The organism is Paenarthrobacter sp. NPDC090520, from assembly GCF_044769205.1.
In the GTDB taxonomy this organism is placed as follows: domain Bacteria; phylum Actinomycetota; class Actinomycetes; order Actinomycetales; family Micrococcaceae; genus Arthrobacter.
The window spans coordinates 1-54,321 of record NZ_JBIVXM010000017.1; the positions used below are offsets into that span (position 1 = coordinate 1).

The 54,321-nt window shown below is 63.7% G+C and carries 58 protein-coding genes (1 of these 58 only partly in view); 19 read left to right on the plus strand and 39 right to left on the minus strand.

The genetic code is table 11. The features are described 5' to 3' along the window. Window positions 1–387: 387 nt before the first annotated feature. From ACIQTZ_RS18030 to ACIQTZ_RS18060, 7 genes are all read right to left on the minus strand, one after another. Window positions 388–870, minus strand: coding sequence for a hypothetical protein (locus ACIQTZ_RS18030; protein ID WP_402982648.1), 483 nt, complete (start codon window positions 868–870; stop codon window positions 388–390). A 63-nt stretch (window positions 871–933) separates the two neighbouring features. After that, window positions 934–1,389, minus strand: coding sequence for a GNAT family N-acetyltransferase (locus tag ACIQTZ_RS18035; RefSeq protein ID WP_402947987.1), 456 nt, complete (start codon window positions 1,387–1,389; stop codon window positions 934–936). Window positions 1,390–1,505: 116 nt separating this feature from the next. Then, a complete protein-coding gene (locus ACIQTZ_RS18040; protein WP_402982649.1) occupies window positions 1,506–2,009 on the minus strand; it encodes a GNAT family N-acetyltransferase in 504 nt (167 codons plus the stop codon). A gap of 46 nt (window positions 2,010–2,055) precedes the next feature. Further along, window positions 2,056–2,655 (minus strand): class I SAM-dependent methyltransferase, encoded by a 600-nt coding sequence (locus tag ACIQTZ_RS18045; RefSeq protein WP_402982651.1) that lies wholly within the window; start codon window positions 2,653–2,655, stop codon window positions 2,056–2,058. A 147-nt stretch (window positions 2,656–2,802) separates the two neighbouring features. Further along, on the minus strand, window positions 2,803–3,666 hold the full coding sequence (locus ACIQTZ_RS18050) for a hypothetical protein (protein WP_402982653.1): 864 nt from the start codon (window positions 3,664–3,666) through the stop codon (window positions 2,803–2,805). Then, the gene (locus ACIQTZ_RS18055; protein ID WP_400333332.1) at window positions 3,663–4,220 is read right to left on the minus strand and encodes an RNA polymerase sigma factor; all 558 of its coding nucleotides are present in this window, start codon (window positions 4,218–4,220) and stop codon (window positions 3,663–3,665) included. Before ACIQTZ_RS18055 ends, ACIQTZ_RS18050 begins: the two co-directional genes overlap by 4 nt. Window positions 4,221–4,357: 137 nt before the next feature. After that, window positions 4,358–5,059, minus strand: coding sequence for a hypothetical protein (locus ACIQTZ_RS18060; RefSeq protein WP_402982654.1), 702 nt, complete (start codon window positions 5,057–5,059; stop codon window positions 4,358–4,360). A gap of 272 nt (window positions 5,060–5,331) precedes the next feature. Here ACIQTZ_RS18060 and ACIQTZ_RS18065 point away from each other — a divergent pair, with 272 nt between their 5' ends. Then, complete coding sequence (locus ACIQTZ_RS18065; RefSeq protein ID WP_402982656.1) at window positions 5,332–6,519, plus strand: WXG100 family type VII secretion target; 1,188 nt, start codon at window positions 5,332–5,334, stop codon at window positions 6,517–6,519. Window positions 6,520–6,559: 40 nt separating this feature from the next. Further along, on the plus strand, window positions 6,560–7,033 hold the full coding sequence (locus tag ACIQTZ_RS18070) for a hypothetical protein (protein WP_402982658.1): 474 nt from the start codon (window positions 6,560–6,562) through the stop codon (window positions 7,031–7,033). Here ACIQTZ_RS18070 and ACIQTZ_RS18075 read toward each other — a convergent pair. The 6 genes from ACIQTZ_RS18075 to ACIQTZ_RS18100 form a co-directional block, all read right to left on the minus strand. Further along, window positions 7,030–8,079, minus strand: coding sequence for a Gfo/Idh/MocA family oxidoreductase (locus ACIQTZ_RS18075; RefSeq protein ID WP_402982659.1), 1,050 nt, complete (start codon window positions 8,077–8,079; stop codon window positions 7,030–7,032). The genes ACIQTZ_RS18070 and ACIQTZ_RS18075 overlap by 4 nt on opposite strands. A 245-nt stretch (window positions 8,080–8,324) precedes the next feature. Further along, window positions 8,325–10,055, minus strand: coding sequence for an ABC transporter family substrate-binding protein (locus ACIQTZ_RS18080; RefSeq protein ID WP_400333318.1), 1,731 nt, complete (start codon window positions 10,053–10,055; stop codon window positions 8,325–8,327). A gap of 68 nt (window positions 10,056–10,123) precedes the next feature. After that, complete coding sequence (locus tag ACIQTZ_RS18085; RefSeq protein ID WP_402982661.1) at window positions 10,124–12,271, minus strand: dipeptide ABC transporter ATP-binding protein; 2,148 nt, start codon at window positions 12,269–12,271, stop codon at window positions 10,124–10,126. Next, window positions 12,268–13,239: an ABC transporter permease gene (locus ACIQTZ_RS18090; RefSeq protein ID WP_402982663.1), complete on the minus strand. Its 972-nt coding sequence runs from the start codon at window positions 13,237–13,239 to the stop codon at window positions 12,268–12,270. Before ACIQTZ_RS18090 ends, ACIQTZ_RS18085 begins: the two co-directional genes overlap by 4 nt. After that, window positions 13,239–14,222, minus strand: a complete 984-nt coding sequence (locus tag ACIQTZ_RS18095) for an ABC transporter permease (RefSeq protein WP_400333309.1) — start codon at window positions 14,220–14,222, stop codon at window positions 13,239–13,241. The genes ACIQTZ_RS18090 and ACIQTZ_RS18095 overlap by 1 nt, the downstream gene beginning before the upstream one ends. A 373-nt stretch (window positions 14,223–14,595) precedes the next feature. Continuing rightward, a complete protein-coding gene (locus ACIQTZ_RS18100; protein WP_400333306.1) occupies window positions 14,596–15,201 on the minus strand; it encodes a TetR/AcrR family transcriptional regulator in 606 nt (201 codons plus the stop codon). Window positions 15,202–15,289: 88 nt separating this feature from the next. Between ACIQTZ_RS18100 and ACIQTZ_RS18105 the strand changes: the two genes are divergently transcribed. From ACIQTZ_RS18105 to ACIQTZ_RS18120, 4 genes are all read left to right on the plus strand, one after another. Further along, complete coding sequence (locus ACIQTZ_RS18105) at window positions 15,290–15,856, plus strand: NAD(P)H-dependent oxidoreductase (RefSeq protein WP_402982665.1); 567 nt, start codon at window positions 15,290–15,292, stop codon at window positions 15,854–15,856. Window positions 15,857–16,028: 172 nt separating this feature from the next. After that, on the plus strand, window positions 16,029–16,916 hold the full coding sequence (locus ACIQTZ_RS18110; RefSeq protein WP_402982666.1) for a hypothetical protein: 888 nt from the start codon (window positions 16,029–16,031) through the stop codon (window positions 16,914–16,916). Window positions 16,917–17,056: 140 nt separating this feature from the next. Then, window positions 17,057–17,665: a GNAT family N-acetyltransferase gene (locus ACIQTZ_RS18115; protein ID WP_402982668.1), complete on the plus strand. Its 609-nt coding sequence runs from the start codon at window positions 17,057–17,059 to the stop codon at window positions 17,663–17,665. Between the two features lie 123 nt (window positions 17,666–17,788). Beyond that, window positions 17,789–18,505 carry a hypothetical protein gene (locus ACIQTZ_RS18120; protein WP_402982670.1) on the plus strand — a complete coding sequence of 239 codons (717 nt, stop codon included), beginning with the start codon at window positions 17,789–17,791 and terminating at the stop codon, window positions 18,503–18,505. A 68-nt stretch (window positions 18,506–18,573) separates the two neighbouring features. Here ACIQTZ_RS18120 and ACIQTZ_RS18125 read toward each other — a convergent pair whose 3' ends face one another. The 3 genes from ACIQTZ_RS18125 to ACIQTZ_RS18135 all read right to left on the minus strand — a co-directional run bounded on the left by ACIQTZ_RS18125 (window position 18,574) and on the right by ACIQTZ_RS18135 (window position 21,128). Then, window positions 18,574–19,113: a hypothetical protein gene (locus tag ACIQTZ_RS18125; protein WP_400333294.1), complete on the minus strand. Its 540-nt coding sequence runs from the start codon at window positions 19,111–19,113 to the stop codon at window positions 18,574–18,576. Continuing rightward, a complete protein-coding gene (locus ACIQTZ_RS18130) occupies window positions 19,094–20,176 on the minus strand; it encodes a hypothetical protein (protein ID WP_402982672.1) in 1,083 nt (360 codons plus the stop codon). The genes ACIQTZ_RS18125 and ACIQTZ_RS18130 overlap by 20 nt, the downstream gene beginning before the upstream one ends. Window positions 20,177–20,279: 103 nt before the next feature. After that, the gene (locus tag ACIQTZ_RS18135; protein WP_402982673.1) at window positions 20,280–21,128 is read right to left on the minus strand and encodes an isocitrate lyase/phosphoenolpyruvate mutase family protein; all 849 of its coding nucleotides are present in this window, start codon (window positions 21,126–21,128) and stop codon (window positions 20,280–20,282) included. Window positions 21,129–21,240: 112 nt separating this feature from the next. On the opposite strand from ACIQTZ_RS18135, the gene ACIQTZ_RS18140 reads away from it, so the two are divergent. The 3 genes from ACIQTZ_RS18140 (at window position 21,241) to ACIQTZ_RS18150 (ending at window position 23,457) form a co-directional block, all read left to right on the plus strand. Then, window positions 21,241–22,548, plus strand: coding sequence for a PLP-dependent aminotransferase family protein (locus ACIQTZ_RS18140; RefSeq protein ID WP_402982675.1), 1,308 nt, complete (start codon window positions 21,241–21,243; stop codon window positions 22,546–22,548). Then, window positions 22,545–22,973: a universal stress protein gene (locus ACIQTZ_RS18145; protein ID WP_400333283.1), complete on the plus strand. Its 429-nt coding sequence runs from the start codon at window positions 22,545–22,547 to the stop codon at window positions 22,971–22,973. Before ACIQTZ_RS18140 ends, ACIQTZ_RS18145 begins: the two co-directional genes overlap by 4 nt. A gap of 145 nt (window positions 22,974–23,118) precedes the next feature. After that, a complete protein-coding gene (locus ACIQTZ_RS18150; RefSeq protein ID WP_400270339.1) occupies window positions 23,119–23,457 on the plus strand; it encodes a hypothetical protein in 339 nt (112 codons plus the stop codon). Between the two features lie 73 nt (window positions 23,458–23,530). On the opposite strand, the gene ACIQTZ_RS18155 is transcribed toward ACIQTZ_RS18150, so the two are convergent. The 5 genes from ACIQTZ_RS18155 to ACIQTZ_RS18175 all read right to left on the minus strand — a co-directional run bounded on the left by ACIQTZ_RS18155 (window position 23,531) and on the right by ACIQTZ_RS18175 (window position 29,281). Beyond that, window positions 23,531–24,148: a phosphatidic acid phosphatase gene (locus ACIQTZ_RS18155; RefSeq protein WP_402982761.1), complete on the minus strand. Its 618-nt coding sequence runs from the start codon at window positions 24,146–24,148 to the stop codon at window positions 23,531–23,533. A 22-nt stretch (window positions 24,149–24,170) separates the two neighbouring features. Further along, window positions 24,171–25,793 carry a 2-oxo acid dehydrogenase subunit E2 gene (locus ACIQTZ_RS18160; RefSeq protein WP_402982677.1) on the minus strand — a complete coding sequence of 541 codons (1,623 nt, stop codon included), beginning with the start codon at window positions 25,791–25,793 and terminating at the stop codon, window positions 24,171–24,173. Between the two features lie 53 nt (window positions 25,794–25,846). Continuing rightward, window positions 25,847–26,827, minus strand: coding sequence for an alpha-ketoacid dehydrogenase subunit beta (locus tag ACIQTZ_RS18165; protein ID WP_402948044.1), 981 nt, complete (start codon window positions 26,825–26,827; stop codon window positions 25,847–25,849). Further along, window positions 26,827–28,011 carry a pyruvate dehydrogenase (acetyl-transferring) E1 component subunit alpha gene (gene pdhA / locus ACIQTZ_RS18170; RefSeq protein WP_402982678.1) on the minus strand — a complete coding sequence of 395 codons (1,185 nt, stop codon included), beginning with the start codon at window positions 28,009–28,011 and terminating at the stop codon, window positions 26,827–26,829. Before pdhA ends, ACIQTZ_RS18165 begins: the two co-directional genes overlap by 1 nt. 151 nt (window positions 28,012–28,162) lie before the next feature. Continuing rightward, window positions 28,163–29,281 carry a histidinol-phosphate transaminase gene (locus tag ACIQTZ_RS18175; protein WP_402982680.1) on the minus strand — a complete coding sequence of 373 codons (1,119 nt, stop codon included), beginning with the start codon at window positions 29,279–29,281 and terminating at the stop codon, window positions 28,163–28,165. A 138-nt stretch (window positions 29,282–29,419) separates the two neighbouring features. Here ACIQTZ_RS18175 and ACIQTZ_RS18180 point away from each other — a divergent pair, with 138 nt between their 5' ends. Continuing rightward, window positions 29,420–29,848: a phage holin family protein gene (locus tag ACIQTZ_RS18180; RefSeq protein WP_397324536.1), complete on the plus strand. Its 429-nt coding sequence runs from the start codon at window positions 29,420–29,422 to the stop codon at window positions 29,846–29,848. Between the two features lie 101 nt (window positions 29,849–29,949). Here ACIQTZ_RS18180 and ACIQTZ_RS18185 read toward each other — a convergent pair whose 3' ends face one another. After that, window positions 29,950–31,371: a hypothetical protein gene (locus ACIQTZ_RS18185; RefSeq protein ID WP_402982682.1), complete on the minus strand. Its 1,422-nt coding sequence runs from the start codon at window positions 31,369–31,371 to the stop codon at window positions 29,950–29,952. Next, window positions 31,371–31,682, minus strand: a complete 312-nt coding sequence (locus ACIQTZ_RS18190) for a hypothetical protein (protein ID WP_402948058.1) — start codon at window positions 31,680–31,682, stop codon at window positions 31,371–31,373. The genes ACIQTZ_RS18185 and ACIQTZ_RS18190 overlap by 1 nt, the downstream gene beginning before the upstream one ends. Window positions 31,683–31,849: 167 nt before the next feature. Here ACIQTZ_RS18190 and purB point away from each other — a divergent pair, with 167 nt between their 5' ends. The 4 genes from purB (at window position 31,850) to ACIQTZ_RS18210 (ending at window position 35,416) form a co-directional block, all read left to right on the plus strand. Continuing rightward, the gene (gene purB, locus ACIQTZ_RS18195; RefSeq protein WP_397324531.1) at window positions 31,850–33,256 is read left to right on the plus strand and encodes an adenylosuccinate lyase; all 1,407 of its coding nucleotides are present in this window, start codon (window positions 31,850–31,852) and stop codon (window positions 33,254–33,256) included. Window positions 33,257–33,543: 287 nt separating this feature from the next. Next, window positions 33,544–34,200, plus strand: a complete 657-nt coding sequence (locus ACIQTZ_RS18200) for a histidine phosphatase family protein (RefSeq protein WP_402948064.1) — start codon at window positions 33,544–33,546, stop codon at window positions 34,198–34,200. 198 nt (window positions 34,201–34,398) lie between these two features. Further along, window positions 34,399–34,902 (plus strand): GNAT family N-acetyltransferase, encoded by a 504-nt coding sequence (locus tag ACIQTZ_RS18205; protein WP_400333255.1) that lies wholly within the window; start codon window positions 34,399–34,401, stop codon window positions 34,900–34,902. Window positions 34,903–34,981: 79 nt separating this feature from the next. Next, window positions 34,982–35,416, plus strand: coding sequence for an acyl-CoA thioesterase (locus tag ACIQTZ_RS18210; protein WP_397324526.1), 435 nt, complete (start codon window positions 34,982–34,984; stop codon window positions 35,414–35,416). A gap of 232 nt (window positions 35,417–35,648) precedes the next feature. Here ACIQTZ_RS18210 and ACIQTZ_RS18215 read toward each other — a convergent pair whose 3' ends face one another. From ACIQTZ_RS18215 to ACIQTZ_RS18240, 6 genes are all read right to left on the minus strand, one after another. Further along, window positions 35,649–35,882, minus strand: coding sequence for a hypothetical protein (locus tag ACIQTZ_RS18215; RefSeq protein ID WP_402982684.1), 234 nt, complete (start codon window positions 35,880–35,882; stop codon window positions 35,649–35,651). Window positions 35,883–36,130: 248 nt separating this feature from the next. Next, on the minus strand, window positions 36,131–36,880 hold the full coding sequence (locus ACIQTZ_RS18220; RefSeq protein ID WP_400333249.1) for an SDR family oxidoreductase: 750 nt from the start codon (window positions 36,878–36,880) through the stop codon (window positions 36,131–36,133). 73 nt (window positions 36,881–36,953) lie between these two features. Further along, window positions 36,954–38,294 (minus strand): MFS transporter, encoded by a 1,341-nt coding sequence (locus ACIQTZ_RS18225; protein WP_400333246.1) that lies wholly within the window; start codon window positions 38,292–38,294, stop codon window positions 36,954–36,956. Between the two features lie 58 nt (window positions 38,295–38,352). After that, entirely contained in the window at window positions 38,353–39,366 is a 1,014-nt protein-coding gene (locus ACIQTZ_RS18230; RefSeq protein ID WP_400333244.1) for a biotin-dependent carboxyltransferase family protein, read from the minus strand. Then, window positions 39,363–40,100, minus strand: coding sequence for an allophanate hydrolase subunit 1 (locus tag ACIQTZ_RS18235; RefSeq protein ID WP_402982685.1), 738 nt, complete (start codon window positions 40,098–40,100; stop codon window positions 39,363–39,365). Before ACIQTZ_RS18235 ends, ACIQTZ_RS18230 begins: the two co-directional genes overlap by 4 nt. Before the next feature lies 1 nt (window position 40,101). After that, on the minus strand, window positions 40,102–40,890 hold the full coding sequence (locus tag ACIQTZ_RS18240) for a LamB/YcsF family protein (RefSeq protein WP_402982687.1): 789 nt from the start codon (window positions 40,888–40,890) through the stop codon (window positions 40,102–40,104). Between the two features lie 330 nt (window positions 40,891–41,220). Here ACIQTZ_RS18240 and ACIQTZ_RS18245 point away from each other — a divergent pair, with 330 nt between their 5' ends. Together ACIQTZ_RS18245 and ACIQTZ_RS18250 are read left to right on the plus strand one after the other, a co-directional pair. Continuing rightward, window positions 41,221–42,165 (plus strand): LysR substrate-binding domain-containing protein, encoded by a 945-nt coding sequence (locus ACIQTZ_RS18245; RefSeq protein ID WP_397324516.1) that lies wholly within the window; start codon window positions 41,221–41,223, stop codon window positions 42,163–42,165. A 124-nt stretch (window positions 42,166–42,289) separates the two neighbouring features. Beyond that, window positions 42,290–42,511 carry a hypothetical protein gene (locus tag ACIQTZ_RS18250; protein ID WP_397324515.1) on the plus strand — a complete coding sequence of 74 codons (222 nt, stop codon included), beginning with the start codon at window positions 42,290–42,292 and terminating at the stop codon, window positions 42,509–42,511. A 460-nt stretch (window positions 42,512–42,971) separates the two neighbouring features. On the opposite strand, the gene ACIQTZ_RS18255 is transcribed toward ACIQTZ_RS18250, so the two are convergent. Further along, entirely contained in the window at window positions 42,972–43,646 is a 675-nt protein-coding gene (locus ACIQTZ_RS18255) for a 4-carboxy-4-hydroxy-2-oxoadipate aldolase/oxaloacetate decarboxylase (RefSeq protein WP_397324513.1), read from the minus strand. A 13-nt stretch (window positions 43,647–43,659) separates the two neighbouring features. Beyond that, window positions 43,660–44,868 (minus strand): aspartate transaminase, encoded by a 1,209-nt coding sequence (locus tag ACIQTZ_RS18260; protein ID WP_402982689.1) that lies wholly within the window; start codon window positions 44,866–44,868, stop codon window positions 43,660–43,662. Between the two features lie 298 nt (window positions 44,869–45,166). Between ACIQTZ_RS18260 and ACIQTZ_RS18265 the strand changes: the two genes are divergently transcribed. Together ACIQTZ_RS18265 and ACIQTZ_RS18270 are read left to right on the plus strand one after the other, a co-directional pair. Further along, the gene (locus ACIQTZ_RS18265; protein ID WP_402982691.1) at window positions 45,167–45,766 is read left to right on the plus strand and encodes a hypothetical protein; all 600 of its coding nucleotides are present in this window, start codon (window positions 45,167–45,169) and stop codon (window positions 45,764–45,766) included. A 143-nt stretch (window positions 45,767–45,909) separates the two neighbouring features. Beyond that, the gene (locus ACIQTZ_RS18270) at window positions 45,910–46,266 is read left to right on the plus strand and encodes a nuclear transport factor 2 family protein (protein WP_402982692.1); all 357 of its coding nucleotides are present in this window, start codon (window positions 45,910–45,912) and stop codon (window positions 46,264–46,266) included. On the opposite strand, the gene ACIQTZ_RS18275 is transcribed toward ACIQTZ_RS18270, so the two are convergent. The 7 genes from ACIQTZ_RS18275 to ACIQTZ_RS18305 form a co-directional block, all read right to left on the minus strand. After that, the gene (locus ACIQTZ_RS18275) at window positions 46,267–46,701 is read right to left on the minus strand and encodes a hypothetical protein (RefSeq protein WP_402982694.1); all 435 of its coding nucleotides are present in this window, start codon (window positions 46,699–46,701) and stop codon (window positions 46,267–46,269) included. It abuts the gene before it with no gap. 45 nt (window positions 46,702–46,746) lie between these two features. Then, a complete protein-coding gene (locus ACIQTZ_RS18280; protein WP_402982696.1) occupies window positions 46,747–47,550 on the minus strand; it encodes an HpcH/HpaI aldolase/citrate lyase family protein in 804 nt (267 codons plus the stop codon). Next, entirely contained in the window at window positions 47,535–48,320 is a 786-nt protein-coding gene (hpaH, locus tag ACIQTZ_RS18285) for a 2-oxo-hept-4-ene-1,7-dioate hydratase (protein WP_402982698.1), read from the minus strand. The genes ACIQTZ_RS18280 and hpaH overlap by 16 nt, the downstream gene beginning before the upstream one ends. A 4-nt stretch (window positions 48,321–48,324) precedes the next feature. Then, on the minus strand, window positions 48,325–49,416 hold the full coding sequence (gene hpaD / locus ACIQTZ_RS18290; protein ID WP_402982699.1) for a 3,4-dihydroxyphenylacetate 2,3-dioxygenase: 1,092 nt from the start codon (window positions 49,414–49,416) through the stop codon (window positions 48,325–48,327). A 117-nt stretch (window positions 49,417–49,533) separates the two neighbouring features. Continuing rightward, window positions 49,534–51,045: a 5-carboxymethyl-2-hydroxymuconate semialdehyde dehydrogenase gene (gene hpaE, locus ACIQTZ_RS18295; protein ID WP_402982701.1), complete on the minus strand. Its 1,512-nt coding sequence runs from the start codon at window positions 51,043–51,045 to the stop codon at window positions 49,534–49,536. 12 nt (window positions 51,046–51,057) lie between these two features. Then, the gene (locus ACIQTZ_RS18300) at window positions 51,058–51,762 is read right to left on the minus strand and encodes a GntR family transcriptional regulator (RefSeq protein ID WP_402982703.1); all 705 of its coding nucleotides are present in this window, start codon (window positions 51,760–51,762) and stop codon (window positions 51,058–51,060) included. After that, window positions 51,755–53,284, minus strand: coding sequence for a fumarylacetoacetate hydrolase family protein (locus ACIQTZ_RS18305; protein ID WP_402982704.1), 1,530 nt, complete (start codon window positions 53,282–53,284; stop codon window positions 51,755–51,757). The genes ACIQTZ_RS18300 and ACIQTZ_RS18305 overlap by 8 nt, the downstream gene beginning before the upstream one ends. Window positions 53,285–53,521: 237 nt before the next feature. Between ACIQTZ_RS18305 and ACIQTZ_RS18310 the strand changes: the two genes are divergently transcribed. Further along, complete coding sequence (locus ACIQTZ_RS18310; protein ID WP_402982706.1) at window positions 53,522–54,226, plus strand: alpha/beta fold hydrolase; 705 nt, start codon at window positions 53,522–53,524, stop codon at window positions 54,224–54,226. Between the two features lie 21 nt (window positions 54,227–54,247). Here ACIQTZ_RS18310 and ACIQTZ_RS18315 read toward each other — a convergent pair whose 3' ends face one another. Next, window positions 54,248–54,321: the end of a hypothetical protein gene (locus tag ACIQTZ_RS18315; protein ID WP_402982708.1), read on the minus strand. The gene runs 154 nt beyond the window's last position; 74 of the gene's 228 nt are visible here — the last part of the coding sequence; its start codon lies off the right edge, out of view; its stop codon occupies window positions 54,248–54,250.

The following is a 54,321-nucleotide window of genomic DNA, read 5'->3' on the forward strand; positions in this document are numbered from 1 at the left end:
CCACCCCGGCCCCGCGCCCCCACCCCGGCCGTTGTGTGTGGGGGGCCGGGGGGGGGCGGCCGCGCGGGGGGCCCCCCCCCCCCCCCCCCCCCCCCGGGGGGGGGGGGCCCCCCCCCCCCCCCCCACCCCGCCGTCGTTTGGGTTAAGGCGGGAAAGGATTTGTGGCCTCGCCGAGCCAGGTCACGGGTTTGGTAACTGGAGGCTTCACCTGAACCTCCCAGTTCTCGAGGGCCCAGGCCCCACAAGACTTCAGAGTTGAGAGCCTGTCCACTCCGATCAGGTCCAGACCGTCAGTGGGTTGGCGGCCACACGGAGTCGAGGTCTCCCGGGCCGCGGTGAGTTCACGGCTCTGGGATGCCCGCTACGGGATCCTCCACCGGAGGGTTTTCAATCGAGGCTTAGAATGCAGTGCTTTCCGGTGGTTTGACCGTCTACATCGAACCCGATTTGCAGCGTTCGGGCATTGGGCGGGGGTGCGGGAGTGTAAATCCAGAGTACATCCCACTCTGTTCCGCTACCTGCCATCTTGCCGCCCACACGACGGTACTCGGTACCGACATCGTCAGTGAGTTCGATGCCAATCTGATCGAAGACAGCGATACTCGGCATCTGGGGAGGATATTGTTCCTGACCAACAACTTCTAGATCTTTGTCTCGTTCAGACCAATCCTGAAGGTCTCTCAAGAACTGGCTATCTCGAAGTTGGGTTTCGGTGCCGCGGATACCGTTTAGGTGCAGGTGGACACTCTGTTCGCCTGCCCTTTCTCCTACGTATCCGGGTGCCCTATCCAGGTTGATACCCGCGAAACGTACGTCAATTCCGTCACTGTTCGCAATGACAAGGTCTGATGGGGCGGAAATGATGTTCATAGGCTCACCCTAGTCATCGTTCGGCCTGTTGCCCGGGCTAAGGCCGTCCCTCAAGCCGATCGCCTACCGGGACGCCTTGAAAAGGATGAGCTCTGACTGACCGCTGTCAGCGGTCACTCCGCGAATCTCCGAGAATCGGGCGACCGGCCTGAAGTTGAGAGCCTCATGCATCCTGATGGATGCCGTGTTGTGTTCGTTCGTGAAGTAGTACGCAATCGAATCCCGGGACCAGATCCATTCCAATCTCGCCCAAGTTAGTGCAGAACCGATACCTCGCCGGCGGAACCCCGGAGCGACTTCCACGCCACCGAGATAGTGGCCCGCTGGGGCGTTGCCTTCGGGTTCTGGGTGGAGATGCGTCTTGGCCACGCCGACTACTTCATCCTGTGTGACAGCCACCAGAACGACGCGGTCGCTCCTTGGAGCGATCATCGCACTGGTCCAACGAGTTCGGCCACTGGCATCACAGACCGCATTCACATCTCCCAGGTCATCCATGGTGGCTTCACGAACCTGCATAGGCACAGAGTACCCGGAGAGCTGAACCGCTCCGTCGTTCCCGCCCGCGAGCCAGTGGCTCTGCGGATACTCCAGCGTCCGTTAGGGGATCCTCCAGCGGACGCTCTCGGACGTATCTACAGCTGCATGCTCAGAACTGTTCGGACGGGGATATTCCCGCCCAGATCATCAGCGATGCGGTGCATTCCAATTTTCTTAGCCACCCGCTCTGAAGCTCGGTTACCCGGATGGATGATGGCTATCAGTTCCTTGGCTGCAAGATTTTCTCGGGCGTAGTCGCGACAAGCGGCGGCTGCTTCTGTCGCATACCCTTGGCCGTGCAGGTCCGAGCGCACGTGGTATCCGACCTCAAGCTTCTGTGCGCCGTTCACCTGCTGCCAGGTCAGGCCGCAGTCGCCTATGAAGTCTCCGTCATGCGTTTCGACAATCCATAGGCCGTACCCGTGCTCCGCGTAGTTCTCACGATTCCAGTGGATCCAGTTTGCCGCTTCTTCCCGAGACTTGGGTGCGGGGTAGAAGCGCATCACCTCGGGATCTCCGAGCAACGCGGCCATGTTGTCGAGGTCCGCATCCGTCATCTCACGGAATTGCAATCGATCAGTCCGTTGTGGGGTTGGCATGCTACGACTCTATTTCCAATGGCAGCTGAGCTCGCAAGTCGATCCTTCAGCGGACAGTGGCGGTTATGGCAGCATGGGGACGCTTGCCGGGGTCTTGGCGCATATCAATCTCCAGCACGCGGAAACCAGCTTCTGCCAACAGGTGCCCCATGTGCTCGGTGGACCAGTAGTAGGCAGTAGTTACTGCGTGTTGGAAAGGTGTACCAGGCGGGCCGTCGAAGAATCCGAGGAGTAGTTGTCCTCTCGGGGCAAGGACCCGAGCGAATTCTTCTAGTGCCATGGGCACTTCGTCTGGGGGAATGTGAATGAGGGAGTACCAGGACAGCACGCCATGCAAGGTCTTGTCTGGGAAGTCCATGTCACGGAAGGATCCCACGCGAAAGGGCACGTCGGGGAAGCGAGCGCGGGCGCTCTCGATGAATTCAGGGACAAGGTCGATCCCTTCTATCGTCGAGTTTCGTTGGTGCAGGTAGTTAGTCCAGTGGCCTGGTCCGCACCCGGCGTCGATCATTTGACCGTCGATGCCCGATGCCCAACGCCTGATGCGTTGCTGATCAAGCTCGTGCATATCCTCAACAGAACCAAGAATGCGGGTGTACTCGGCGGCGTGGGTCCGGTACGCGGCCCGGGTAGATTCGTTCCCCATCTTTACGAGCCTAGTCCCACCAGAATGCTCACACCGGACCAACAGGGATGCCCATAGGCCCGCCCGTTAAAGTGCCCGGTGAACGTACCTCAAACGCTGCACACTCGCGCAGACGTCAAAGCAGCCGGTCGGACCCGGCACGAATCATCATTTCGCAGGGGCACCCGGCGCTTTGGGGACCTCCGGGATCAGGTGGGACGGCAGCGTCTCCGGAAGGGTCGACGGGCCGAGGCTCGGCGGAAGCGACGGCTCCCCGAGGGACGGTGGTGTGACAGGAGGCGCTGGCAGCGGCACCTTGCCTGCGTTGTCCTGGTCCTTCGGCGGCTGCGACACTTCAGCGGCCGGGACCTTGCCCGTCTCGGCAGGCGTTGATCCAGACTTGCCTGGCTTGCCATCCTCCGTGGGGACGGCTCCCTCCGTCGATTGAGGGGCAGCCGGTGCCGGCTGGACTCCGGAGGTTGGCGGCACTGCCGGATGCTTTTGCACGGGAGCCGGGGCCGGAGTGAACTGCGAAACCATCGAGCCTACGGCCGCGCCAAGATGCTTGATGGTTGCCGGGATGCCGCCTTCCTGGGCAGCGGCAGCGGTTGCTCCACCGCCCAGGGCTGCAGCCACCGCAAGTCCTGCGATGGCAGCCCGGCGCTTACGACGGCGGGCGGCCAGTTCGTCTTTCACCGGCAGCGCAGTGGTGGGTGCTTGAGCGGTGGTTGGTGCTTCGGCGCTGTCAGGCGTTTCGTCGGCGTGCAGCCCAAGCGTGGAGCCGACCGTGGTGAGTACCGCCGTCGGCAGCTCCTGCACCGCGGAGGCGCCTTCCGCCGTCGTGAGCTTGGCGGTGGGTGCGCCACCAACCATCAGGGCGCGCACGGCGTCGGAGGGCAAAGGCGCGGTGTCCGCGAGCGAGCGAAGCTCCAGGAGTTCGTCGCGGACATCGCTGCCGTGCGGGAACCCGGAGTCGGCCAGCAGGCGATCGACGGCGGATTCCGCTTGGCGCCGTGGGTTGTGTTCGCTCATGATGTGCCATTCCTTTGCAAAGCGCGCTTCCCCAAAGCCTTCTTTCGCAACGCATTCAGTGCCCTGCGTTGCAGCTGTTTGACGGCACCTTGGGATTTGCCCATGATGTCCGCCGCTTCTTCCACGGAGAGGTCCGCGACCACGCGCAGGGCCAGGACCTCCCGGTAATCGTCGGCCAAGTCGTCCATGAGTTCGGTGACCCCCAGGGCGCCAACAGCCTGGTCCTCGGCGGAAGGGGCGCTCCGGCTGTCCAGGTCCGCCTCATACGGAGTGGGCTCGGGGGTGCGTTCCCGTTTCCGGTAGTGGTCCACCATCCGCGCGTGGGCGATGGAAAACAACAGTGTCTTGGCCCCTTGCAGCCCTCCGTGCAGGGTGGCGAGCTTGGGGTAGAGGGCCAGGAAGACGTCCTGAGTCACAGCTTCGGGATCATCCACGCCGCGTGCGCGGAGGTAGCCGAAGACCGGCCCGGAGAAGGCATTGTAGGCAGCCGTGAACAGCAGGGCGGGATCGTCGTGATCCGCCTGCACATTCTCTTCAACCAAAGGGTTCAGCACCCGCGGATGCCTCCATCCAACGCAGCGCAGCGACGTCCCGGGGCCCGTGGAACCGTCGACGCTGCCATCCGTTTCGTAGCGAGGGCTCCTGGTACAAACCGAGGAGCCCCCGCCCTTAAACCGTAGCCGCCAGGTGCTTAGCGGACAGAATCGAGTGCTGCGCCGGGGGCTGCCGGCACGTGGGTGGGAACCTGCGAAGGCACCGCCGGAGTGGCGGGTACTGCGGGAACGGCCGGGAGCTCAGGCGTCGCGGGGACGGCGGGCACAGCCGGAACGGCCGGGAGCTTGGCATCCACCGACGCGCCCGCGTTTGCCGAAGCGTTGGCATTGGCATCAGCCTTCAGGCCGGCAGCCTTGCCTGCGTCAACCACCGCTGCACAGTGCGCGTCGACCTTGGCTTCGCCGCCCGCGGCAACAACCAGGGACTGGTAACCGGGAACCTTGGAATCCGACTGGAGGCCGCCGTTGAGGAAAGCAGTGCACAGACCGAATGCTTCCGGCGTCGCCTCGATGGCGTCACCGGCTACTGACTGTGCCTTGGCTACGGAGTCTTCAGCCTTGGCCTGGCCGGCGTCCTTGACGTCTCCAGCCTTGGCCTTTGCGGTCTCGACGGCGTCAGTTGCCTTGGTTGACGCGGCGTCCGTTGCGTCCGTGGCCTGGGCAGCTGCTTTGTCAGCGACAGGGGCGGGAGCACCCACCAGGTTGTGGGCGGTCTGCTGGATATCGGCGGGAAGCGCACCGGTGGCGGCGGCAACACCGGTGCCGCCGGCGGCTACCGCTCCGGCGGCCAGGACGCCCGCGGCGACTTTGCTGGTGGCGAGGACAGAGAACAAGGACATGAAACCCTCCGAAAAGTTTGGGGAGATTGCCCCGGCAGCGGACGGGCCGCGGCCGGATGATCAGCGTCCGGGACGTGGCCCGTACACCCCCTACATCGCTGTGGACCCCGGTGAGGTTACGCGCTCTCGAAGATTTCTTTTCGCGCCGCTCGCTGCCGGGGGAGATCTGCCCATCGCGGCCAGGCACTGGCAGCGGCTAGGCTCAGGGCAAACCCGGCCTTGTCCTTCATCCAGGACGGGCTACACATATCGAAACGCAGGGGGATGCGGCTGTGGGAAATGGTTTGATCGGTGCCGACGTTGGCGACCTCCGGCGTCTTTCGCAACAGATGGATGCTGACGCGGAGAAGATCACCAACCTCCAGCGCCAGCTCTCCTCCCTGGTCCAGGATGGCCATTATTGGCGCGGCAACGACGCAGACCGTTTCCGCAGCCAATGGAACAGCGACCTTGCCCGGCGGCTCGGTGCCGCTGCCACTTGTTTGCGGACCAGCGCCAAGGCACTGCGCCGTAACGCGGCCGAGCAGGAACTCGCTTCCCGCGGCGATGCCTTCGTTTCCAGCAGCAGCTACTCCAACATTCGTGGTTTCTCCGTTGACCTCGGATCCTACGGACCCGTCCAGCTGGGTGCCGAGGGGTCCGTTGGAGTGGAGGGGAAGAGCGAGGCCCACAGTTCGATGGGTCCCAACGGGCTTGAGTTCGGGGCATCCGCCGACGGTTCAGCGGGCACCCGTTTTGTGGTCTCAAGCAACGGCAACCTTGGGCCGGTCTCGACAAGTACCACCAACGAGACGTTCATCGGTGCGCGGGGTGACGGCAGTATCAGCGGACGCGTTCCCTTTGGCTTCAATCCCTTCGACCCCGCGTCCATCAAAGCCAGTGGCGAAGTGTTCGTAGGAGCGGAAAACATCACCACCACCAAGACCAACTTCCTGGACGGCTGGGTGAACAACACGTCCACGGTCCGCGCCATGACAGGCGCCGAGGCCAGTGCCCACGCCGGGAACAGCTCGTTCCTCTTCGGCGGAGGCGCCGAGGCCTTCGCCGGGCAAAAGGTCACGTTCGGGAATGAAACCGAGGTGGCAGGCGGACTGTTTGGCTTTGGCCAGGGCCTGGAAGTCCGCGGCGGTGCGTGGGCCAGTGCAGGCGAGGCGGAGGTGGGTAAGAGCAAGGCCGACGGCGTCACGGGCTCGGCTGCGAGCGCCGGGGCGGGCGCCGAAGCTACCCAGTCGCAGTACGTGGAGTTCCTGGGCCAGCGCCTCACCACGTCGGGAACAGTGGCCGCCGGCGCCGGCGAGGGTTACACGTTCAAGGCTTCCATGGACGAGGACGGACTCACCTTGGGCGTTGGCGCCAAGATCACCGCCGAACTCGGCCTTGGCGCAGGCGCAGAAGTGCGTATCAGCCCGTCCGGCTTTGCGGACTCCGTCTCCGGCTTTGTTGATTTCCTGAAGAAGTAGCCCCGAACACGCCAGCTTTCCCGCAACCCCTGAGGATCCTATGCCATCGCACCAGATTTTCCCGTCCGCTGACTTCCCCGCCTACCCTTCCATCAGCGTCGATCCGCCCGAAGGATGGCGTACGCAGGTGGTTCCCGACGCCGTCGGCGCGCTCCTTGCCCCGGAAATATCCGGGGAGTACACGCCCAACCTCGTTATCTCCGTGTCCCGCCGGGCTCCCGACTACCAACTGCGGGACATCGCCGCCTCGGTGGACGGTTTCCTCTCGTCACTCCCGGATGCCGTCCTGCTTGGCACCGAACCAGTGGTCATCAACGGACGGGACTGGCACATCCGGGAAGCGCACTACACGCATCCGGATGCGGGATCGCTGACCCAATTCACCGCCGTGACCGTGGTGCACCAAGGCGTGGCTGCTGACGTGGTCCAGCTAACCGGCAGTTGCCGTTTCGTGGAGGGCAGCGACGACATCAAGGCCATCTACGCCGTGGTTGCCAGCGCCCAGATCGCCTAGACCGCGATTCTCCGTGCCTCCTCGATGAGCTTGAGCACGTCCACCGACCCGGCCGGGTCCACAGGTACCGGAAGCGCGGAGGCCGTGCCGCCGTCGTCGATCTTTTCCGCAAGGAGGCGGTAGAACTCCGGGTAGGCCCCACGCTCGGTGGGCACGGTGGTCCGCTGGCCACTGACCTCGAGGGTCCCGTACTCCTCGGGACGTTCGACGCCGTACTCGGCGTTCGTGGGCAGCCCGCCGCCCAGGAGGAACGGCTCCTGCGGATCGGTCCCGAACTTCGCGTACGCACCCTCGGTGCCGAGGACGCGGAATCGTGGACCGTGCAGGTGGCTGTTGAGGTTGAGGGTCAGGTGGCTCACCACGCCGGAATCGTGGCGGAGGGCAATGAGAATGTCGTCATCGGCACGCTCCTGGGCACGCCTGGCCGTGATCTCGGCATACGTGACTTTCGCCGGCCCGAAGAACCGGAGCGCCAGGTCCAGGACGTGTGAGCCGAGGTCGAACAGTACTCCCCCGCCCTCTTCTGCAGTGGCGCCGGCCTTCCACGCTTTGGCGATGGATGGCGCCCAGCGCTCCATGCCGGACTCGAACCGTGTCACCGTACCCAGCGTCCCGGCGTCGAGCAGTTTCCGGACAGTGAGCGAGTCCCCGTCCCAGCGGCGGTTTTGGTAAACGGTGAGGACGCGGCCCTCCTTGGCGGCGAGCTGGATGAGTTCCTCGCCGTCACGGCTGTGGACCACGAACGGTTTGTCGACGACGACGTCGAGGCCGGCTTCCAGCGCGGCTTTCGCGAGCGGGAAATGGGTTGCGGGCGGCGTGCCGAGCACCATGAGGTCCAGGTGGTCCGCGAGGGCCAGGATGTCCTCCGGGGTGTTGACGATCCGTGCCTGCGGATACCGTTGGCGTGCTTTTGCCTGGCGTTCCGGGTCCGACGTGGCGATGACCCTGAGCTCGTAGGCGGGGTTGGCCGCGATGAAAGGTGCGTGGAAAACACTGCCGGACAGGCCAAAGCCCGCGACGGCGGTACGGATCGGCGAGGAGGTCATGCCCCAAGGCTACCGATCCTCTCTCACCAAACCGCCCTTTTCCGGCATCCCTCTCTCATCGGGTGAGAGAGGGATTGGTATTACGGGGTGTTCGGTGAGAGAGGGATTGGGTTTTTGGGGGTGTTCGGTGAGAGAGGGATTGGGTTTTTGGGGGTGTTCGGTGAGAGAGGGCTGGAAAGGGGAAGGCCGGGACCCTCCGCTGGTGCGGAAGTTCCCGGCCTTCTACCGGTCAAACTTCGGAAGGGTTAGCCCTTCTTCTTGCCCTTTTCCCAGCCGATGGTGGTCCAGTCGGGAACGTTGGAGTTGCTCTTGAACAGGGACGGACCGTAGTTGGCCAGGCCCGTGTGCACGAACTGGATCTCCGGGCCGTTGAGGACTGTACCCATGGAGAAGTACTTCTCCATGTGCTTCTTCTCTACCTCGACGGCAGCCTTGTTCCGCTCGGTGTCATCGGCGATGGCTGCCAGGCGCTTGATCTCGGCGTCCAGTTCAGCATCACCCAGGCCGTTTTCGTTGGTGCTGGATTCGTAGAACTGCTTCACAGCGTCGGTGGCATCCGCGCCCACGGTGTAGCCGGAAATGGTGAGGTCGAAGTCACGGGTACCCAAGACCTTGCCGAAGTCGGCGTCACCACGCTGGTCGATCGTCACGTCCATGCCTGCAGCCTTGAGCTGGGCCATCAGCGTCTGCGACGTGGCACCGGTGGTGGGGTCGTCGCCGAAGTTGGTGATCTTGAAGGCTACCGGGACGCCGTCCTTGGCCATGATGCCCTTGTCATTGGCGGTGTAGCCTGCGTCGGTCAGGACCTTCTTCGCGGCATCAGCACCCGTTTCCTTCACAGGGTAATTGTCCTGGTAGTACTCGGAGAACGGCATGAGCATCATGGAGCCCGAGCTCTCTTCGGACCAGTTCAGGCCGTTGAATCGGACGTCCCGGATGGCTTTGCGGTCGACGGCGGTGAAGATCGCCTTACGCACTGCGACGTCGGTCAGGGCCGGACGCTTGGCGTTGATGTTCAGGCCACCTGCGAACAGGCGCTGGCCGCGACGCACGTCGGCGTCCTTGGTGCCTTCGAGCTGCTTGTAGCGGTTCAGGGTGCGGGCGTTCGTGGCGTCGATTTCGCCGTTCTTGAAGGCGGCGATGGTGGCGCTGGGCTCCATCTGGCGCCAGATGATCTTGTCCAGGACCGGCTTCTGGCCCCACCACTTTTCATTCGGAACCATGGTGACGGTCTTAGCCGTGGCATCGTACTTGTCCACCTTGAAGGGGCCAGCCATCCACTCAGGGTGCATGTCGCCGGCGAAACCCTTGTTGAAGATGTCCGCGGTGTTGATGGCGGGGTGGATCAGGCCGAAGAACAGGCTTTCCAGCGGGTAGACCGGCTGGGTGGTGGTGACGATGACTTCCTTGTCGTTGGCACCTGCCTTGACCGAATCAACGAAGGCGTAGTTGCCTGCGGTGACGATGTCGATGGACTTGTCCTCGCCCTTGAGCATGTTCCACGTGTTTTGGAAGGTCTTGACGTCGATCGGAGTTCCATCATTCCAGGTCGCCTTGTCATTGACCTTGATGGTGATGGTCTGCTTGCCATCCTTGACTTCGCTCTTGACGTCCTCGCAGAAGTCCTTGTTGGGGGTCGCCTTGCCGTCGTAGTCGAGCTTCCAGCAACCGCCGATGCCACCGCTGCTGATGGCGGCCGTGTTGACCGGGGTCAACAGCGCGGAGCTGTCGGCACTGTTACCCACGTTGGAGTTGTTGTTGAAGTCGGGGCCAATGCTGCCCACTGCCAAGGTGACGGTGCCGCCTTGGTCCAGGTCCTTGGTTTCCTTGGCGTTGACGCTGATCAGCTTGCTGATGTCACCGCCCGCTTCTTCGGCCTTCTGGGAGGCCGGACCCGACGGCGTTCCCCCGCCGCAGGCGGTCAGCATCAGCGCTGCCGCGAGTGCTACGCCGCCGATCGTCGTGTACTTCTTCATGGTTTGCCCTTCATGTTTTACGACTTGGATTGCGAGTTGAATACAGGGTTCAAATGAGTCATGTGTCGTCAGGCATGCACCACCAGCATGTCGGCATCTATTTCTCCGTCCGGGAAGAAGCACGCGAAGTCCTGTTGCCCTTCCGAAGCCAGGGGCGGCTCCAGATTAAGGCACTTCTCCTGTTTCGCAGCAGGCAGCGCGGCAAAGACCGGGCAACGAGTCGCGAAGTTACATCCCTTCGGCGCATCCAACGGGCTGGGAAGGTCGCCCTGCAGGATGATGCGTTCACGGGTGCGTTCCACCTCGGGGTCCGGGACGGGGATCGCGGAGAGCAGCGCACGGGTGTACGGATGGCGTGGATTGTCGAACACGTCGTCCACGTCTCCGGTCTCCACGATCTTCCCGAGGTACATCACGGCCACCCGATTGGAGATATGCCGGACGACGGAAAGATCGTGGGCCACCATGAGGTAGCTCAGCCCGAGTTCGGCCCTGAGCTTGTCCAACAGGTTGATCACTCCGGCCTGCACGGAAACATCCAGCGCGGACACGGGCTCGTCCAGCACCACGAGTTTCGGGTTGACCGCGAGCGCCCGGGCAATGCCGATGCGCTGGCGCTGCCCTCCGGAGAACTGGTTGGGAAAGCGGTTCACGTGGTCCGGCTGCAGCCCAACCAGGCGCATGAGTTCCATGATCCGCTTCTTGACCGCGGCCTTGGGCATGCCCAGGTTTTCCAGCGGCTCGGCCAGGACCTCGTAAACAGTGAAGCGCGGGTCCAGGGCTCCGGTGGGGTCCTGGAAGACCATCTGCATTTCCTTGCGCATGGCCATCTTGGTCTTGTTGTCAGTGGCTGCTTTGTTGCTGACTCCGCCGATCACCACTTCACCCGCCTGGTCCGGGTGGAATTCCATGATTTCCAGGAGCGTGGTGGTCTTGCCGCACCCCGATTCGCCCACGATCGAGACGCACTCGCCTTCGCGGATATCGAAGCTCAGCCCGTCCACGGCCTTCACCGTGCCGATCCGTCGCTTGATCAAGGCACCCTTGAGCAGCGGGAAGTGTTTCTTCACGCCCTTGAGTTCCAGGACCTTTTGGCGCTCGAGGCGGGGAACGCCGTCGAACTTTGACACCGGAACCGGCGGCGCGTGGAAAATCTTGTGCGCGTCCGCGTCGCCGGACAGCTTGTCCGACTTGATGCAGGCCGCACGGTGGCCGTCCGAGCCCGGCACCTTCCAGAGGTCCGGCTCACCTTCCAGGCAGGCTTCGCCAGCCAGCGGGCAACGCGGCGCAAAGGAGCAGCCGTTCACCGGCAGGGCCAGGTTGGGCGGGGTCCCCTCAATGGGAACCAGCGACTGCTTCTCGGACGAATCCACTCGGGGAACAGCGCCGAGGAGACCCAGTGTGTACGGCATCCGGGGGTTGTAGTAGATGTCCTCCACAGTCCCGGATTCCACAGGCTTGCCCGCGTACATGACCATGATGTCGTCGGCCATGCCGGCCACCACGCCAAGATCGTGCGTGATCATGACGACGGCGGCACCGGTCTCCTCCTGCGCGGTGTGCAGGACTTCCAGCACCTGCGCCTGGATGGTGACGTCCAGCGCCGTCGTGGGTTCATCAGCGATGAGTACCCGCGGATCGTTGGCGATCGCGATGGCGATCATGACGCGCTGGCGCATGCCGCCGGAGAACTCGTGCGGGAACGCTTTGAGCCGGTCCTTCGGGCTGGGGATGCCCACCATGCGCAAAAGCTCGACGGCGCGGGCTTCTTTTGCCTGTTTGCTCATGGTGGGGTTATGCACCGTGAGCGCCTCGATGATCTGGTTGCCCACGGTGAAAACGGGGGTCAGCGAGGACAGCGGGTCCTGGAACACCATGGCAATGTCGTTGCCACGGTACTTGCACATGGCCTTGTCGCTGAGGCCAAGAAGTTCCTTGCCCTTGAACCGGACGGAGCCGGTGATGTCAGCGGTTTCGGGGAGCAAGCCCATGATGGCCATGGAGGTGACGGACTTGCCCGAGCCGGACTCGCCCACGATGCCCAGCGTCTTGCCCGGCATGAGGTCGAAGTCCACACCACGGACCGCGTGGACCACGCCGTTTTCGGAATTGAAGCGGACGTTGAGGTCGCGGACGCTCAGCACGGTGTCGCCCGGAGCGTACAGGCCGGCGTCACGGAGCCGTTCGGCTGGAGTGTGGGAAATATTGGTGCTCATTTGCTGGCCCCCTTCACAGTCTTGGGTGTTTTGCGTTTCGCCCGTCCGATGGAACTGGAGCTGGGGTCGAAGGCGTCACGCAGTCCGTCGTTCATCATGGCGAGCGAACCCGTGAGGAGGAACATGACGATCAGCGGAACCCAGAACATCCACGGGAAGGAGGACACCTGGCCGGTTGCCTGGCCGATCAGGACGCCCAGGCTAGCGTCCGGGTACTTGATGCCGATGCCGATGAAGGAGAAAGCAACTTCGGCCAGCACCGCGCCGGTAATGCCGCGGGTGAAGTCCAGGACCAGGAGCGAGCCGATGTTGGGGACCAGATGGCGCCACACAATGCGGCGGGAAGGGACTCCCATGTACTTGGCAGCTTTGACGTAGTCGCGCTGCATGAGGGACATGGACAGGGACCGGACCAAACGGGCGGTTCCCATCCAGCTGAAGAAGAGCAACACGATGATCAGCAGCAGCCAGCTGGGCAGGTCCTTGAGCCCGCCACTGCCGCTGGTTGCCACGGCGACCACCAAGATGGCGGGCATCATGATGAGGGCTTCCAGGATGAACAACATGGTGGCGTCCACCTTGCCGCCGAAGAACGCCATGGTGCAGCCGTAGACCGCGGAGATCAGGACGGACAGCCCACCGACGATCAGGCCGATGAAGATCGATGTCCTGGTTCCGTCCACGATGAGGGCCATGAGGTCGATGCCGGCCTGGGTGGTGCCGAAGAAGTGGTCCGGCGATGGGCCCATGCCGATGTTGAAGGGATCGATGGTGACCTTGTCCCACGGGGTCAGGAAACCGCCCAGCAAGGAGAACAGGAACAACGCCAGGAAGATCAGCAGGCCGGCCACGGCGGTCTTGTTCCGCATGAAGCGCCGGAAGATGATGCGGGATTTCCCGATCACCACGTCCGGGTCCGAAACCCGGGATTCCTCGATTTCGGCGATGGGATCAATGATGTTGGTCATTACTGGACCCTCACTCGTGGATCGACCAGCGTGGTGGCGAAGTCGGCAAGGATGGCGCCGATCGCGAAGATCACCGAACCGTACGCCAGCGTGGCGGTAGCGACATTGACGTCCTGGAGTCCGATCGACTGGATGCTCCACAAACCAATACCGGGCCAGGCGAAGATGGCCTCAGCGAAGAAGCCGCCCGTGAAGATAGCGGGGATGGTGAAGGCGATGCTTTGGGCCACCGGGATGAAGGAGACCCGCAGGGCGTGTTTCCGAATGGCCTGGTTGCGTGTGAGGCCCTTGGCCCGGGCCGTGCGGACAAAGTCGGCGTTGACGTTGTCCAGCAGGTACTGGCGCTGGGCGATCTGGTAGCCCGCCCAACCGAAGATGGTCATCGCGAAGGTAGGCACGGCGTAGTGAGCCACCAGATCGACGAAAGCCGGCCAGCCGGGGTCGATTCCCGGCGTCGAAATTCCTGTCACGAAGAAGATGCGCTGCCCCGCGGCCTCGTTGAGGCCGATGGCGCCCAGCTGGACCAGGAAGTAAGCGATGGGGGCGGGGAGGATGTGGACCAGGTAGCTGTAGGACGTGATGACGCGGTCCTGGTATTTGTACTGCCGGGCCGCCGAGTACACGCCCAGGGCCACGCCGATGATCAGCGTCAGGATGATTGACGCTATGAACAGCCGGGTGGAGACGAGCACCCGGTCGGCGAATTCGGCGTTCACGAAGGCGCCGTTGGGGCTGCGGCCCCAGTCCCAGCGGGTGACGATCCCGCCGAGCCACTCGACGTAGCGCTCCCAGGGGTTCGCGTTGGGATCGAGGCCGAGGCCCTTGAAGGAAGCAGCGACTTGCTCGGGGGTTGGCCGCGGAATTTTCTCCTGCTCAAGCAGGGCCGGTTTGAGCGTGGAGACTGCCAGGAAGTATCCCGCACTCGTGGTCAGGAAGATCATGATCAGGTAGATCCCCGACCGCTTCAACAGATATTTCAGCATGTCGGGCAGCTGCCCTGGATCGTGGCAAAGCTCAAAGCTGGTCCTTCCGCGGTTCCCGGCTGTGGCCGGTGTCAGCTACGAATTGGCGCAGGGGTGATGTACCCCCAAAGCCCCTTCAGTGAACGCCGGCCGTTGTATGGCATGGGTCACATTCAAGAGGAAACTACCACAATAACTGCTTCACATATCGCTTCACGAGGTCCAGTTTCGCCCCTGCGGCCAGATTGTTATGTACAGACTGCGTCACGAAACGGCAGGTTACGCCACTGGAGTTCCTCCCGGGTGAACACGGGCGCACCTCCCGGGTGAACTCCAGCGCGAATCGCGAGTGAATACCGGAGCCTTTCTTCGGTGCAACCGCCAGTTCCGCGGCCTACTGGCCCGCGACCAGGCGGCTGACCAGCTCTCCCCAGGAATCGGTGAGCCGCTTGGGCGAGATGCCATGGACGCGGACATCGTTGACGATGCGTTCCGGGTCCAGTGCCGAGATCAGGGTCATCGCCATCACCCATGGATCCGGCACACCCGCCTCGCGCAACAGGACCTCGATATGTCGATGGGCCAGCACGGTGGCCGGAACATCGAAGCGGTTCCTGGTGGAGGCTCCGGCCGCCTTCCAGAGATCCCCGTATTCGAGGACAAAATAGATGCGGCCTTCACCGAAGGCGACGAGCCGTTCCCTGGGTTGCGCGCCGGGACCAAGGGGCGGCGGCCCGAACATGAAGCCACGCTGGAACTCCGACTCCGAGTCACTGAGGAGCGTCATCATGAGCCCGGCCCGGCTGCCGAATCGCCGGAAGACCGTCCCCTTGCCCACCTTCGCCTTGCACGCGAGTGCATCCATGGTGAGCGCTTCCGCCCCGAACTCATCCACCAACTCGCGGGCAGCGCAAAGCAGCCGCTCGCGATTCCGTGCGGCATCACTGCGCTCGTGGGGCGCCCCGAGGGGTACGTCGGGCCGCATTGGGATGAAGCTCACAAGAAACATTCTAGACCCGGGAATAGAAAGCGGACCGCGGTCCGTTTAGTATCGGTGAAGGCTCAAAACACCCACCAAGGAGACCCCAATGTCCAAGAGCACTGTTCTTACCCTCGTCGGCAGCCTCCGCGCTGATTCCCACAACAAGAAGCTCGCCGAAGCCATCCAGCTGAACGCCCCGGAGGACGTCGACGTCCAGATCCACGGCTCCCTGGGAAGCATCCCGTTCTACAACGAAGACATCGACGTCGAAGGCCAGGTTCCCGCCGAAGCCGCCGCCCTGCGCGAGGCCGCGTCCAAGGCAGACACCATCCTCTTGGTCACCCCCGAGCACAACGGCACCGTGCCCGCATCGCTGAAGAACGCCATCGACTGGCTGTCCCGCCCCTTCGGCGCCGGCGCCCTCGCCGGCAAGCCGACCGCCGTCGTCGGAACCGCCTTTGGTCAGTACGGCGGCGTCTGGGCGCAGGACGAAGCCCGCAAGGCCGTGGGCATTGCCGGCGCCAAGGTCCTGGAAGACGTCAAGCTCGCCGTGCCGGGCTCCATGATCCGCTTCGCCGAACTGCACCCCAAGGACGACGCCGAAGTTGTTGAGCAGATCAAGGGCATCTTCGAGCCCCTGACGGCCGTCCAGGAAGAAGAAGTCGCCGCCTAAGGCTCCCCCTTTCTGCCCCCGTTCCGCCTGCTTGCCCCGGGCGGAACGGGGGCACCTTCGTTTCCCGGCGTGACCAACTCTTGTCCGAACCGACACCGAAGCGGCATGTTCCTTGCCGCCCCGGCGGCCTAACGTTGGAGGACAGGTAAACGGACAGGAGCGTGGGGCTGTCATGCGTGCCGGGTGGGGACTGCCAAGTACGACGGCGATCGCGGCTGCCTGCCTCATGGCCAGTTACTTCGTGGCTGGCTGTACCCCGTCACCGGAGGCTTCGCCGGGCGGTGGTGTTTTGTCTGGCACTGCTTCCCCGGCTGCCGCTGGACCATACCCCAGCGGCCTCTCGTCTTCGAACCCTGTTGCTTCGCCGACGCCATCGACTTTCGCCGACGGATCGGCAGTATCGTCGGCCCCGGGGCAGTCCGCACCTGCCTCCGCCATCTCCACCTCTCCGTCCCCTGCATCCACGGCTTCCGGTCCGGGCACTGGGACCTCGTCCAACGCCCCAACCAGCCCACCGACCGCGGATGCCGCCGTCGGGCCATCAACGGCTTCGGCCTCATCCGCGCCGGCCTCATCCGCGCCGTCCGCGTCCGCACCGTCCACGTCGCAGGGCGCTGCTGTTCCTGCCGCCCGGGCGGCCGCCGCGCAGCCTCCGGCGGACCTCGGCCCCGCCGTTTACTACGTTGCCATCAACGACGGCGGCTCCCGGGGAGTGCGGTTCGGGTGCAATGACAGCCTGGTGGCCGTGCGGGGTGCAGCCGTACCCGGCGATCCGTTGACCGTGGCACTCGGCCGGCTGCTGGGCGCGGGGATGCCCTTGGACAACGACGCCGCGCTCTATGATTCCCTGGCCGCGTCCTCCCTGCAGTTCGTGTCCGGGTACGTCAGCGGATCCACGGTGGTGGTGAACCTGACCGGCTCCCTCCGGCCAGGCGGCGTGTGCGACATTCCACGGATCGAAGCCCAGTTGACCCACACGGTGGTGTCGGCCAGCGGTGCGACGAGGGCGGAGATCTACATCAATGGGATGACGCTGGACGTTGCACTGAGCCTGCGCTGAGCCGCGCGGGGGGGCGGCGGCCGCAGGCCGGGCGTCGTGTCATTTCCCGGCCTGTAAACAAAGCCTGTAAGGGGAAATCTGTCCCCACCTTCCCGAATAGTCCACGGAGATGTCCACGCCCTGCCTCATAGGATGACGCCATGACCTTCTCCCGCCCTCTGACGCTGACCGGTAAACACGTAACCCTGGAGCCGCTGTCCGAGAAGCACCACGACGGGTTGTGCTCTGCGGTAGAGGATGGCCGGATGTGGACCACATGGTTCACCCGCATCCCCTCACCGGATCAAATGGCGGCCGAGATCCAAAAAAGGCTGGAACTTTCGGAGCAGGGAACCATGCTGCCGTGGACCATTCGCCGGAACGATACAGGGGCAATCTGCGGGATGACCACGTTCTGCAACATCCGGGCAGACCACCGACGGCTGGAAATTGGTTCAACGTGGCTGGCCAAAAGCGCGCAACGGACTCCCATCAACACTGAAGCCAAACTCCTTCAGCTCACACACGCCTTCGAAGCACTTGACTGCATCGCGGTGGAGTTCAGGACCCACTGGCACAACCACGTTTCGCGTGCTGCCGTAACCCGACTCGGGGCCAAGCAGGACGGCGTACTCCGGAACCACGATCCATGGAGGGACGGAACCATGCGCGACCTTGTGGTGTTCTCCATCATCGAGAGCGAATGGCCCACAGTCAGGTTGTCGCTTCGGGAGAAGCTCACGCGAGCACAAACAGTGGCCTCGACCTAGACTGCCGGCAAGTAGGTCCGGCAGCGACGGAAATGCCACAGGCCCGGCAATGTTTATTGCCGGGCCTGTGGATAAAACCTCTAACGGAGAACTCGCCCCCGCCTTCTCGAATAGTCTACGGAGATGTCGTCTCCTCAGCAAATGGAACCAACGTCGCCTGTGTGGGATGCGTTCCAAGGCTATATTTCACCAGCAAGGTTGGGACCATATCTTTCAACATCGAGGGGTAATCGGAAAAAGGCGATTCAGTTGTACCACTGGAATATCGGACTCTCCGGCGCGGTCTACGAATCATTGCATTTCTTTGAAGTCGTGCTGCGCAACGCATTGGATGCCGAGCTCGGCGCGTGGAACTCCACCCAACCCAAACCGACGGGAGGCCTGCATGGTGCGGATTGGCTGACGGACCCGTCTGCGTTGCTTCATAAACTCACCCGACATGGCAATGACATCCGGGACGCCACGACCCGCGCCAAACGCGCAACCCGTGGACGTACGATGCCTACATCACATGCCGATGTGCTGGCACAAATGAGCTTTGGAACATGGCGATTCCTGCTGCCGGACAAAACTCCCGCACGCAAGCTTCTGTGGAGAAATTCACTCATGAAAGCGTTCCCGCACACCGCGCGGACAGGCACCGAAGTAACGCACGATGTAGCGGGCATTTATCAATTGCGAAACCGGGTAGCACACTTGGAACCATTGCTCAGGACGGGCTCCGTCCACTCGAATTACCGCGCCATGCGGCGGGTTTTGGGGGAGATCAATCCACTGATGGAACAGCGCTTTGTCTCCAATCAGCGGATTACCGCGCACATTTCACGTTGGCCTGGCTAATCCATCGCCCGCTGCTACGTTGCGGGGCAGCGACGGAATGGCGGGGGTTGGGACGGTGTCGGGCTGCTTCAGGCCGTGGCTATTGCCAGCACACGCCGGAGGGCCCAGGCAACGCGCAGCAAGGACAGGACGGACGCGAATGCCAGCACGAAGACCACGGCCTCTGGGACCCACAGGCCGGTAGGCGCATCGCCCTCCAGGACCATGGTTGCCAGTGCAATAACCAGGAGCAGCCCGAGACCGGGGATGGCGAACAGGAAGACCTCGCCGATCTGGCGCCGGTGCGTGGCCGTGAGCTTCTCCAGCGGCAGCTCACGTTGTCCTGGCGCGGCCTTCTTGCCGAGGACGTTGATGAGCATGGAAACACTGGTCAGGGTCAAGCCCGCTGTGGCACCGGCAAGGGTAGCCAACGTCTGGAAGAGGGTTCGCCGGGCACCCGGTCCAACGCCTTCCAGGATCAATGGCTGACGGAAAACCAACGCGGCACCGAGCCACAACAGGACCGCCAGGGTGGCCCAGGCGTAGTCGGCACGTGGATGAAGCAGGAACCAGCGCCACAGTGTCCGGCGCCGCCCAGTGCGTTCAATGTCAACCTCGTACAAGCTCATGGCCCGCACCGCCTTGCGCTTCCTGGGGCTTGGATCCTTCCCGGGACTTGGGTTCGTCCCGGGACTCAGGCTCTTCCCGGCTGGCCACGGCAGCAGCCATGGCCGCCCGGACCGCGACCACGCCGCCAGCGACGAGGTCCGGCACCGCACCGTTATCCGGCGCGCCCTTGGTGTCGGGGAGGGTTCGGGCGAAGAAGGCCTCGTTGTCCCTGGCCTGCTTGTTCAGGATGGCAACGGCCTCTGCCACCGATCTGGCGGGATCGTTGAACACGTCCGCATCAACGTCGATGTGAGAGATGAAGCGTTCCTTGAGCAGATCCACGACTTCGCGGTCTCCGCTCAGTGAGTCCTTGCCCTCGGCCACCACATAGTCGAAGTGCTCCACGGAACCGGCCCTCCGGAAAAGGTCGATGAGTTGCTGGATGCGGTCGCGGATCCGTTGCTTGTCCTCGGCCTTGCCGGACCGCCCTACACTCAAGGAGATCCGGAACGTGCCTTCGGTCATGAGCCGGGACGCGCTGTCCAGGACATCGGCCCATTCGCCTTCCATCAGCTTCCCGGACAACCGTTCGGCCGGAAGGGCGAACTCGAAGCGGCTCACCTCCAAGCGTGCCAGGATCTCCTCAATGTCCTCCCGGACCACGGGAACCAGCGCGGGCTCCAGTCCGAGCATCCCGCCCAGGTACTCCCCCATCCGCGAAGCCCTGGGGCCGTTGCCGCTGGTGAGCACGGCGATGACATTCCGTTTCAGGAAGGCGAAGTAGGTGGTCTCGAGAAGGTGGTCTCCAGGAGCCAACGGCAAGGGTTTGCGACGGCCAAGGGGATCGCCGACGCTGGGCAGGTTGGTATCCCGGACCCGATCCAGCAACAGCACGGGGTTCGGCGAGACTGCCGCCGTTTGGGCCAGCAGGACCGTGCCATCGGAAGAGGTGAAGTGGCGGTCGGTGCCATCCTCACGGGCTTTCCGAACGACGTCGGCCACGCGCCGTGCAGGGAACGGCCGGGTGAGGGCATCCCCGTTGAGCTGCTCAATGCGCCAAAACTGCACACTGCGTCTTGCCATCCGGCCCTCCTCTGCCCGCTTCCTTTACTCAACCCAAGCTATAGGTGGGGTCCGACAATATGGTGCGTGCCGCCGTCGTACATTTACCGGCTCCGCGGCAGCGTCACATGCTGTACTTGGGTCCCGGCGCAAACAGCGAGTCCATCTCGTCATGGCTGCGAGTGCCGGCCAAACCGGCCCAGTTGCCGTCGCCGAGGATTTCCTTGGCCACCCTCGCAACCTTGGCGTAGGCCGCCTTGGCGGTGTTGCCGCCGATGCTGACGCGACGGACGCCGGCGTCGTGCAGTTCCAGCGGAGATGGTGCACCTACGCCCGCCAGCGCATTGACCGGCGCGGGAATGTGGCCGGACAACTCGTGCAGCACATGCAAATCGACGACTCCGGGAACGAAAATACCGTCAGCACCCGCCGTGATGTAGGCATCGGCCCGGGTCATCGTCTCGTCGTAGGCACTGTCCGGGAAAAGCCCCGACAAATAGGTATCGGTGCGTGCGTTGATGAAGAGCGGAATCCCCCGATCATCCGCAGTGGCGCGGATGAGGGCGATGCGCCGGGACTGCTCGGCGATGTCCGTGAGGGGTTCGACGGCGGAATCCTCAATGTTGATGCCGACGGCACCCGCATCGAGTACTGCATGGATAGTGGCGCGGAGTTCGTCGTCGGTCCTGCCGTAGCCTGTCTCGATGTCGGCAGTGACCGGCAGGCTGGTGGCGGAAACCACCCGCCCCAACGCCGCCATCGCGAGACCCCACGGCACGTGGTCGCCATCCCGGAACCCCAGGCTCCAGGAGACAGCGGAACTTGACGTGGCGATGGCTGTGGCCCCCGCTTCCTGGACAACCCGCGCTGAGGCCGCATCCCACACGTTGACCAGGACCAAGGGTGTTGGCCCAGCATCGTGGAGCTTGTGGAAGTGTTCGGCCTTGGTCACGGATCCCCGGTTCGATGTCATGAGTACATTCCAGCCCTTGGCCGCGGCTCCGTAAAGCCGCCCACTGGATTGCAAAGAGACCTTGAAAACATATGTTGCCTCATTAGCAACCTCTGGGAGTATCCTGAACATTGTGACCCACGAAACATTGGATGCCGGCACTTCGCTGCCCGCTGAAGCCATCGACGCCATCGAGCGCGCTGCTACCGCCGCTCACCCGCACGAGGGATTGTTCTCCGCGCGGGCCGCCAACATCAAGCAGTCCGCCGTGAGGGACGTCTTCGATATCTCCATGCAGCCCGGACTGGTCTCGCTCGCGGGCGGGAATCCCTACTTGCAGTCGTTGCCGCTGGAAAAGCTCGGCGAAACTGCGTCCCGGATCATTGCCAAGGAAGGCATGACGGCGTTGCAGTACGGCGGCGGACAGGGCACCGAGGAGTTGCGCCGGCAGATCTGCGAAGTCATGGCCGCCGAGGGCATCACCGACGCTGCGCCGGAGAACGTGGTGATCACCGCCGGGTCGCAGTCGGCCCAGGACGTAGCAACGAAGGTTTTCTGCAATCCGGGCGACGTTGTCCTGGTGGAAAACCCAACCTACGTTGGCGCTTTGAATACGTTCGAGGCGTACCAGGTGCAGGTGGAACCTGTGGAAATGGACGACGACGGCCTGGTGCCTGAGCCTCTGGAGGCCAGGATTGCGGCACTCCAGTCCGCGGGCAAGAACATCAAGTTCCTGTACACGATCCCCAACTTCAACAATCCGTCCGGCATCACCTTGAGCCAAGAGCGCAGGCAGCGGATCGTCGATATATGCCGTGCCGCGAATATTCTGGTCCTGGAAGACAACCCCTACGGTTTGCTGCGCTTCGACGGCCATCCGATCGCACCCATGCGCGCAGCCAACCCGGACGACGTGATCTACCTCGGCTCGTTCTCCAAGATCTTCGCGCCCGGCCTCCGGATTGGCTGGGCCCTGGTTCCCGCGCACTTGCAGCGGCGCTTCTACCTGGCCTCCGAATCCGTCACGCTGTGCCCGCCGCCGCTGAACCAGATGCTGATTTCGGCCTACCTCCGTGACTACGACTGGCGCGGGCAGATCGACACCTACCGCTCCCTCTACGCCGAACGCTGCCAGGCCCTGCTCTCCGCCCTTGACGAGCACATGCCGTCCGGGCTGACCTGGACCAGGCCCGATGGCGGCTTCTTCGTCTGGGTGACACTGCCCGAGGGCGTGGACACCTACCCCTTGCTGGGCAAGGCCATCGACGCCGGCGTGGTGTTCATACCCGGAGCAGCATTCGTCCCTGCCGACGGGCCTTCCAACAAGCTTCGCCTCGCGTTCAGCGCGGTACCTCCGGCTACCATTGCCGAAGGCGTACGCCGTCTGGCCCCTGTACTCGCAGCGGCCATCCAAGCCAGCAATGAAGGAGCATCGCTATGACCGGAGTTGTCATTGTAGGAGTCGACGGCAGCGAAACTGCGCTGCGGGCAGCCAAAGCCGCACAGCAACTGGCCATCGGACTGGGCGCCTCCCTTCGCGTGGTCAGCGCTTTCGACAGCAACAGGACCGAAGTGGTGGAGATCGGTACCGATCGCTGGATCGTCTCCGATGCCGCCGAAGCTGAAGCAGTGGCACGCGCCGTCGCCGAACAGCTGCAGGACGAGCGGCTTGAAGTCACCTACTCCTCGGCGCGGGGCAAGCCTGGAGAAGCCTTGGTCAAGGAGGCCGAAGTGCTTGACGCCGCCTTGATCGTGGTGGGTAACCGCCGCATGCAGGGCCTCGGCCGGGTGCTGGGAAGCGTGGCGAACACCGTGGCCCACAACGCTCCCTGCGATGTCTACATCGCCAAGACCGACGAACCTTAAGCGATCCGAATCACGCCGCCGGGTGGGCAGCCTCACCCGGCTTTTGGCGTCTTTTGGACAAGTTCGCACAAGCAACCGTTATAAAATTGAGATGCCCCCAATGGCGTGAGCCACCACCACTCTTTCGATTTCAGGGGATCTCTCTTTGCTTACTTTGCAGCCTCGTCAGCGCGTCGGACACGACATCCTGCTTGCCCGCCACGGCAACAACATCAGCACCATGCACTTCGACCGCAGCAACGACCGCATCATTGCGCTCCTCGACGACGGTTCCTGGGACAGCGCCCCCAACCTGATCGCCCCGCAGCTGGAAATGCCGGAAACCATCGGCAGCGTCTTCCGTAAGGACTGGCGCTTCCTCTCCGTGGCCTTGGTTGCCATGCTCACCGTAGCCGCCGTTGCCATGGGCATCAGCGTGGAGATGGCCAACCACATGTCTACCTCGGAGCTTCAAGCGCTGCTGGTTAACTACCCCGCCTTCTAAGCGCCGCTCCACCAGGACCAGCAAGAATGCCGCCGGGGATCCGGCGGCATTGCTGTTTAAAGCGTCTTCTGAATCAGAGCATCCACTCGCGGAGCAGCAGCCACAGGCCGGCGATGACGCCGCCGCCGAAGACGGAGCCCACCATGACTTGCGCCAGAGTGTGGGCCCGCAGCACCACGCGGGACCAGCCCACAGCCGGGATCAACAGCAACAAGGGCAGCCAAGCCGGGCCAAACATGAACACCGCGATGACCGCCGCCGATGAGATGGCCGAGGCGTGCCCGCTCATCTTCCAAAAAGCGCTGACGACGGCCAAAATCGCGATCCCGCCAATCAGGGCAATGATCATGACGGTGATGCTCACCGGCCCGTGCAGCCATTGGAGCACCAGGAGGCCGGCCACCACCGATGCCAACGCCAGCAGCAGCAAGGGAGTGCGCTGGCGGCGATCGCTGACGTGGTGGTCCGTGATCCTGCCCAGTTTCACCATCACCAGGACGTAGGCCAAGGGCAGGACACACACGAAGAAGGCGGCCAACAAGCCAAACCAGATTGTTCCAGGGACACCAGGTTCGATGGCCGGGCTGATCAGCAGGAGGACGCTCACCACCACCGGCGGCTGAAAGACCTCCGTCAACACCCTCGCCACAGTCCGCCACGTTCCCGTGACGAGCTGTGGTTCCGTAACTATCGAAGCTGCAATGGCCTTGCGGTCAGTCAAGCAGCAGCGCCGGTTCTTCCAGGATCGCGGCGACATCCGCCATGAAGCGCGCGGACAGGTCGCCATCCACCACTCGGTGGTCAAAGGAGCCCCCCAGAGTGGTGATCCAGCGCGGGATCACCTCGCCGTCCAGGACCCACGGCTTCTGCTTGATGGTGCCGAACGCGATGATCGCCACCTCACCCGGGTTGATGATGGGCGTTCCCGTATCGATGCCCAGGGCCCCGATGTTGGTGATGGTCAGGCTGCCACCCTGCATCTCGGCGGGCTGCGTCTTCCCGGCACGTGCTTTGGTTGCCAGCTCGTTGAGTGCCAAAGCCAACTCCTTGAGGGAGAGGTCCTGGGCGTCCTTGATGTTCGGGACCATGAGACCGCGCGGCGTGGCAGCAGCAATGCCAAGGTTCATGAAGTGTTTGATCTGGATTTCGGCGCCACCGTTACCGTCTGCGTTTTCCACCCACGTGGCATTGACGCTGGGATTCCGCGCGGCCGCCCAAATGACTGCCTTGGCCAGGATGAGCAGCGGTGAAACCTTGATGCCTTCGAAGTCCCGCGAAGCCTTGAGGCGCTTCACGAATTCCATCGTCCGGCTTGCGTCGACATCCACGAAGATGCTGACGTGCGGCGCTGTGAAAGCCGAATCCACCATGGCCTTGGCCGTCGCCTTGCGAACACCCTTCACGGGCACACGCTCGATCCGCTGGTCCTGCGGTTTCTTGGAGGCGCCCCAGAACGAGTCCGCCTGGTCCAATTCCGCGTCCCGCTGCGCCTGGTAGCTCACCAGGTCCTCCCGGGTCACCTCACCGCGCTGCCCGGTAGCTACGACGTCGGCGAGGTCGATACCAAGGTCCCGGGCAAACTTCCGCACCGGCGGCTTGGCCAGCACCTTGTTCACCAATCCGCTGATGGTTCCACTGATCGCAGCGCCGCGGGATGCGGCCGGCTGCTGGACGTCGGGCTGGCTCTGCACCGCCGGCGCGGTTTGAGGCGGCGCAGTTTGGGCCGGGGAGGTTTGGGCAGGTGCAGCAGGACGGACGACGGCGGGAGCCGGGTGCGGCCTGTGCGTCACCGATGTCACGGCTGCTTGGGCTTCGAGCACGGACTGGTGGTCCTGCACGGTGCCTTCGGCGTTTTCGTCAACCCGGACCGAGCCGGCCGAAGCAGCGGCCGGGCGCTTGCGCGGGCGGCGCTTGACGGCGTCGGCCTTTGGACCGGAACCTACCAGCGGGCCACCTGCGAGGGTATCGCCGGAGTCCACGGGCAGTTTGCCGTAGGTGGGCGTGACTGCCTGGTCCGAAGACAGCTTTCCGTGGATCGGGGTGAAGACCTCATCCGCGGAGGGTGCCGGCGCCTGCGGAGAATCTTCACCGGGCTGGTTGTCCGAGACGGCGACGATGGGCGTACCCACCTCAACCGTGATTCCTTCCTCGACAAGGAGCTCCGTAACCGTGCCGGCGAAAGGCGAAGGGAGCTCAACAAGCGATTTGGCTGTCTCGATCTCGCACAGGACGTCGTTGATCGCGACGGTGTCGCCGGGCTTGACCTTCCAAGCCACTACCTCGGCTTCGGTGAGGCCTTCGCCGACATCCGGCAGGTTGAATTTCTTTACAGTCACAGTGGTCCTCGGATTTCCGTGCGCCCTGCAGAAGCGGGCTGGATCAGGGCGGGTTAGTAGGCCAGGGAGCGGTCGAGTGCTTCGAGGATCTTGTCGATGTCCGGCAAGTAGTCCTCTTCGACCTTCGCAACGGGGTAAGGCATGTGGAAGCCGCCGACGCGGATCACAGGAGCCTCTAGGTGCAGGAAAGCCCGCTCGGTGATGCGTGCTGCGATCTCACCGCCGATTCCGCCGAAAGTGGGTGCCTCGTGGGCCACGATCAGGCGACCGGTCTTTTTGACCGATTCCTCGATGGTGTCGAAATCCAGCGGGGAAATGGAGCGGAGGTCGATGACTTCGATACTCCGGCCGTCCTCCGCCGCAGCGTTGGCAGCGGCCAGTGCCACCGGTACCAACGGGCCGTAGGCGACGATGGTGGCGTCCGTGCCCTCGCGGATCACGTGCGCCTTGAACGCATCCTCGGAAAGGCCCGCGTTTTCCACGTCCACCTCACCCTTGAGCCAGTACCGGCGCTTGGGCTCGAAGAAGATCACGGGGTCCTGGCATTCGACGGCCTTCTGGATCATCCAGTAGGCATCGTGCGGGTTGGACGGAGAGATGATGCGCAGGCCGGCCGTATGGGCGAAGAGTGCCTCGGGCGATTCTGAGTGGTGTTCCACCGAGCCGATGCCGCCGCCGTAGGGGATGCGGATGACTACGGGTACCGTCAGTTGGCCATGGCTGCGGGCATGGATCTTAGCCAATTGGGTGGTGATCTGGTTGAAGGACGGGAAGACGAACCCATCGAACTGGATCTCGCACACCGGCGAGTAGCCGCGCAGGGCCAAGCCGATCGCCGTTCCCACGATTCCGGATTCGGCCAAGGGACTGTCCACTACACGGTCTTCGCCGAACTCCTTGATGAGGCCGTCGGTGACGCGGTAGACGCCGCCCAGATGCCCGATATCCTCGCCCATCAGCAGGGATTTCGGGTTGCTCTTCAGGGAGGCGCGCAGGCCCTCGTTGATGGCCTTGGCAATGGTCATGGTTACCATCAGTTAGCTGCCTCCTCGTCGCTTTCGAAGCCTGCCGAGTACTCCTCGAACCAGGCCAGTTCTTCCGCGATCAGCGGATGCTGTTCGGCATACACGTTGGCGAAGGCGTCCCGGATGTTCGGAACTTCCAGGCCGTGGGTTGTTTCACGGACGTACGAGGCGAGTTCGTCGCCGTCGGCCTTGACCTGCTCAAAGAAAGCGTCATCGGCAAGGCCCTCGGAACGCAGGTACTTCTCCAGGCGATCCAGCGGATCCTTCGCACGCCAGGCAGCTTCTTCTGCCGACTCGCGGTATTTGGTGGGATCGTCAGCGGTGGTGTGTGCGCCAAGCCGGTAGGTGTAGGCCTCGATCAGCACCGGGCCTCGACCCTCGCGTGCGTGTTCCAGGGCCCATTCGGTGACAGCGTGCACGGCGATGACGTCATTCCCGTCCACGCGGATGCCCGGGAAACCATAGCCTTTCGCGCGGTTCGCCAGCGGCACCTTCGTCTGGACTTCCGTGGGCACGGAGATGGCCCAGTGGTTGTTCTGGCAGAAGAACACCACGGGAGCGTCGTACGAGGCAGCGAACACCATGGACTCATGGACGTCACCCTCGGAACTTGCACCGTCCCCGAAGTAGGCGATGACGGCGGCCTTGGGGTCGGTTGAATCCGCAGCCGACTTCTGGTCGCGCTGGATGCCCATGGCATAGCCCACCGCGTGCAGCGTCTGCGCCGCGAGAACCAGGGTGTAGAGGTGGAAATTGTTCTGGCGCGGATCCCAGCCACCGTTGGAGATTCCGCGGAACTGCCTCAGCAACTCCGCGAGGTCCACGTTCCGGACCAGTGCGACGCCGTGTTCGCGGTACGTCGGGAAGATGTAGTCCTGGGCTTGGCTCGCGTGGCCAGAACCGATCTGGGCCGCTTCCTGGCCAGTCAACGGAACCCAGAGAGCAAGCTCGCCCTGCCGCTGGAGCGCCGTGGCCTCTTGGTCGAACCGGCGGATTTTGGCCATGTCAGCATAGAAAACGCGCAACTTCTCGGGGTCGATCCGCTTGGCGTAATCCGAGAAGACCGGATCGGTGCCCAGCTTTCCGTCAGGGCCGAGCAACTGGACCATCTCCACGGAATCGTTCGCGGCCACTGCCGCAGACGTTGCCGCCAGAGTTTCCTCGGCCCCAGGGGGCAGTTGTGTCGAGCCCATTCCGTCTCCTTGCTTGCTGCGGCCAGTGGCCGGGCAACGTCTGTCGCTGGGATATATGCCTATTCAGGAATGCATTCCTGAATAGGCATATATTTTGGCTTTCGGTCCTTACTTTATAGGCAGTAAGTAGCGAAGGCGCATTTGTTAACCGCTAGGAACCCAGCGGTGCCTTTGTATAACCTGCACAGAGGGCGAGGAACCGGGTGTTCGCTTCGACCTCTCCGACGCTGACCCTGACACCCTCGTTGCCGAAAGCGCGTACGGACAACGCCTGCTCGCCCGCAAGGGCCGCGAATTCGCCACTGTGCTCGCCAAAATTCAACCAAACGAAGTTTCCCTGCGCCTCGGGAACGAACCAACCGAGCTCCCTGAGGCCTCTGGTGATGCGGTCCCGTTCGTCCACCAGGCTTTGTACCCTTTCAACAACCTGGTCGAAATTCTGCAAGGAAGTGATTGCCGCACGTTCAGCAATTTGGGAAACCGCAAATGGCGTGGCCGTGACACGCAGGTGTTGTGTAAGCAACGGACCGGAAACGCTGTAGCCGACCCGCAAACCTGCCAGCCCATGGGCTTTGGAGAAGGTCCTGAGAACCACCACATTCGGATATTTCCGGTACAGCTTGATGCCATCCACGGCCGCGGCATCACGCACGAATTCCTGGTAGGCCTCGTCGATGACGATAACCACGTTCGGCGGCACCGATTGGATGAAACGCTCGGTTTCCTCGGCGGTGAGGATGGGGCCTGTTGGATTGTTCGGAGTGCACAGCAGGATCACTTTGGTCCGCACCGTGACCGCCGCAGCCATGGTGTCCAGATCATGGCGCCCATCGTCGAGCAACGGAATCTGCACGCTTGCAGCGCCCGCGAGGCCAACACAAATGGGGTAGGCCTCGAAGGAACGCCAGGCGTAGATCACCTCGTCCGCTTTGCCGTCATCGTTTTGACCGGCGAATGTGGTGAGGATCTGGTTCAGCGCTCCCAGGCTCCCCGCACCGGTGACGACGTCGTCAGCCGGAATATCCAGGAACTCTGCGAGCGCGTTCCGCAGCTTGCTTGCCAGGGGGTCGGGATAGCGGTTGATGTCCGACTGGTCCGCGATGGCCTGCAACACTGCAGGAATCGGGGGAAGCGGATTTTCGTTGGACGACAATTTGTAGCTGGTGAGGCCCTCAATGGGAGCCGGGGGTTTGCCCGCGGCATACTTTGGAAGCCTGTCTACGACCGGGCGGGGGAGTACGCCCTCCGGCACGTTGTCAGTAGTAGTCATGGCTTCAAGCCTACTGGCACCCAACCCGCGACCGAGGTTCTCCAGTGCCGGCACCAGACCCCTCGCCCGGGTTCGCGCGCCCGCCACGAATCTGCGGAGTCCAGCCTGGACACAGCTGGATATGGAAGCATTGGGCCCATGGGTTCCTTCATCGTTCGCGTCATCATCAATGGACTTGCCTTGTGGGTGGCCAGTTGGCTCCTGACTGGCTTGGAAATCTCGACCACGGCCACAGAAAAAGCCGCCACGAATGCGGGACTGACGGATAACGCAGACACAGTGGGCATCGTCCTGGCGTACCTCTTCATCGGGTTGATTTTCGGCATCGTCAACGCGTTTGTGAGGCCTTTGGTGAAGATCCTCTCGCTGCCCGTGACCATCTTGACCCTTGGCCTGTTCACCATCGTGATCAATGCAGCCATGTTGTACCTGACAGCCTGGCTCAGCAGCTTCACGCCCGTGCACCTGACCATCGACTCGTTCTTCTGGACGGCCATCCTGGCTTCCATCATCATCAGCATCGTCAGCATGGTGGCTGGCCTCATCCCGGGTACCGGCAAGCGCTAGGGCCCACCGGGGTGCAGAGCCCTCCACCCCTGTCCCCACCTTCCTTGGCTCGCCAACCGCTGCGTCATCAGTGGCTGCGTCCGGAGCCCGCTGTGCGGGGCTCACCTTGTACCGGCCCCGGATTTGCTCTGCCTCACGCTGGGTTTCGGATCGCTGTGCACCTTCTCAGGCATAGCTTCGCGAACCAACCTGAACCTGGTGACCGTCGCAGCTCCGCCAGCGCCAACGGCCCCTGCGTACGCCCCCGCTGACGCCACAAGCGAGGGATCCTGGCTGCGGGCAATCTCCTCGGCTCCCACGGCGTACGTCTCCAACCGGTGCCCCGGACCAAGGCCAAACCCCTCCCCGGGCGGTGTGCGGGCGGGATTGGTGAGAGTTACCGTGACACGATCCTTGGTGTCCGGATTCTTCTGACCGTCTGAGCCGGGGACCCAGTCATCAGCGTGTTCCAGGTGCAAGGTGCTGATCCCCGGCCCAGCGGCAACGCCCCCCACCGGAGCACCGGCCGTCAGGACAAACCGGAGGTCGAACTCGGCGAGGAACGCTTTGTCCTGCGTGAGGTTCATTGCGTGGACTCCGCCTTGGCTGTGAGACACCGCAACTACTTGGTCCCCTGCTTCAGCTCCCGCCTCGTGAAGCGCTTGGGTGATTGCAGGGATAACGTCTTTGGACCCATAGCCCAAGGCCTCGGCGATTCCGGCCTCATCGAGGGGATTGGCACCACCCATGTTGGCTTTTTCCGGTTCCGTCCCGGGGATCAACACCGTCCAGGTGCTAGAGGCACCATGGTGAAGTTCGATGATCTCGATCTCCCCTTCACCGCGGGCATGGATCTCGTCAAGCCTTCTCAGGTTTGCCGCCATGGAGGGATCCACGGTTTCCACTCCCTGTCCAATCTGTTCGGCCTTCACCGGACGCGGCCGAAACTTCTCCATGCCTGGCAACGCCAGCAGGTCACGCAAGGCGCTGCCGCTGTCCGATCGTCCGGGTATGACACCCACAGCGAGTGCCGCGCCGGGCACCATGCCTTGCCGGACATTCATGAACGCTGACAGGACCAATCCGAGGACGTTATCCGTGATGTCCCGCAAGCTGGACCTGCCCGTATTCTCCAGGCCCAGTGTCTTCCAGGGGTCCAGCCCTGTCCTGGCGAGCAGTGCGTTCTTGGCCTCGGCGGTCTCGTAGGCCTGATTACTGGCTCTGACGTCCCGGCTGACCTCCACCAATTCCGCACGAACGCCGGCAATCCGCTTCCTGCCTTCTGCCACGGCATCAAGAGCGGCGCACCCAGAAGCATAGGACTCGTATAAGAAGGGCTCCAATGCATCCTGCACCCGCTGCGCCTCGACCTCGACGCTCATCAGTCTCTGTGCCAGTTGATCAAGCACCGCGGCACCTTGGAGGAGCTCATCGAGCTGGAACGACATTCCGCCTGCACCCCCTCGTATGCGAAGGATTCCGTCCGGCACCGGCGGAGTGGGATCAGGTGCGGATCCTGCACCGATGGGTGCTGCATCGGACATCAGAAGCCAGCCCTGTCTGAGGCCCCTACGTTGCGGGAATGGCGAAGCACCGTCGCCGCGGCATCGTCCAGAGTCTCACGGGCGCGCATGAGTGCGGAGGCGTGAACTGCGACCGTGGTCCTGTACTTGTTTCCGGCCGGGGATTGCCAATCATCCAATTGCACCCGCCGCAGACTGGACAGCACAGCGTCAACGTCATCCACGCATTTCTTGATGCGCCATGCCAGCCTTTGGACTTCGTGGCCACGTGAGGCGCACTCCAAAGGATCGAAAGTGGGCGGGGTGGCTGCAGGCATCAAGCCGACGCTCATGGTCCGTTTACTCCAAAGGTTGTGGTGCTGATCGATACTTCGAAGCTACGGAGGGTGCGGGCAACGCCAGAAGGCGCCAACCCGGTTATGTGGATAACGCAAGCCGTATCCACATAGCACCGTCACCAACTCCGGTCCCAAGCTGGGAGCATGAAAGAATAGGAACCATGGCTGAATCCCCCCGCGTGTCCCTCGCTTCCGAACCCCTCGCCCTTGGCGCCCTCGACGGCCGCTACCGTGCCGCCGTCGCGCCCCTCGTTGACTACTTGTCCGAGGCCGCCCTCAACCGCGATCGTGTTCACGTCGAAGTCGAGTGGCTCATCCACCTGACCAGCCAGTCCGTCCTGCCGGGCGCAGGTCCGCTGTCCGATGACCAGGTCGCCAAGCTGCGCGCCATCGTGACCGGTTTCGACGCCGCCTCCGTTAACGAGCTGGCCGAAATCGAAGCCGTAACGGTGCACGACGTGAAGGCCGTTGAGTACTACATCGGCCGCAGGCTCCCTGCAATCGGCATCGAAAACCTCACTGCCATGGTGCACTTCGGCTGCACGTCCGAGGACATCAACAACCTCTCCTACGCCGTGGGCATCAAGGGTGCCGTTGAGGACGTTTGGCTCCCGAACGCCACCGCGCTGGTCCAGCAGATCCAGGCCATGGCGGAAGCCAACCGCACTGTTCCCATGCTGTCGCGGACCCACGGACAGCCCGCCACGCCTACCACCCTTGGCAAGGAACTTGCGGTGATCGCACACCGCCTGAACCGCCAGCTTGCCCGCATCGCGAAGACCGAGTACCTCGGCAAGATCAACGGAGCCACCGGCACTTACGCGGCCCACGTTGCTTCCGTGCCCAGCGCGGATTGGGAAGCCGTCGCCAAGTCCTTCGTGGAAGGCCTGGGCCTCACGTGGAACCCGCTGACCACGCAGATCGAAAGCCATGACTGGCAGGCCGAGCTGTACGCGGACATCGCCCGCTTCAACCGCATCCTGCACAACGTCTGCACGGACATCTGGAGCTACATCTCCATCGGATACTTCCGCCAGATTCCGGTCGCTGGCGCCACAGGTTCGTCCACCATGCCTCACAAGGTCAACCCGATCCGCTTCGAGAACGCCGAAGCCAACCTGGAGATCTCCAACGGCCTCCTGGACACCCTCGGTGCCACGCTGGTGACCTCACGCTGGCAGCGTGACCTGACGGACTCCTCCTCGCAGCGCAACATTGGCGTTGCCTTCGGCCACTCGCTCCTGGCAATCTCCAACGTCGCCAAGGGCCTGAAGGCCCTCGACGTCGCCGAGGACGTTCTGGCCGGCGACCTCGACACCAACTGGGAAGTCCTGGGCGAAGCCATTCAGATGGTCATGCGCGCAGAGGCGATCGCTGGCGTTGACGGTATGGAAAACCCCTACGAGCGCCTCAAGGACCTCACTCGAGGCCAGCGCGTGGACGCAGCACGCATGCAGGAATTCGTTCAGGGCCTGGGCCTTTCTGCAGACGCCGAAGCGCGTCTTCTCGCCCTCACTCCGGGCAAGTACACGGGCATCGCCGACAAGCTGGTGGATCACCTCCAGTAACTGGATTCGATCAATTAACAAGAATCGAACGACGGCGGCGGGCCGGGCTGGTGCCCTGCCCGCCGCTGTGGCTTTTGGGGCGTGCCGGGACGGCAGTCAATGCCAAAGTTGCAGTGCATTAACTGCAACTCCATGGCGTTGCCTGGGGTTTGGGAAACGCGGGACCACCTGAGCGGCCACCGGGTGGTGGGCTGGGTGTCAGACCCGAAGGCTAGGCTGGACTACGGAATCGCGGGAACGCGAACCACGGTACGGCAACCCGGCTACTAGTGAGGAGCGGAGCAGCCATGAAGCTCCTGTTGATCAGGCACGGACAGACCCCCGGCAACGTCGCGGGTGAGCTGGATACGGCATTTCCGGGACCCGGGCTCACCGAGCTTGGCGAACGGCAGGCAGCAGCGTTGCCGGAGGCGCTCAAGGACGAGTCAATCGAGGCCTTGTACACCTCCACACTGCTCCGCACGCAGCGCACTGTGATTCCTTTGGCCAAGGCGACTGGGCTGGAACCGGAGATCCTGGATGGTGTCCATGAGATCGAGGCCGGTTCGCTGGAGAAGAAGACCGACCATGAATCGCACAGGCGCTACATGGGCACGGTGTTCGCTTGGAGCAGCGGTGACCTCGATATGCGGATGCCGGGTGCCTTCACAGGGCACGATTTCTTCGCCAGGTTCGACGCATCGGTGGAAAAGGTGGCCGCAGCAGGCCATGCAACGGCTGCAATCATCAGCCATGGCGCAGCCATCCGTTGCTGGGCTGGACGAAGGGCTGAAGACATAGATACGGTGTTCGCCGAAACCCATCAGCTGCCGAACACGGGAATCGTGGCACTTGAGGGCGACCCCAAGAAGGGTTGGCGCGTGCTCCATTGGGACCAGATCCCCGTGGGCGGACTGGCCTTGGCAGACCAGACCACAGAGGACCCCACCGGCGAAGCCTTCTGACCTCACCACGCGTTGCGGGACCAGCTTTGCGCGCGAACGCCACTCCATGGGGCGTAAAGCGGGCCTCACGAGGCGAGGTGGGAGGCGTCCACTGCAGTTCTCCCGAAGCTAACGCACAGGAAACACGGCGGTAACCGCTGCTTCCTAGGATTAAGTCGCATCAACACCTCAGCGGAATCAAAACGAAGTGAGGCACACATGCAGACGAATCCCCGGCTCAACATCCGGCAGGTCACCTGGGCGAATCCCGTGGGCGCGGACCTCCGTGCGGCCCAGCAGGCAGAGCTGGACTCACGATTCGGAAGCACGGATCACGAACCGGGTCCCCCGCCGTCCGAAGCAGATACAGCCGTGTTCGTGGTTGCCTACGAAAAGTGCTCGGGCCAGCCGCTCGGATGCGGCGGCCTTCGGATGCTCGATGAACGCACTGCTGAGGTCAAGAGACTGTATGTGGTGCCTTACGCCCGGGGGTCGAAAGTGGCCAGCTCCATCCTTGCGGCACTTGAGGCACAGGCACACTCGCACGGATTCACGGTCATTGCGGCGGAAGCGGGGTCGGCACAATCGGACGGACGCAGCTTCTACGAGAGCTCCGGCTTTGCGGAGGTTCCAAATTTCGGTCCGTACATCGGGGTCAGCGGCTCGTACTGCTATTCCAAGCAGATCGATTCCCACAGTGCATCGCATACGGCCATGGCGTGAGCCCCCCGCCCTTGCCGGTGTGAAGCCCGCGAAGACGCAACATCCGGCGCGCGTCCGTACACTTCGATAATCTCGGCATATGGAAAAAGCAGACATTACCTTCCGGACGCGCAAATGGGTGCGGCCCGAGGACCTCAACGCCAACGGCACGCTCTTTGGCGGCAGCCTGCTCAAGTGGATCGACGAAGAGGCCGCGATCTACGCCATCCTCCAGTTGGGCAACGGCCGTGCCGTGACCAAGTACATCTCGGAGATCAACTTCGTCAGCTCGGCCGTGCAGGGTGACCTGATCGAGATGGGCCTGACCGCCAAGAAATTTGGCCGGACATCACTGACCATGCGGGCCGAAGTCCGGAACATGATCACGCGCCAGAGCATCCTGACCATCGAGGAAATTGTGTTCGTGAATCTTGGTGCGGACGGTCGTCCCCAGCCTCACGGCTACACCGAAATCACCTATGACCGGGACCGGATCCCCACGCACCACCTGACCCAAACGCCCGAAGCAGGCTGAACCACCCGCCGAGGTTTTTTGGCGGGCGGCATGGTTAGAACGGGCGCGTACCCGCCGTCGAACGCTCTTGCCGAGCGGCATGGTTAGAACGGGCGCGTACCCGCCATCGAACGCTTTCGCCGAGCGGCATGGCCACCGGGGCGCGTACCCGCCGTCGAACGCTCTTGCCGGGCGGCATGTCCTCGGGTGCGCGTGATTGCAGGACGCAGGAACAATCCCCCGGTGCGCGCGCCTACTGCAGGTACCGGAACACCGTCCAGCTCTGGGCGTTCAGGCAGCAATCGGAGAGGTGCCGCGCGCTGAAGGTTGCTTTGCGGGTGTTTCCTGCGGAGCGGAAGATTGCCTTGCCTCCGCAGGCGAGGCAGACGAATTGCTGTCGGCGGGGTTCCTGCCGGTTGTTATCCAGGTTGTCGAAATCCTCTGCGTCCCAGTCTTTGCGGTCAGCGAGGCACAGTGCCCTTCTCATGCTGTGACTTTCATTCAGCGCGGATGCGAGTTGACCCCGGGATGCGCTTCAAACCCGGACTGCGGGTTGGCTTCGGGGGTGCTCAAGCGGGTAGTAATACGGGTGCTGGCGGCCGCGTGGGACGCGGCCGCCAGCTTGTGTTTTCCGGTGACGGGAGTGTGTGTCACCGGAACCTGTGGGAGCGCTGCACTGGAAAGTGACAGCCGGAAAGGGTTCAGCGCCGGAACGGGTTCAGCGCCGGGGAGGGGTTAGCGCCGGTCGAAGGTGAGTCCGCCGGGGACCTGGAAGGTGGGCATGAGTTCGAGCATGCCCACGTTCACGTGGCGCGGGGTTTCGATCGCGTAGTCCAGGGCGTTGACGATGTCGTCGGTGGTAAGGGATTCGTAGCCTTCGTAGTACGTCTTCCACGCCTCTTCCATGGCCTCCGGGGAGCCGCCCATGTTCCGGCCGAAGATCTCCGTCTCCACCCGGCCCGGGCAGATCTCGGTGACACGGATGCGCTTGCCCACGGTGTCGTTGCGCAACTGGCGGGAGATCTGGTGCACCGCGGCCTTGGTGGCGTGGTAGACCGTGTGGCCGTAGAAGTTGTACAGCCCGGCGATGGAGCTGATGTTGACCACGTGGCCCAGGTCCCGTTCCACCATGCCCGGCAGGACCAGGCGGGTGAGCTGGAGCAGGCCGCGCAGGTTCACGTCCACCAGTTCGTCGATGTCCTGTTCAGAGGAATCCAGGATGTTCCCGGGACGGGAGACCCCGGCGCAGTTGACCAGCACGTCCACTTTGAGGTCCCCGACGGCGGCGGCCAGCGCGGCGGTGTCGGTCAGGTCCACCACGTGCGGGACAGCCCCGGTGCGCTCGGCCAGTTCGGCCAGGCGTTCCTCGTTCCGGGCCACGGCGTGGACCGTGAGGCCGCGCTTGGCCAGGCGCTCAGCGATCGCGGCGCCCATACCGGTGGACGCACCCGTGACCAGGGCGGTGGTGTAGTCGGAAAAAGACATGGGATCCTCCAAAAAGGTGGGAAAAGGAGCGGGCACCATCAACCAACTGACAGCACCCGCCGGTTGTAGATACTTAGGCGTCGCGCAGTGGTTCGTGCGCGCGGTCCTTGACGGTGCTGACCGCAATGAGCGTGCCCAAGGCGGTCACCACTGCATAGAAGGCCGGCATGTAGATGTTGTTGGTGCTGCTGATCAGCCAGGTCATGAGCAGCGGTGCGGTGCCGCCGAACAGGGCCGAGGAGATGTTGTAACCCACGCCGTAGGCGGAGTAGCGGACCCGGGTGGGGAAAAGTTCCACGAGCAGGATGTGGATCACAGCGGTGTGGCCGGCGAAGATGACGGCCATGATGCAGGCACCAAGGATGGCGAGGCCCATCTGGCCGGTGGCGATCAGCGCGTAGGACGGGATGCCAAGGACAGCCATGGCGATGGCCGAACCGGCAATGACCTTCTTGCGTCCCAGGCGGTCGGACAGGGCGCCCATGAACGGGATGGCAATGCAGATCACCACGAGGCTGCAGGCGGTGACCAGCAGGGCTTCGCCGATGGTGAAGTTGAGCTGCTTGCCCTTGAGGAACGTGGGCATGTAGGAGAAGAGAACGTAGTAGCCGGAGCCGTTCATCAGCGGAATGAAGAGTGCCAGGAGCATGGCGCGGCGGTGGACCGGGCTGGCCAGGGCTTCCTTGAGCGGGTTCTTGGACAGGCCGCCCTCTTCCTTGAGCTTCTCGAAGTTGGGGGTGTCGCTGATGGCCTTGCGGATGTACCAGCCGATGATGCCCATGGGGATGGCGACCAGGAACGGGATGCGCCATGCGAAGGAACCGAAGCCGCCGCCGTCGATCGCTGCCTGGGTGAGCCACGGGGACATGGCGTAGGCAACCAGGGTACCGGTGAGCAGTGCCGCGAAGGACGCGATCTGGGCGTAGGAGGTGATGATGCCGCGTTTGCCCTCGGGGGCGTGCTCAGCAAGGAAGGTCATGGCGCCTGCGGCTTCGCCGCCCACGGAGAAGCCCTGGACGAGGCGCAGGAGGACCAGCAGGATAGGGGCAGCAATGCCGATGGCCGCATAGGGCGGAAGCAGGCCGATGCCGGCGGTGGCGATGCTGATGAGCATGATCACGAAGACCAGTAGCTTCTGCCTGCCGATCCGGTCGCCGAGGTAGCCGCACACAATGGCGCCGAGCGGACGGACGAAGAAGGAGACCGCGTAGCCCGCGAACACAAAGAGCAGGGCGTTGTCCGGGTTTCCGGGGGCCAGGAACACGAGTGCCAGCGTTCCCGCCATGAAGGCGAAAATGCCGTTGTCGTACAGTTCCACGAAGATGCCAACACAACCTGCGGTGACAACCTTGCGGGTTTGGCGGCCTGTGAGCCGCTCATGCTGCTCCGGCGCAGCATTTGCTGGTGCGGTCATGACTTTTCCTTACTGGGGATGAACGTAGCAACGCCTACGGGTTACGAGGACAGGTTCTTCAGCTGCATGCCGCAACCGGCAAGTCCTGCCATTGGGGCCGGCATCCAATGCCGAGGAGTCCAAAAACGGTGGTGACGGATTCGCGGAGGATTTCAAGCTGGGAACGCGAGCGTCGATGGGCGGCAGTTGCTTCTGCCACCGAAGTCTTGCGGAACCGGACCTTGTCCCCCGGCCGCGCCTGGGCCAGGACATCCAGTCCGTTGCTGGTGACCACTGCAAGGACGGGATACCCGGCGGTGACGCCGCGTCCACGGTGCAGGACCAGCAATTCTTCCCTTGAGGGAACCTCGACGGCGCCCACTGGCACACCGCGGGAAAGCACCTCGCCGCTTGAGGTTCTTTCCGGCAGTTCGCCGCCAAGACGCAGGCCGATGTGGTTGCTGCGGCCGCTGACGGTGTACTCGGAGGTGAAGAGCAACTCACCGGACTCACCGAATTCGGTCACGTCCGGCCCGTCGGTTACGTCGACGAACAGGTTCGGTCCCATGCTGGGGCGCTCAAGATTCAACCGGAAGAGCGGGAGGTCGAAGTAGGGTTGCCGCACCGGACCGACCGTCCGCCTGGTGGCAAGGGTGGTTCCTTCTTTGAGCTGCAGGCCGAAGCCCACCACGGTGTCCGGAGCGACGCTGTCCAGCAGTGTCTCCGCTTCCACCGAACCGTGAATTGCCAGGTAGGCGCGGAGGCCGCTGTGAATGCCACGGATGGAAACCGACTCACCGGCGCGGACCGAAACCGGCTCCCACTGGCTGCACGGGCGCCCACCGACAGTGAGCGTCAAGGGTGCACCGGTGACCGCGATCAGGATGTCTACGGTGGTGGTCATCCGGAAGTCGAGGGCAGTGATCTCCACGAGGGGTTCGTTGTCCAGGTTGCCGGCAAGGATGTTGGCCGCACGAGCGGAGTATTGATCAAGTGCACCGTTCACGGGCAGCCCGAACCGTGGTCCCCGGAAGCGGCCCAGGTCTGTAACTACTGAATTGCCGGGCTGCTGGATGCGGATTTCGCCGATCATGGCCGTACCTCCGCTTCCCGGGGTGCCAGTTCGTTGCCGGCCAGCGCGTCAAAGTCCTCCGCGGCGATCTGGCGGAACCGGAGGATATCGCCCGGCTTGTAGGGGACCAGGGGCTCGCGGCGGATGTTGAGCACGGTCAAGGGGGTCTGGCCGATGACGCACCAGCCACCCGGTGCCACTGCCGGGGCAATGACGGCTTGGCGGCCGGCAACGGAGACGGCGCCGGCGGGTACGCTGAGGCGCGGATCCTTCAGGCGGGGCACGGGCTTGGGGAATGCCGGCCCGTCCATCATGGGGGAACCGGCGGGTGCTCCCAGGCAACGGATGGTGTACGTCTTTTCGGTGTGGAGGCGGATGACGTCCTCGGTGGAGATGCCTTGGTAGTCGGCAACTTTCTCCAGGTCCGGGCCAAATTCGCCGCCGTAGACCACGGGAACGTCGAACTCACGGGGAGACGCCGCAGCACCTGCGGATTGGCCGAGTTCGCCCAGTCCAAGCTTGACGAAGGCGCGCATCTGGCCGGCGGACACCATCACGGGATCGAACTCAACCAGCACGGAGTCGTAGGTGGGAACCGCAGCATGAAGGCCCTCGGCACCGCAGTCCTCCAGCCAGTCAGCCAAGCGGTGGACCGTCAGCCAGTTGTCTTCGCTGGCTGCCGAGATCGCTACCACCCGAAGCGCGGAATCACCCGATTCGTAGATCTCGGTGGGAGCCACTGTCAGGACGGACATGTCAGGCCGCCTTCCTCTTGGCATCCATGACCTCAGCCAGCGGAGCAATGCGCACGCCGGCTGCGATCAGCTCGGAGCGGATCAAGCGGGCGAGGTCCACGGCGCCGGGGTTGTCGCCGTGCAGGAGGACCGTGTCGACGTCGATGTCCATGTCTACGCCATTGGCGCAGCGGAGCTTCCCTTCGACCACCATGCGGAGGGTCCGCTCCACGATTTCTGCGGGGTCGTGAAGGACGGCGCCGGGCTGGCTGCGGGGAACCAGCGTGCCGTCTTCCTGGTAGGCGCGGTCCACAATGCCGACGATCGCGACATCCAGCCCTGCTTCACGGGAGGCTTTGGCGAGTTCACCTTCCTGCGCCACAACGATGAGTTCGTTGTCCACGCGGGCAGCTGCCTCAGCGACGGCCTTGGCGTAGTCGGCGCGGACGGCAACCAGGTTGCCCAAGCGTCCGTGGGGCGCAAGGTGGGTCACCTTGGTGCCGTGGAAGGCCGCGAAACCGTTCAGGGCGCCCATTTGGTACAAGACATCGTTCTGGACTTCGCCCGCAGAAAGGCCCATGTCCCTGCGACCGAAGCCGCGGAGGTCGGGAAAGCTCGGGTGTGCTCCGATGCCAACTCCGCGCCGGACGCACTCGGCCACAGTTGCTGCCATGATGTCCGGATCGCCGGCGTGGAACCCGCATGCGATATTGGCGCTTGAGACGATCTCCAGGAGTTCCGAGTCGTCGCCAATGGTGTAGGCGCCGAATCCTTCTCCGAGATCCGCAACAAGATCAATCATCCGGTTCACGTGGTTCTCTTTCCGTGGTTCTGCAAATATGGTCCGGACAATAAACAGCCTTCAGAAAGGCAAAGGATAATTTCCGGAGAATGGCAATCGCTGCTGGAATTCCCAAACGTCGCCGCAAGTTCTTTCCAAAAGTCTCGCACTGGTCAACCACGTTGCACAAAGACCTAATAGCTATCCCGTGATAGCTCTCCGTTATGACGTGCACCACCGTGGGCTGTGTCCGCGGTCCCACCAACCACGCGCTGGCAGTGCCGCTATATTTGATCATCGGGACTTGCCACCCTGGGACTCCCCCACCCGGCACTCGTGACTCCCAAGGAAGGTAGATCCATGGACACGCGGAAGCTCTCATACTTCGTCCAAATCGTCGATTCAGGGAGCATCACCAAGGCCGCTGCGGCCCTGCACGTGGCGCAGCCGGCGCTGAGCCAACAGGTCTCCGCGCTGGAAACGGACCTCAAGCAACGCCTGCTGATCCGCAGCAAGCAAGGAGTGGAACCCACGGCCGCGGGCCACACGCTGTACCGCCACGCCCAGTCCATCCTTCGCCTGGTTGAGCAGGCCAGGCAGGACGTTGCAACATCGGGCGCAGCACCGTCCGGACGCGTCTCCATCGCGATCGCCCCGTACAGCATGGCTTCCAGCCTGACGCCCCAGATCATCAGCGAAGTGGGGCGGCGCTACCCGGACATCGTGGTCCACCTGACCGAGATCTTCGGTGGCGTCCTCAGCGAGGCCATCAAGAATGGCCGCCTGGACATGGCACTCATCTACGAGCCCGGGAAGATCCGGGGCGTGCAGTTCACCACCATGATCGTGGAGGACCTCCACCTGGTGGTCCACCCTGACGTGGACCTGACCCATGGCAAGAGCACCATCACCCTCAAGGAAGCCAGCTCGGTGGGGCTCTTCCTGCCGGAAAAGAACCACACCTTGCGCCAGATCATCGAGAAGGGCATGGCAGACCAGGACCTCGAGCTCCGGCTGGTGGGCGAAGTGGAGTCCGTCCCCTCGCTCACGCGCCTCATCAGGGCAAACCTGGGTGGAACCGTGGTCCCCAAATCGGCGGCCGACGCCCTGTTCCCGGACCAGGACTTCAAGGTGCTGCGGATCGTCGAACCCGGGCTGCAAAGCAAGATTGCCCTCTGCACCCCGGACCATGAGCCGCTCTCCGAGGCTGCCTCGGCCGTGCTCCTGGTGGTCAAGGAGATGCTGCACCAACAGCTGATCTCGAAGTACGGAACGGACCCCGTGCAGCTGCCCGCGCATCCATAACAAAGTCTTATCCGGACAGACAGCTTTGGTCTTATTCAAAACCGTGTGAGTTACCTAATATCGAATTAACAAGAAATTCGAAATACAGCTCACGGAATCGCGGGCCTGTTCAAAGGATAGAACGGTGAAAAAGATCAACTCGACCGGATGGGTTTCCAATCCAACCCGCGGAACGATCAGCGCACGTACCGGATTTCACTGCCCTCGGAATGGTTTCTGGCGTCCCATCGGCGGAGTCGGCGAACCCTTGTTCGTCTTCGAAGGCAGCCTGATGCCGGCACACGCCGGAAACAGCATCGAATGGCACCTCGTGGACACCCGCCCCGGACACGCGGGCCTCGACTAGACCCCCACGCCCCCGGCGGGCGGCCTGCCAAACCCAGCCAGCCGCCGTCGTACGGCACCGCCAAACCCAGCCAGCCGCCGTCGTACGGCACCGCCAAACCCAGCCAGCCGCCGTCGTACGGCACCGCCAAACCCGGCCAGCCGCCGTCGTACGGCACCGCCAAACCCGGCCAGCCGCCGTCGTACGGCACCGCCAAACCCGGCCAGCCGCCGTCGTACGGCAATCCAATCACCGCCGCACCGCACCCAAGGCGCCCTGCCGGACCCACAGTCCAGGCAAGGCGCCTTTCTTGTGCGGCGCCTACCTGTGCCCGGCGCCAGGCGCCGGATTGCGCCTGGCCACGCCGCCCCGCCCACAAACCGCGCCGCCCGCGCAGCCAGCAGCCTGCAGCCAGCAGCCTGCAGCCTGCACAACGCCAAAAGGGCCGGTCACCGTGGTGACCGGCCCTTTGGCGTGGGATCTAGTCCTCGACCAGCAGGCCCTTCTGCTTGAGCTTCTCGGTCAGGCCGCAGAGCTCGATGGTGTTGCCGCCGTCGTGGTAGAGCTTGATGAGTTCACGCTCGTGGTCGTCGCGTGCCTGGGACAGCGCGATGACTTCCTCGGCTTCCTCGCGACGGACAACCACCACGCCGTCAGCGTCGCCGCGGAGGATGTCGCCTGGGTAGATGATTTCGTCGCCGAAGACGATCGGGTGGTTGATCGGGCCGAGGGTTTCCTTGACGGTGCCCTTGATGGACACGCTGCCGGAGAACACGGGCAGGCCCAGTTCGATCAGGTCCTGGGTGTCGCGGACACCGGAATCCGTAACCATCGCGGCGATACCCTTGGCCTTCATGGCGTTGCCCAGGACGTCGCCGAACGTGCCGGCTTCGGCCATTTCCTGCGCGCCGACCAGGACGACGTCGCCGGCCTGGGCGTAGTGGATGGCCACCTGGAGCATGAGGTTGTCCTGCGGAGCGCAGGCGACGGTGACGGCCGGGCCACAGAAGGACATGGAGCGGTCGATCGGCTTGATCCGGGAGCTCAGCGCGCCGCGGCGGCCCTGGGCTTCATGGATGGTTGCGGAGGAGAACTTGGCGAGGCGGGCGACGACATCGGCGTCGGGGCGCTCGAACTTGGTCTTGACGTGGATCATTTCCTGAATCTTTCTAGTTGAGGGCGTTGACGGCGTCGCGGATGGAGTCCACGCCGGCGTTGATGGTCTCCAGCGAGGTGGCGAAGGAGATCCGGAAGTACGGGCCCAGGCCGTAGGCCGAGCCTTGGATGACGGCCACGCGGGCAGCGTCCAACAGGTAGAGCGTGAAGTCCTGGTCGTTGTCGATGACACGGCCGTCGGGCGCGGTCTTCCCGATCACGCCGGAGCAGTTCACGTAGGCGTAGAACGCGCCTTCCGCCGGCGCAACGGACAAGCCGTTGATGGCGTTCAAACCCTCGACGGCGGCATCGCGGCGCTTGCGGTAAACCTCCACGCTGTCGCGGACGAAGGACTGGTCGCCATTCAGTGCGGCGGCCGCTGCCGCCTGGCTGATCGACGACGGGCAAGAAGACGTTTGCGACTGCAGCTTGTTCATGGCAGCGATCAACGGTGCAGGTCCCACGCCATAGCCCAGGCGCCAGCCCGTCATGGCGTACGCCTTGGACACGCCATTGACCAGCAGGATGCGGTCCTTCAGCGCCGGGGCGGCCGTGACCAGGCTGGTGACGCGGCCTTCGCCGAAGTAGACCTCGTCGTAGATCTCGTCGGTGAGGACGAAGACGCGCGGGTTCTCTTCGAGGACGGCACCGAGGGCCTGGAGTTCCTCACGGGAGTAGACGGCACCGGTGGGGTTGGACGGTGCGTTGAGGATGAGCCACTTGGTCTTGGGGGTGATGGCTTCCTTGAGTGCAGCCGGGGTGAGCTTGAAGCCGGTTTCCTCGCCGCACGGAACGATTACGGGAGTGCCGTCGTTGGCCAGGACCATGTCCGGGTAGGACACCCAGAACGGGGCGGGGACGATGACTTCGTCGCCTTCGTTGAGGGACGCCATGAGCGCCACGTAAAGGACCTGCTTGGCGCCGCCGCCGATGGTCAGCTGGTTCGCTGCATACGAGTGGCCGGTGTCCCGCTGGATCTTGTTCAGGATGGCGGACTGCAACGCAGGGGTACCGGTGACCGAGGTGTACTTGGTCTCGCCTGCGTTGATTGCCTCGATCGCGGCGGCCTTGATGTGGTCCGGGGTGTCGAAGTCCGGCTCGCCGACGGTCAGGTCGATGATCGGGATGCCTTCAGCTTTCAATTCACGGACGCGGGCGGCCGCGGCGACGCTGGCTGAGGCCTTGATGCGGGTGACCCTCGACGCCGGCACGAACTCGGACATGTCTCCTCCAGGAATGTGGAACTCGGGACGCGCGGATTCGCGGATCCCTTTGTTCGAGACTAAGTACGTCCGGGGTGCCGTGGATAAGACCTAATGTGCGTGGATTCATAAGGGGGCCTTATGACGTGGGTCTCTTTATGGGTTAACCGAGCCTGAAAGCGCATGATGAGGCGCATATGGGCCCTCATCCATGCACTTTGCTTATGGGTTCACGCGGTATTGGTATTTCCACGGGCGGGTGAACGGTGCCTAGATTCGAGGGGTCAGCAGTGTCCGAATCCTCTGTGAAAGGGAGCCCATGCCAGCGCGAACCCGGCCATCCCAGCACCCGGCTGCGGCATCACCCACGATCCAGACGGGTTCGGCACGGTCCGGTGAACCGCACCAGGTCCAGGGGCGTTCGGCCGCGGGGCGTTACACCTACCGTGCCAACTCCCAGGCGAGGCCCGCATCAGCGCCCGACGCCGACCACGCCAAACTCACGCACGCGCTGGGCGTCCATCGGCAGCTCCTCTCCCACGCCGCCAGTTCCATTAGGACGCTGACTGCGGCCAGGAACGACCTGATCGCGCAGGCTGTGGAGGACGGACTGTCGCTGGCCACCGTCGCAGCAGTCACCGGGGAGAACCTCCGCACCGTCCGAACCATCGCTTTGGCTTATGACGATCTGCACGTGAGCGGCCTCCCCCGCCAGGCCCAACTGGATGCGCTCAAGGCCAAGAGCCAGGAGTTGCAGGCGGCCGAACATCATCGGGGGCAGATCACCGAGCGCCGGGAAGCACTGATCGTCCTGGCTTTGCGCAACCAGGTGTGCGACGACCTTGAACTCGCTTCGCTGACCGGCCTGACGCCGGACCACATCCGCCGCTCCACCCGTGGCATCGCCCGCGCTACTTAAGGGCGGGCTGCGCACTCCCCCACACACTGCAGGCACCGCACAAGGCGGGAAGGCAGCGGAAGCCGGCGGACCGCCGTCGTACGTCCGCGCGGCCAGTAGGACGGACCGTTGTCTCCCGGCGGTCGCGCCGGTAGAACAGAGTGATGAGTGACGTGAATTCGTGGATGGACCTGTACCAACGCGCGTGGACCTCGAACGAGCCGGAAGACATCAAGGCTTTGTTTTCCGAGGATGCCGTCTACAACACCCGGCCCCACGACAAGGAGGCCTGGCGCGGGCACGAGGCAATCGTGAACGAGTGGACGGGCGATTCCTCCGATAAACCCGAGGACTGGACCTTCGAGTGGACCCTCCTGGGCCAGGACGGCGACACTGCGTTCGTCCAGGGCCTGACCACCTATCTCAACGGCCAACCCGCCTACGACAACCTGTGGGTCATCCGGTTCGCCGAGGACGGGCGGGCACGCGAGTTCACGGAGTGGTACATGGCCCGGAAATAGCTACCGGGGGCTGACCAGGACGTTGTCGTGGATCTTGGTGAGTCCCTGGAACTCAGGGCGGGAAGTGTCCACGCCGTCGTTGACCAAGGTGGACTCTGAACCGTCGACGCTGGTGACAGTGACAATCCGCTGGGCGACCCCGGCCGCCGCGCAACCGGTCACCCACCGTTCGGGAAGTCCCGCCGGGACCACTGTCAAACACACGGTGCCGGCGGTTTTGCTCCTGCCGGCGTAGTACTTCACATCGTGGTAGGTAGCGAGCAGCCGGGTCGACCCGGGCTCCACCTCGAAATCCACACCGGAAAGACCCACGGAATCCGGCAACGTGTCCTCCGCCGTGGCCTCCTGGTTCAGCACCTTCAATCCGGCCGGCTGCGGCGAGCACGCGACAAGTGCGGCCATCATCGCAAACACCAACAACACACGGCTCTTCATAGCTCTGCCCCCTCAGGCTGTAGATCCTTCGAGCCTACCCGAGGGTCAGTAGCTGTCGCGTTCGGCCTTCTCCGACGCCGGGATGAACGTCTTCGCGAAACCCTCCGACGCGCGGGCGAGCACGGCGACATCCGCACCAACCAAAACGAAGGAGGCTCCGGCGTCGAGATACGCGCGGGCGGTGTCCGGGTTGAAGGCATTGACGCCGGCCGGCTTGCCTGCCGCTTTCGCGGCTTCCAGGCAATGCTCGACGACGGCCCTCACCAACGGGTTTTCCTGCTGTCCCAGCAGGCCCATGGACGCTGCGAGGTCCGAGGGGCCGAGGAAGATGCCGTCCACGCCGTCGACAGCGAGGATCTCTTCCACGGCGGACGCGGCGGCCTCGGATTCGATCTGGACGGTGAGGCTGATGGTTTCCGATGCCGTGGCAAGGTAGTCCGGAACCCTGTTCCAGCGGGAGGCCCGGGCCAGCGCGGAGCCGACCCCGCGAACCCCGTGGGGCGGGTAACGGACAGCGGCGACGGCGGCAGCGGCCTCTTCAGCGCTGTTCACCATCGGGATCAGCAGGTTCTGCACCCCGAGGTCCAGGTACTGCTTGATCACCACGGTGTCGTTGACCGGGGGCCGGACCATGACCTGCAGCGGGTATCCGCTCACTGCATGGAGCTGGGACAGGATCGATTCGAGGCCGTTGGGGCTGTGCTCGGCGTCGATCAGGAGCCAATCCAGGCCAGAACCAGCACAGATTTCAGCCACGAGCGGGCTCCCGGAGCACACCCACATCCCCGCGAGCGGACGGTCTGCCTCCGCAAGCGCGGTGGAGAAGGTTGGGGTCAGTTGAAGTGGCATGTGACAACTCCCAACGGTCCGTAATCAGCGTGGACGGTATCACCTTTGTACACCCAGAGGGGCCGGGTGAACGAGCCCGCCAGGATGATATCTCCGGCCTTCATCGAGTCCCCGTGGGCGGCGATTTTGTTGGCCAGCCAGTGGACTCCGTTGGCCGGGTGATCCAGCACGCCGGCCGCGACTCCGGTTTCCTCGACGGTCTGGTTCTTATACAGGATCGCCGAGACCCAGCGCAGGTCCACGGCATCGGGCTTGACCGGCCGTCCGCCGATCACCATCGCCCCCATCGCGGCGTTGTCCGAGATGGTGTCCACGATGGTCCGGCCCTCCATCTCGATCCTGGAATCCAGGATCTCGAGGGCCGGAACCACGTAATCGGTGGCGTTCAGGACATCGAAAATGGTGCAACCGGGACCCTTGAGCGAGTCCTTGAGGACGAACGCCAACTCCACCTCAACCCGCGGATGGGTGTACTGGTCCCAGTCCACGGAGCAGCCGGTTTCGAAGACCATGTCATCGAAGATCGCACCGTAGTCCGGCTCGGTGATACCCGTGGCGGCCTGCATGGCCTTGGACGTGAGTCCGATCTTCCGCCCCACCAACGTGCGGCCGGCTTCCTCGTTCCGCTGCCGCCAGAGCTGCTGCACGGCGTAGGAGTCCTCCACCGTCATTTCCGGGTAGCGGGCGGTCAGTCGCGGCACCGGTTTGCGGTTCCGGCCCGCTTCGAGCAGTTCATCGGCAATGGCTTCGATCGTCTTCGCGTCCAGCATGGTTTTAGACCTGCGCTCCCAGTTTGAATCCTTCGGCGGAGTTGCCCTCGGTGGGTCGGGTGTAGGAGAAGCCGTCGGCGCCCACGGTCACGGCCATTTCGGACTTCTCTTCGCGTTCGATGACCGGTTGGGGGTTTCCGTCGAGGTCCAGGACGAGGGAGGCCTCGGTGTACCAGGACGGGACGACGGGGTTGCCCCACCAGTCGCGGCGCTGGTTGTCGTGCACGTCCCAGGTGATGGTCGGGTTGTCCGGGTCGCCGGTGTAGTAGTCCTGGGTGTAGATCTCGATGCGGTGCCCGTCGGGGTCCAGGATGTAGAGGTAGAACGCGTTGGAGACACCGTGGCGGCCGGGGCCGCGTTCGATGCGGTCGCTGATGCGCAGGGCGCCCATCTTGTCGCAGATCTGGATGATGTTGTGCTTCTCGTGCGTGGCGAACGCGACGTGGTGCATGCGGGGTCCGTTGCCGCCGGTCAGGGCGGTGTCGTGCACGGTCTGTTTGCGGTGCATCCACGCGGCGTAGGTGACGCCGTCGGCGTCCTTGATGTCTTCGGAGACGCGGAAGCCGAGGTCTTCGAGGTATTTCCGGCCACGGGGCACGTCCGGGGTGACCTGGTTGAAGTGGTCCAGGCGGACCAGTTCACCGGCGGAGTACAGGTCGTAGCGCTGGGTGAGGCGCTCGACGTGCTCCACGTCGTAGAAGAACTCGTACGGGAAGCCCAGCGGGTCCTCGACGCGGACGGAGTCGCCCACGCCCTTGGTGAAGCCTTCCTTGCGGCGCTCCAACCGGCAGCCGAGTTCGCGGTAGTAGGCCTCGGCGGCGTCCACCTCTGCCGGGGACTTCACCCGGTACGCGAACGCTGCGACGGCGGCGACCGGGCCCTTGCGCAGGACCAGGTTGTGGTGGATGAACTCTTCCAGGGAGCGCAGGTAGATCGCGTTCTCGTCTTCCTCGGTCACGTGCAGTCCGAGGACATCGACGTAGAACTCGCGGGACTTGGCCAGGTCAGTGACCACGATGTCCATGTAGGCGCAACGGACAATGTCCGGGGCCGGGACGGTCGGGGTGGGGATGGGGCCGGTGAAGGGGTTGCTCATGATGGTCTCTCTTCGTTGAAAGTGTTTGTTTGTGGTTACCCAACTGGGTCGCATTTGTGCGCGTTATGACGGCTCAAAACGCGCACTATTGCGACTCAGTTGGGTGAGGGTTGCGTGTTAGGCGCCGAATTTCGGGGTGTGCACGGAGCCGAGGGTGATGTGCACGGCCTGCTGGTCGGTGTAGAAGTCGATGGAGCGGTAGCCGCCTTCGTGGCCCAGGCCGGAGGCTTTCACGCCGCCGAACGGGGTGCGCAGGTCGCGGACGTTGTGGCTGTTGAGCCACACCATGCCGGCCTCGACGTTCTGGGAGAAGTTGTGGGCCCGGGTCAGGTTCTGGGTCCAGATGTAGGCCGCCAGGCCGTACTTGGTGTTGTTCGCCAAGGCGAGGGCCTCGTCGTCGTTCTCGAACGGGGTGATGGCCACGACGGGACCGAAGATTTCCTCCTGGAAGATCCGCGCGTCAGGTGCGACGTCGGCAAACACCGTGGGTGCGATGTAGTTGCCTTCGGGCAGGTGGTCGGGTCGGCCGCCGCCGGCAAGGAGCCGGCCTTCGGACTTGCCAATCTCCACGTACGATGCGACCTTGGCGTAGTGCTCAGGGTGGACCAGTGCACCCACCTGGGTCTTGGGATCGTGCGGATCGCCCACCACGATGTTCTTGGCGCGTGCGGCGTACTTTTCGCAGAACTCCTCGTAGACGGCACGCTCAACCAGGATCCGGGACCCGGCGGTGCAGCGTTCGCCGTTGAGCGAGAACACCCCGAACAGGGCCGAGTCGATCGCGGCGTCCAGGTCAGCGTCAGCGAAGACCACGCACGGGGACTTGCCGCCGAGCTCCATGGACAGGCCCTTGAGGTTGGCAGCAGCGTTTCGGAAGATCGTCTGGCCGGTGGTGGTCTCGCCCGTGAAGGAGATCAGCGGAACCTCGGGGTGCTTCACCAGCGCGTCGCCGGCTTCTTCGCCCAGGCCGTTGACCAGGTTGAACACACCATCGGGCAGGCCCGCGTCCTTGAAGATCGTGGCCCAGAGCGATGCAGACAGCGGGGTGAACTCGGCCGGCTTCAGGACCACGGTGTTGCCGGTGGCCAAGGCCGGGGCGAGCTTCCAGGACTCGAGCATGAACGGAGTGTTCCACGGCGTGATCAAACCCGCGACGCCAATCGGCTTGCGGTTCACGTAGTTGATCTGTGAACCAGGGACCTTCATGGCGTCATCGAACTGCGCCACGATCAGGTCCGCGAAGAACCGGAAGTTCTCCGCAGCACGCAGTGCCTGGCCCTTGGCCTGGGTGATCGGCAGGCCGGTATCGAACGTCTCCAACTCGGCGAGGCGGGCTTCCTGGGCTTCGACCGCGTCGGCGATCTTGTTCAGCACCCGGGCACGCTCGCGCGGCTTCATCTTCGGCCACGGGCCGTTGACGAACGCTTCGCGGGCGGCGGCGACAGCGAGGTCGATGTCTTCCTTCTGCCCTGCTGCGGCGGTGGCGTAGTTCTGGTTGGACACCGGGTCCAGGACATCGAAAGTCTTGCCGGAGACCGAATCAACGAACTCGCCGTTGATGAAGTGCTGGATGTGCGTGGGCAGATCCTCGGGAACGTAATGCTTGGTGGTTTCTACGGAGGTCGTCATCGTTGAGTTCCTTTAGTTGGTGGTTGCCAGATAGGCGTCGAGGGTGGCCGCGCGGTGTTGGCGGGCTGCTTTTTCGATGGTGTCGGCGTCTGCTCCGGACTCGATGAGCTGGAGCAGGGCCTCGTGTTCGCGTACGGATTCCTGGGCACGGCCGGGCACGAAGCGGAACGTGGACGAGCGCAGGGACGCCAGCCGGTTCCAGCCGCGGTGGACCAGGTCAAGGATGTGCGGGTTGGGGCAGTGTTCAAAGAGGACGCTGTGGAAGTCCTGGTTCAGGGTGGTGAATCGTACGGGATCGAAGTGTTCCAGGCACTCACGCATTTCCTGGTTCACGGCACGCGCCCGGGCAATCGTCGCGGGATCAATGAGCGGTGCAGACAACGCCGTGGCCGCGCCCTCCACGATGCTCAGGGTCTGCATCGTGTACAGGTACTCGGTGGGGTCGATCCCCGAGACCGTGGCGCCGACGTTCCGTTCGAACTTCACGAGCCCTTCAGCTTCGAGGCGGCGGATTGCTTCGCGGACCGGGACCACGCTGAAGCCCAGGTCCTCGGCGATCTTGGCGAGCACCAGCCGGTATCCCGGCGTGTAGGTGCCCTCCACGATCCGGGCCTTCACGGCGGCATAGGCCTGCTCCGACTTGCTGCCGGGCTTTGCGTCCGCGTCACCGTTCATAGCGTTCACGACGCCGGCACGTCCGACGGCGGTTTCAGTCACCTTGGGCTCCTTCCGCGGCGGCGTCCTTCGACGCAGCCCACTCTGCGTACCGGGCCTGCCAGTCCTTATTCATCGGGTAGAGCCCGTCCACGCTGTTGCCTTCCTGGACCATCTGGAAGATGAAGACTTCTTCTTTTTCCTGGGCGATGCAGTTATCCACGAGTTCTTCGGCGATGGCCGGCGGGATGACCAGGATGCCGTCGGAGTCGGCCACGATGATGTCCCCGGGCTGCACGGTCGCGCCGCCGCAGGCGATGGTGATGTCCGTGTCCCACGGGATGTGCCGGCGTCCGAGCACTGCCGGGTGTGGGTTCGCGAAGTAGGTGGGCATCTCCAGATCCGCCACAGCAGAGTAGTCCCGGACACCGCCGTCGGTAATGATCGCAGCGGCACCACGAACCTGTGCGCGGAGCGCGAGGATGTCGCCCACCGTCCCGGTGCCCTTTTCACCCCGGGCTTCCATGACCAGGATTTCGCCCTCGTTCACCGAATCGATCGCACGTTTTTGGGCGTTGAACCCGCCGCCGTGGGTCTTGAACAAGTCCTCGCGGTTCGGAACATAACGCAGCGTGCGGGCCAGGCCCACCACCTTGCGGTCCGGGCGGGTGGCCTGCAGTCCGTCGATGCTCACGTTGTTCAGGCCGCGCTTACGCAACTGCGAAGACAACGTGGCCGTGGCAACGGACTCCAGCTTGGCCTTCAACTCCGGAGTCAACACACTCGCGGTGGAAGCATCGGACGCGGCCGGTGCCAGCCCAGCGGCTTCGCGGGAGCCGTAGGCCTCTTCCCTCTGGGTGTCATCGGTCTTGGGGCGGGCACCAAAGTCCGCGAACGGCGTCGTACCTTCCGTCACCTTGGTGGTCAGGCGTCCGGTGCTGAAATCGCCTCCGGTGACCTCAATTTCGACGACGTCTCCCGGCGCAGCAACCGACGCTCCCGCCGGGGTGCCGGTGAGGATGACGTCGCCCTCTTCGAGGGTCAGCAGTTGGGAAAGGTCCGCGACGAGCTGGGCGAAGGGGAAGAGGAGATCCTCGGTGGTGTCGTCCTGGACGAGTTCACCGTTGTGCCAAGTCCGGATCCGCAACTGTGCGGGGTCCACAGCGTCGGCCGGGATCAGAGCCGGGCCCACCGGAGTGAACCCGTCGCCACCCTTGGACCGGACGTTCGAGCCCTTGTCCGCGTAACGGAGGTCGTACACACCGAGATCGTTGGAAGCCGTGACCCACTCGACGTGGCTCCACGCGTCTTCCAAACCAACGCGGCGGGCAGCCTTGCCGATCACCAGCGCGATCTCACCCTCGTAACCCAGCAGCTCACAACCGGCCGGACGCTCCACCGTGCCCGGAGCATCCGCCGAACCCAACGCCAACGACGACGACGGCTTCAGGAAGTACGACGGCTGCGCAGGGGTCCGCCCACGCTGGGCAGCACGGCTCGGGTAATTGATATGGACCGCGATCACCTTGCGCGTCCGGTCCAGCACATCCTGGCCCAGCTCCTGCGTCCGGAACTCCACTGTCACGAACCGCTCCCTCCAAATATCTGATTGCCTTCGCTATCAGGTACGAAATCGTATACGAAAACTATGGCGCGGTTTGCTGATGACGTCAACCCCTGTTTATCGGCGTCGGTTTTGCTGGATCGTTCGCCTGGACGCCGGCAAGTTCGCGTTAATACGGGGCTTGTGTTCCGTAGCCGAGGCAATGATCCGGCAGAAAATGGGTTCATTCTGTCAGTGGCATCCCGTAGGGTCGGGGGCATGGACATCATCCTGGTACCTGGTTTCTGGTTGGACGCGTCGTCATGGCAGGAGGTAACACCCGCCCTCGTGGATGCGGGCCACACAATTCATCCCCTGACTTTGCCGGGCTTGGAGTCCGTTGATGCTTCACGGTCCGGGATCGGCCTGCGGACGCACATTGATGCGGTGGTCGAAAAGGTGGATTCGCTGGACAGTGACGTGATTCTGGTGGGGCACTCGGGCGGCGGCGCCATCATCCATGGCGTTGCGGATGCCCGCCCGGAACGGGTTGCCCGCGCCATCTATGTGGACAGCGGACCACTCGGGCAGGGTGCCGTCATCAACGACGAACTGCCCAACGATGGCGATGACATTCCGCTGCCTCCGTGGGAAGGTTTCGAGGACGCAGACCTGGTGGACCTGACGGACGAACTCCGCGACGCGTTCCGCGCACGGGCGATTCCGCAGCCCAAGGGAGTGGCCTACGACCAGCAGCGTCTCCACGACGTTCGCCGCTACGAGGTTCCGGCCACGATCATCGCGTGCGAATTCCCGTCCGCCATGCTCACCGAAATGATGGACGCCGGGCATCCGTTCACCGAGGAACTGGCCCGCATCCGCGACGTTGAGCTCGTGGACCTGCCCACGGGACACTGGCCGCAGTTCACCAAGCCCGCTGAATTGGGCCAGGCGATTCTCAGGGCAGTTGAGCGGAGCGCTTAATGCAGGAGCCGGCGTCGGGCGTTAATGCCCGACGCCGGCCATCCCCTTGGGTGCGCCGCCAACGGCCCGGCCCGGCTGGGCTGAGGCGCTGCCAG

Excerpts from the sequence above, each read along its gene's own strand:
- ACIQTZ_RS18030 (WP_402982648.1), bottom strand. The coding sequence starts at position 870 with ATGAACATCATTTCCGCCCCATCAGACCTTGTCATTGCGAACAGTGAC.
- ACIQTZ_RS18035 (WP_402947987.1), bottom strand. The coding sequence starts at position 1,389 with ATGCAGGTTCGTGAAGCCACCATGGATGACCTGGGAGATGTGAATGCG.
- ACIQTZ_RS18040 (WP_402982649.1), bottom strand. The coding sequence starts at position 2,009 with ATGCCAACCCCACAACGGACTGATCGATTGCAATTCCGTGAGATGACG.
- ACIQTZ_RS18045 (WP_402982651.1), bottom strand. The coding sequence starts at position 2,655 with ATGGGGAACGAATCTACCCGGGCCGCGTACCGGACCCACGCCGCCGAG.
- ACIQTZ_RS18050 (WP_402982653.1), bottom strand. The coding sequence starts at position 3,666 with ATGAGCGAACACAACCCACGGCGCCAAGCGGAATCCGCCGTCGATCGC.
- ACIQTZ_RS18060 (WP_402982654.1), bottom strand. The coding sequence starts at position 5,059 with ATGTCCTTGTTCTCTGTCCTCGCCACCAGCAAAGTCGCCGCGGGCGTC.
- ACIQTZ_RS18070 (WP_402982658.1), top strand. The coding sequence starts at position 6,560 with ATGCCATCGCACCAGATTTTCCCGTCCGCTGACTTCCCCGCCTACCCT.
- ACIQTZ_RS18075 (WP_402982659.1), bottom strand. The coding sequence starts at position 8,079 with ATGACCTCCTCGCCGATCCGTACCGCCGTCGCGGGCTTTGGCCTGTCC.
- ACIQTZ_RS18080 (WP_400333318.1), bottom strand. The coding sequence starts at position 10,055 with ATGAAGAAGTACACGACGATCGGCGGCGTAGCACTCGCGGCAGCGCTG.
- ACIQTZ_RS18085 (WP_402982661.1), bottom strand. The coding sequence starts at position 12,271 with ATGAGCACCAATATTTCCCACACTCCAGCCGAACGGCTCCGTGACGCC.
- ACIQTZ_RS18090 (WP_402982663.1), bottom strand. The coding sequence starts at position 13,239 with ATGACCAACATCATTGATCCCATCGCCGAAATCGAGGAATCCCGGGTT.
- ACIQTZ_RS18095 (WP_400333309.1), bottom strand. The coding sequence starts at position 14,222 with ATGCTGAAATATCTGTTGAAGCGGTCGGGGATCTACCTGATCATGATC.
- ACIQTZ_RS18105 (WP_402982665.1), top strand. The coding sequence starts at position 15,290 with ATGTCCAAGAGCACTGTTCTTACCCTCGTCGGCAGCCTCCGCGCTGAT.
- ACIQTZ_RS18110 (WP_402982666.1), top strand. The coding sequence starts at position 16,029 with ATGCGTGCCGGGTGGGGACTGCCAAGTACGACGGCGATCGCGGCTGCC.
- ACIQTZ_RS18115 (WP_402982668.1), top strand. The coding sequence starts at position 17,057 with ATGACCTTCTCCCGCCCTCTGACGCTGACCGGTAAACACGTAACCCTG.
- ACIQTZ_RS18120 (WP_402982670.1), top strand. The coding sequence starts at position 17,789 with ATGTCGTCTCCTCAGCAAATGGAACCAACGTCGCCTGTGTGGGATGCG.
- ACIQTZ_RS18125 (WP_400333294.1), bottom strand. The coding sequence starts at position 19,113 with ATGAGCTTGTACGAGGTTGACATTGAACGCACTGGGCGGCGCCGGACA.
- ACIQTZ_RS18130 (WP_402982672.1), bottom strand. The coding sequence starts at position 20,176 with ATGGCAAGACGCAGTGTGCAGTTTTGGCGCATTGAGCAGCTCAACGGG.
- ACIQTZ_RS18135 (WP_402982673.1), bottom strand. The coding sequence starts at position 21,128 with ATGACATCGAACCGGGGATCCGTGACCAAGGCCGAACACTTCCACAAG.
- ACIQTZ_RS18145 (WP_400333283.1), top strand. The coding sequence starts at position 22,545 with ATGACCGGAGTTGTCATTGTAGGAGTCGACGGCAGCGAAACTGCGCTG.
- ACIQTZ_RS18165 (WP_402948044.1), bottom strand. The coding sequence starts at position 26,827 with ATGGTAACCATGACCATTGCCAAGGCCATCAACGAGGGCCTGCGCGCC.
- pdhA (WP_402982678.1), bottom strand. The coding sequence starts at position 28,011 with ATGGGCTCGACACAACTGCCCCCTGGGGCCGAGGAAACTCTGGCGGCA.
- ACIQTZ_RS18175 (WP_402982680.1), bottom strand. The coding sequence starts at position 29,281 with ATGACTACTACTGACAACGTGCCGGAGGGCGTACTCCCCCGCCCGGTC.
- ACIQTZ_RS18180 (WP_397324536.1), top strand. The coding sequence starts at position 29,420 with ATGGGTTCCTTCATCGTTCGCGTCATCATCAATGGACTTGCCTTGTGG.
- ACIQTZ_RS18185 (WP_402982682.1), bottom strand. The coding sequence starts at position 31,371 with ATGTCCGATGCAGCACCCATCGGTGCAGGATCCGCACCTGATCCCACT.
- ACIQTZ_RS18190 (WP_402948058.1), bottom strand. The coding sequence starts at position 31,682 with ATGAGCGTCGGCTTGATGCCTGCAGCCACCCCGCCCACTTTCGATCCT.
- purB (WP_397324531.1), top strand. The coding sequence starts at position 31,850 with ATGGCTGAATCCCCCCGCGTGTCCCTCGCTTCCGAACCCCTCGCCCTT.
- ACIQTZ_RS18200 (WP_402948064.1), top strand. The coding sequence starts at position 33,544 with ATGAAGCTCCTGTTGATCAGGCACGGACAGACCCCCGGCAACGTCGCG.
- ACIQTZ_RS18205 (WP_400333255.1), top strand. The coding sequence starts at position 34,399 with ATGCAGACGAATCCCCGGCTCAACATCCGGCAGGTCACCTGGGCGAAT.
- ACIQTZ_RS18210 (WP_397324526.1), top strand. The coding sequence starts at position 34,982 with ATGGAAAAAGCAGACATTACCTTCCGGACGCGCAAATGGGTGCGGCCC.
- ACIQTZ_RS18215 (WP_402982684.1), bottom strand. The coding sequence starts at position 35,882 with ATGAGAAGGGCACTGTGCCTCGCTGACCGCAAAGACTGGGACGCAGAG.
- ACIQTZ_RS18220 (WP_400333249.1), bottom strand. The coding sequence starts at position 36,880 with ATGTCTTTTTCCGACTACACCACCGCCCTGGTCACGGGTGCGTCCACC.
- ACIQTZ_RS18225 (WP_400333246.1), bottom strand. The coding sequence starts at position 38,294 with ATGACCGCACCAGCAAATGCTGCGCCGGAGCAGCATGAGCGGCTCACA.
- ACIQTZ_RS18230 (WP_400333244.1), bottom strand. The coding sequence starts at position 39,366 with ATGATCGGCGAAATCCGCATCCAGCAGCCCGGCAATTCAGTAGTTACA.
- ACIQTZ_RS18235 (WP_402982685.1), bottom strand. The coding sequence starts at position 40,100 with ATGTCCGTCCTGACAGTGGCTCCCACCGAGATCTACGAATCGGGTGAT.
- ACIQTZ_RS18245 (WP_397324516.1), top strand. The coding sequence starts at position 41,221 with ATGGACACGCGGAAGCTCTCATACTTCGTCCAAATCGTCGATTCAGGG.
- ACIQTZ_RS18255 (WP_397324513.1), bottom strand. The coding sequence starts at position 43,646 with ATGATCCACGTCAAGACCAAGTTCGAGCGCCCCGACGCCGATGTCGTC.
- ACIQTZ_RS18260 (WP_402982689.1), bottom strand. The coding sequence starts at position 44,868 with ATGTCCGAGTTCGTGCCGGCGTCGAGGGTCACCCGCATCAAGGCCTCA.
- ACIQTZ_RS18265 (WP_402982691.1), top strand. The coding sequence starts at position 45,167 with ATGCCAGCGCGAACCCGGCCATCCCAGCACCCGGCTGCGGCATCACCC.
- ACIQTZ_RS18270 (WP_402982692.1), top strand. The coding sequence starts at position 45,910 with ATGAGTGACGTGAATTCGTGGATGGACCTGTACCAACGCGCGTGGACC.
- ACIQTZ_RS18275 (WP_402982694.1), bottom strand. The coding sequence starts at position 46,701 with ATGAAGAGCCGTGTGTTGTTGGTGTTTGCGATGATGGCCGCACTTGTC.
- ACIQTZ_RS18280 (WP_402982696.1), bottom strand. The coding sequence starts at position 47,550 with ATGCCACTTCAACTGACCCCAACCTTCTCCACCGCGCTTGCGGAGGCA.
- hpaH (WP_402982698.1), bottom strand. The coding sequence starts at position 48,320 with ATGCTGGACGCGAAGACGATCGAAGCCATTGCCGATGAACTGCTCGAA.
- hpaD (WP_402982699.1), bottom strand. The coding sequence starts at position 49,416 with ATGAGCAACCCCTTCACCGGCCCCATCCCCACCCCGACCGTCCCGGCC.
- hpaE (WP_402982701.1), bottom strand. The coding sequence starts at position 51,045 with ATGACGACCTCCGTAGAAACCACCAAGCATTACGTTCCCGAGGATCTG.
- ACIQTZ_RS18310 (WP_402982706.1), top strand. The coding sequence starts at position 53,522 with ATGGACATCATCCTGGTACCTGGTTTCTGGTTGGACGCGTCGTCATGG.